43 protein-coding genes and 1 pseudogene are annotated in these 41,200 nt (G+C 54.3%); 25 read left to right on the top strand and 19 right to left on the bottom strand.

Annotation, left to right across the window (positions count from 1 at the left end):
- Positions 1–571, bottom strand: a pseudogene (locus ABF287_RS06995) (sensor histidine kinase); the annotation flags it as partial.
- 205 nt (positions 572–776) lie between these two features.
- Here ABF287_RS06995 and ABF287_RS06990 point away from each other — a divergent pair.
- Positions 777–1,394, top strand: coding sequence for an SCO family protein (locus ABF287_RS06990; RefSeq protein ID WP_347184296.1), 618 nt, complete (start codon positions 777–779; stop codon positions 1,392–1,394).
- Positions 1,395–1,472: 78 nt separating this feature from the next.
- A complete protein-coding gene (locus ABF287_RS06985) occupies positions 1,473–2,024 on the top strand; it encodes an ActR/PrrA/RegA family redox response regulator transcription factor (RefSeq protein ID WP_347184295.1) in 552 nt (183 codons plus the stop codon).
- Between the two features lie 104 nt (positions 2,025–2,128).
- On the opposite strand, the gene ABF287_RS06980 is transcribed toward ABF287_RS06985, so the two are convergent.
- Together ABF287_RS06980 and ABF287_RS06975 are read right to left on the bottom strand one after the other, a co-directional pair.
- Positions 2,129–2,617 carry a GNAT family N-acetyltransferase gene (locus ABF287_RS06980; protein ID WP_347184294.1) on the bottom strand — a complete coding sequence of 163 codons (489 nt, stop codon included), beginning with the start codon at positions 2,615–2,617 and terminating at the stop codon, positions 2,129–2,131.
- Entirely contained in the window at positions 2,614–3,204 is a 591-nt protein-coding gene (locus ABF287_RS06975) for an HD family hydrolase (RefSeq protein WP_347184293.1), read from the bottom strand. Before ABF287_RS06975 ends, ABF287_RS06980 begins: the two co-directional genes overlap by 4 nt.
- A gap of 135 nt (positions 3,205–3,339) precedes the next feature.
- Here ABF287_RS06975 and ahcY point away from each other — a divergent pair, with 135 nt between their 5' ends.
- Both ahcY and ABF287_RS06965 read left to right on the top strand, forming a co-directional pair.
- Entirely contained in the window at positions 3,340–4,728 is a 1,389-nt protein-coding gene (gene ahcY / locus ABF287_RS06970; RefSeq protein WP_347184292.1) for an adenosylhomocysteinase, read from the top strand.
- A 171-nt stretch (positions 4,729–4,899) separates the two neighbouring features.
- Positions 4,900–5,241 (top strand): DUF2853 family protein, encoded by a 342-nt coding sequence (locus ABF287_RS06965; RefSeq protein WP_347184291.1) that lies wholly within the window; start codon positions 4,900–4,902, stop codon positions 5,239–5,241.
- Between the two features lie 57 nt (positions 5,242–5,298).
- Here the strand turns inward: ABF287_RS06965 and ABF287_RS06960 are convergent, their stop codons facing one another.
- Genes ABF287_RS06960 through ABF287_RS06950 form a run of 3 tightly spaced genes read right to left on the bottom strand, consistent with a single transcriptional unit; the run spans position 5,299 to position 6,962 of the window.
- Positions 5,299–5,718, bottom strand: coding sequence for an EVE domain-containing protein (locus ABF287_RS06960; RefSeq protein ID WP_347184290.1), 420 nt, complete (start codon positions 5,716–5,718; stop codon positions 5,299–5,301).
- Complete coding sequence (locus ABF287_RS06955; RefSeq protein WP_347184289.1) at positions 5,718–5,990, bottom strand: YciI family protein; 273 nt, start codon at positions 5,988–5,990, stop codon at positions 5,718–5,720. The genes ABF287_RS06960 and ABF287_RS06955 overlap by 1 nt, the downstream gene beginning before the upstream one ends.
- A gap of 3 nt (positions 5,991–5,993) precedes the next feature.
- A complete protein-coding gene (locus ABF287_RS06950) occupies positions 5,994–6,962 on the bottom strand; it encodes an NAD(P)H-dependent glycerol-3-phosphate dehydrogenase (RefSeq protein WP_347184288.1) in 969 nt (322 codons plus the stop codon).
- Positions 6,963–7,055: 93 nt separating this feature from the next.
- On the opposite strand from ABF287_RS06950, the gene ABF287_RS06945 reads away from it, so the two are divergent.
- From ABF287_RS06945 to ABF287_RS06895, 11 genes are all read left to right on the top strand, one after another.
- Positions 7,056–7,757, top strand: coding sequence for a uroporphyrinogen-III synthase (locus tag ABF287_RS06945; RefSeq protein WP_347184287.1), 702 nt, complete (start codon positions 7,056–7,058; stop codon positions 7,755–7,757).
- An 80-nt stretch (positions 7,758–7,837) separates the two neighbouring features.
- Entirely contained in the window at positions 7,838–9,052 is a 1,215-nt protein-coding gene (locus ABF287_RS06940; protein ID WP_347184286.1) for a hypothetical protein, read from the top strand.
- Positions 9,053–9,064: 12 nt separating this feature from the next.
- A complete protein-coding gene (locus ABF287_RS06935; RefSeq protein WP_347184285.1) occupies positions 9,065–10,531 on the top strand; it encodes a heme biosynthesis HemY N-terminal domain-containing protein in 1,467 nt (488 codons plus the stop codon).
- A gap of 149 nt (positions 10,532–10,680) precedes the next feature.
- Positions 10,681–12,096: a pectinesterase family protein gene (locus tag ABF287_RS06930; protein ID WP_347184284.1), complete on the top strand. Its 1,416-nt coding sequence runs from the start codon at positions 10,681–10,683 to the stop codon at positions 12,094–12,096.
- A gap of 88 nt (positions 12,097–12,184) precedes the next feature.
- Positions 12,185–13,033 (top strand): flagellar motor protein MotB, encoded by an 849-nt coding sequence (locus ABF287_RS06925; RefSeq protein WP_347184283.1) that lies wholly within the window; start codon positions 12,185–12,187, stop codon positions 13,031–13,033.
- An 80-nt stretch (positions 13,034–13,113) separates the two neighbouring features.
- Positions 13,114–14,406: a flagellar hook-basal body complex protein gene (locus ABF287_RS06920; RefSeq protein ID WP_347184282.1), complete on the top strand. Its 1,293-nt coding sequence runs from the start codon at positions 13,114–13,116 to the stop codon at positions 14,404–14,406.
- Positions 14,407–14,443: 37 nt separating this feature from the next.
- Entirely contained in the window at positions 14,444–15,904 is a 1,461-nt protein-coding gene (gene flgK / locus ABF287_RS06915; protein WP_347184281.1) for a flagellar hook-associated protein FlgK, read from the top strand.
- The gene (locus ABF287_RS06910; RefSeq protein ID WP_347184280.1) at positions 15,904–16,911 is read left to right on the top strand and encodes a flagellin; all 1,008 of its coding nucleotides are present in this window, start codon (positions 15,904–15,906) and stop codon (positions 16,909–16,911) included. Before flgK ends, ABF287_RS06910 begins: the two co-directional genes overlap by 1 nt.
- Complete coding sequence (locus ABF287_RS06905) at positions 16,911–18,014, top strand: flagellar basal body P-ring protein FlgI (RefSeq protein ID WP_347184279.1); 1,104 nt, start codon at positions 16,911–16,913, stop codon at positions 18,012–18,014. Before ABF287_RS06910 ends, ABF287_RS06905 begins: the two co-directional genes overlap by 1 nt.
- Positions 18,015–18,195: 181 nt before the next feature.
- Positions 18,196–20,298 carry a YjbH domain-containing protein gene (locus tag ABF287_RS06900; protein ID WP_347184278.1) on the top strand — a complete coding sequence of 701 codons (2,103 nt, stop codon included), beginning with the start codon at positions 18,196–18,198 and terminating at the stop codon, positions 20,296–20,298.
- A 5-nt stretch (positions 20,299–20,303) separates the two neighbouring features.
- Complete coding sequence (locus tag ABF287_RS06895) at positions 20,304–20,945, top strand: YjbF family lipoprotein (RefSeq protein WP_347184277.1); 642 nt, start codon at positions 20,304–20,306, stop codon at positions 20,943–20,945.
- Between the two features lie 13 nt (positions 20,946–20,958).
- On the opposite strand, the gene ABF287_RS06890 is transcribed toward ABF287_RS06895, so the two are convergent.
- Both ABF287_RS06890 and ABF287_RS06885 read right to left on the bottom strand, forming a co-directional pair.
- A complete protein-coding gene (locus ABF287_RS06890) occupies positions 20,959–21,660 on the bottom strand; it encodes a hypothetical protein (protein ID WP_347184276.1) in 702 nt (233 codons plus the stop codon).
- The gene (locus ABF287_RS06885) at positions 21,632–21,934 is read right to left on the bottom strand and encodes a hypothetical protein (RefSeq protein WP_347184275.1); all 303 of its coding nucleotides are present in this window, start codon (positions 21,932–21,934) and stop codon (positions 21,632–21,634) included. Before ABF287_RS06885 ends, ABF287_RS06890 begins: the two co-directional genes overlap by 29 nt.
- Before the next feature lie 178 nt (positions 21,935–22,112).
- Here ABF287_RS06885 and ABF287_RS06880 point away from each other — a divergent pair, with 178 nt between their 5' ends.
- The 3 genes from ABF287_RS06880 to ABF287_RS06870 all read left to right on the top strand — a co-directional run bounded on the left by ABF287_RS06880 (position 22,113) and on the right by ABF287_RS06870 (position 24,675).
- Positions 22,113–22,658, top strand: coding sequence for a hypothetical protein (locus ABF287_RS06880; RefSeq protein WP_347184274.1), 546 nt, complete (start codon positions 22,113–22,115; stop codon positions 22,656–22,658).
- 169 nt (positions 22,659–22,827) lie between these two features.
- On the top strand, positions 22,828–23,439 hold the full coding sequence (locus ABF287_RS06875) for a ribonuclease HII (RefSeq protein WP_347184273.1): 612 nt from the start codon (positions 22,828–22,830) through the stop codon (positions 23,437–23,439).
- Between the two features lie 135 nt (positions 23,440–23,574).
- Positions 23,575–24,675 carry a site-specific DNA-methyltransferase gene (locus ABF287_RS06870; protein ID WP_347184272.1) on the top strand — a complete coding sequence of 367 codons (1,101 nt, stop codon included), beginning with the start codon at positions 23,575–23,577 and terminating at the stop codon, positions 24,673–24,675.
- 216 nt (positions 24,676–24,891) lie between these two features.
- On the opposite strand, the gene ABF287_RS06865 is transcribed toward ABF287_RS06870, so the two are convergent.
- Together ABF287_RS06865 and mutY are read right to left on the bottom strand one after the other, a co-directional pair.
- Positions 24,892–26,031: an alkane 1-monooxygenase gene (locus ABF287_RS06865; protein ID WP_347184271.1), complete on the bottom strand. Its 1,140-nt coding sequence runs from the start codon at positions 26,029–26,031 to the stop codon at positions 24,892–24,894.
- Between the two features lie 43 nt (positions 26,032–26,074).
- Entirely contained in the window at positions 26,075–27,124 is a 1,050-nt protein-coding gene (gene mutY, locus ABF287_RS06860) for an A/G-specific adenine glycosylase (RefSeq protein WP_347184270.1), read from the bottom strand.
- Between the two features lie 176 nt (positions 27,125–27,300).
- Here mutY and ABF287_RS06855 point away from each other — a divergent pair, with 176 nt between their 5' ends.
- Entirely contained in the window at positions 27,301–27,792 is a 492-nt protein-coding gene (locus tag ABF287_RS06855; RefSeq protein WP_347184269.1) for a DciA family protein, read from the top strand.
- A complete protein-coding gene (locus ABF287_RS06850; RefSeq protein ID WP_347184268.1) occupies positions 27,789–28,460 on the top strand; it encodes a DsbA family protein in 672 nt (223 codons plus the stop codon). Before ABF287_RS06855 ends, ABF287_RS06850 begins: the two co-directional genes overlap by 4 nt.
- Here the strand turns inward: ABF287_RS06850 and lpxK are convergent.
- The 3 genes from lpxK to ABF287_RS06835 are packed head-to-tail and all read right to left on the bottom strand — an operon-like array spanning position 28,457 to position 30,996.
- On the bottom strand, positions 28,457–29,455 hold the full coding sequence (lpxK, locus tag ABF287_RS06845; RefSeq protein ID WP_347184267.1) for a tetraacyldisaccharide 4'-kinase: 999 nt from the start codon (positions 29,453–29,455) through the stop codon (positions 28,457–28,459). The two genes, ABF287_RS06850 and lpxK, sit on opposite strands and share 4 nt — an antisense overlap.
- On the bottom strand, positions 29,452–30,738 hold the full coding sequence (locus ABF287_RS06840) for a glycosyltransferase N-terminal domain-containing protein (RefSeq protein WP_347184266.1): 1,287 nt from the start codon (positions 30,736–30,738) through the stop codon (positions 29,452–29,454). Before ABF287_RS06840 ends, lpxK begins: the two co-directional genes overlap by 4 nt.
- A 12-nt stretch (positions 30,739–30,750) precedes the next feature.
- On the bottom strand, positions 30,751–30,996 hold the full coding sequence (locus tag ABF287_RS06835; protein WP_347184265.1) for a DUF4170 domain-containing protein: 246 nt from the start codon (positions 30,994–30,996) through the stop codon (positions 30,751–30,753).
- Between the two features lie 158 nt (positions 30,997–31,154).
- Between ABF287_RS06835 and ABF287_RS06830 the strand changes: the two genes are divergently transcribed.
- Positions 31,155–31,961, top strand: a complete 807-nt coding sequence (locus ABF287_RS06830; protein ID WP_347184264.1) for an HAD-IIB family hydrolase — start codon at positions 31,155–31,157, stop codon at positions 31,959–31,961.
- Between the two features lie 3 nt (positions 31,962–31,964).
- Complete coding sequence (locus ABF287_RS06825; RefSeq protein WP_347184263.1) at positions 31,965–33,185, top strand: glycosyl transferase; 1,221 nt, start codon at positions 31,965–31,967, stop codon at positions 33,183–33,185.
- A gap of 6 nt (positions 33,186–33,191) precedes the next feature.
- Here the strand turns inward: ABF287_RS06825 and ABF287_RS06820 are convergent, their stop codons facing one another.
- From ABF287_RS06820 to ABF287_RS06810, 3 genes are read right to left on the bottom strand one after another with little or no spacing between them, the layout of a single operon-like run.
- Positions 33,192–33,977 carry a 3'(2'),5'-bisphosphate nucleotidase CysQ gene (locus ABF287_RS06820; RefSeq protein ID WP_347184262.1) on the bottom strand — a complete coding sequence of 262 codons (786 nt, stop codon included), beginning with the start codon at positions 33,975–33,977 and terminating at the stop codon, positions 33,192–33,194.
- On the bottom strand, positions 33,964–35,310 hold the full coding sequence (locus ABF287_RS06815; protein ID WP_347184261.1) for a TldD/PmbA family protein: 1,347 nt from the start codon (positions 35,308–35,310) through the stop codon (positions 33,964–33,966). The genes ABF287_RS06820 and ABF287_RS06815 overlap by 14 nt, the downstream gene beginning before the upstream one ends.
- Positions 35,311–35,368: 58 nt before the next feature.
- On the bottom strand, positions 35,369–36,883 hold the full coding sequence (locus ABF287_RS06810; protein WP_347184260.1) for a hypothetical protein: 1,515 nt from the start codon (positions 36,881–36,883) through the stop codon (positions 35,369–35,371).
- 109 nt (positions 36,884–36,992) lie between these two features.
- On the opposite strand from ABF287_RS06810, the gene ABF287_RS06805 reads away from it, so the two are divergent.
- From ABF287_RS06805 to ABF287_RS06795, 3 genes are read left to right on the top strand one after another with little or no spacing between them, the layout of a single operon-like run.
- Positions 36,993–37,748, top strand: coding sequence for an SDR family oxidoreductase (locus ABF287_RS06805; protein ID WP_347184259.1), 756 nt, complete (start codon positions 36,993–36,995; stop codon positions 37,746–37,748).
- Positions 37,745–38,359, top strand: a complete 615-nt coding sequence (locus tag ABF287_RS06800) for an enoyl-CoA hydratase/isomerase family protein (RefSeq protein WP_347184258.1) — start codon at positions 37,745–37,747, stop codon at positions 38,357–38,359. The genes ABF287_RS06805 and ABF287_RS06800 overlap by 4 nt, the downstream gene beginning before the upstream one ends.
- Positions 38,356–39,558 carry a TIGR03862 family flavoprotein gene (locus tag ABF287_RS06795; RefSeq protein ID WP_347184257.1) on the top strand — a complete coding sequence of 401 codons (1,203 nt, stop codon included), beginning with the start codon at positions 38,356–38,358 and terminating at the stop codon, positions 39,556–39,558. Before ABF287_RS06800 ends, ABF287_RS06795 begins: the two co-directional genes overlap by 4 nt.
- Here ABF287_RS06795 and holA read toward each other — a convergent pair.
- The 3 genes from holA to ABF287_RS06780 all read right to left on the bottom strand — a co-directional run.
- Complete coding sequence (holA, locus tag ABF287_RS06790) at positions 39,524–40,549, bottom strand: DNA polymerase III subunit delta (protein WP_347184256.1); 1,026 nt, start codon at positions 40,547–40,549, stop codon at positions 39,524–39,526. The two genes, ABF287_RS06795 and holA, sit on opposite strands and share 35 nt — an antisense overlap.
- Positions 40,546–41,031: an LPS assembly lipoprotein LptE gene (gene lptE / locus ABF287_RS06785; protein ID WP_347184255.1), complete on the bottom strand. Its 486-nt coding sequence runs from the start codon at positions 41,029–41,031 to the stop codon at positions 40,546–40,548. The genes holA and lptE overlap by 4 nt, the downstream gene beginning before the upstream one ends.
- A partial coding sequence (locus ABF287_RS06780; RefSeq protein WP_347184254.1) for a hypothetical protein occupies positions 41,018–41,200 on the bottom strand: 183 nt, incomplete at its 5' end. The genes lptE and ABF287_RS06780, both read right to left, overlap by 14 nt.

The following is a 41,200-nucleotide window of genomic DNA, read 5'->3' as shown; positions in this document are numbered from 1 at the left end:
TGTGGATTTCCGAGGTCACTTTCCACGCATAAACGCCCAAAAACACCACGCCCACAACGATGCCCGCCCATGAACCGATGACAAAAATATCGGGCAACTCCATGGCCACACCAGAGACATCGATCAAAGGCACATTATAGATCGCCACCAAACTCACCAAGGCAATGGCGACGCCCCCTGTCAAAATCGCCGATTTAGCCCGCAGTGCGGTGGCAGAAATGGTGACAGGCCCCAAAATCAGCAAGGCAAACGGGTTGTTCAGCCCGCCCGACAAATACAGCATCGCCGACAGTTGGGTGATGTCGAACAACAGCATCAACGTGGCGCCTCGTTCCGTCAGGCGCATGTTTTCGGGGTACACGACAGAGGCAAAAACGTTGACGATGATCGACGCACCAATCGCCACAGCAAAGCCGCCAAGCGACAATTGAAACTCCAAAAACAAGATCGCGCTGCCGATGGTGATGATCTGTCCAGCAATGGCGATCCACCTCAGCCAGACCAAAGTGCGCAGGCGCACCCAGTTTGAACGGCGTTCTTCGTTGATGATCTCTTCGGAAATATGGGCCATTGACAGATTATTGATCCTACTGCGTCATTTCATCCCTTGTTAGTCCGGCCCGTCCGTCCGATCAATGCGCAGGTTAACGCGCCGAGACCGTATGCGATAGAAACGAGTCGCTTTCAGGCGTGAAACCGTGAACATGAATTGCTGCATTTTGATTTTCCCACGTTTTGGGTCAAAGTTGAAATGCCTTTGAATCGGAGACACCACGATGCGCGCCGCAGCCATTACATCCGCACTTGCCATTGCCGCACTTTTGGGTGGCACCGCCTACTTTGCCTTTGGTCCCAAAGCGGCCAATGATTTCGCCAGCTGCACCCAAGCGGCTGTGGCGGGGGGCGCGATTGGTGGGCCGTTCGAATTGGTGGACGAAAATGGCGTGACCGTCACTGATAAGGACGTGATCACCAAGCCGACGATTTTGTATTTCGGCTACACCTTTTGCCCAGATGTGTGCCCCTTGGACAATATGCGCAACGCCGACGCACAGCGCATTTTGGACGAAAAAGGTTATGACACACAGACCGCGTTTATCTCGATCGACCCAGAGCGCGACACGCCTGAGGTCATGAAGGAATTCACCAGCCTGTTCCACGACAATATGATCGGTCTGACAGGGTCGCTCGCGCAGGTGAAATCAGCCTCTAGAGCCTATAAAACTTACTATCAAAAGCAGGTTGATGGCGATCCTGAATACTACCTGATGGATCACTCCACACAGACCTATTTTGTGATGCCAGAAGTGGGCTTTGTCGACTTTTTCAAACGCGATGATAGCTCTGAAAAGATGGCTGAAACCGTGGCCTGCTTCATTGATGCCGCTGGGTGAGATTTGACAAAGGCCTCAGGCAGCCTAGTGTTTTAGTGCACGGCGTTGCCTGCGCCACTTCTTGGAAAGGATGATGGGATGACGATAGAAAAGCTAGACATCGGTGACGACAAATCCTTGCTGCTCGTCGATGACGATGAACCCTTTTTGCGTCGCCTGACACGCGCCATGGAAAAACGCGGGTTCGAGGTCGAAATGGCTGGATCTGTTGCCGCTGGCAAGGCGATCTCAACCGCGCGCCCACCCGCTTATGCTGTCGTTGATTTGCGTCTGGAAGATGGCAACGGGTTGGACGTGGTCGAAGTGCTGCGCGCCAAACGCCCTGACAGCCGCATCGTGGTGCTGACAGGATACGGCGCGATTGCCACTGCTGTGGCGGCTGTGAAAATCGGTGCTACGGATTATCTGTCAAAACCTGCGGATGCCAACGACATCACCAACGCGCTTTTGGCCACCGGTGATGATCTGCCGCCACCGCCTGAAAATCCGATGTCTGCGGATCGGGTGCGTTGGGAACATATTCAGCGGGTCTATGAGCTGTGCGATCGCAACGTCTCTGAAACGGCGCGGCGTTTGAATATGCACCGTCGGACCTTGCAGCGCATTTTGGCGAAGCGGTCGCCGAAATAGGCGTTTTGACCGATTTTGGACCTTTAAAACATGTAAAGTGGCGCTGGGCGAAAGCCTTAAACTTTTGCAAACCCGCGCCACAATGTTGTTAAAAGATGTCAAATTCAACGACGTAGGTCGAAGCGCTTCCAGATCTTATCCACGTGGGTTCCGTCGTCCAATGCGGCGTCTTTGATCACCTTGATCGTCTCAAACCCGCGACTTTGGTAATAGGCCAATCCACCCTCATTGTCCGCACGGATGATCGCATCAATGGCGCGATACCCCATGTCGCGCGCCGTTTTGCGCGTGGCCTCGAACAAAGCCGATCCAACCCCCAATCCGGTCCCGCCAACCCGCACAAATGTGGCGATATCAGCGACACCATTGGGCAAATCAGGATGCGGTTCGATCCATTGGAATCCCAAGAGGCGACCCGTGTCGTCTTCGGCCAAAAGCCACGCCGCATTTGGCACCCGCATTTTGCGGGCAAGCTCATCGGCGGTTTTGTCATGCACATAGGCGGTTGTGCCGCCTATCTTTATGATTTCATTCAAAAGTTCCGCCAAAGCGCGCGCATCTAACATGCCAGCTTTACGAATGTGGAGGGTCATAGTTGCGCCATCAATTCGGCATGGCGCGCGGTAAATGCATTGCGCGCATGGACAGGCGGGCGCAGGTGGATTCGCAGGTTTTTCACCAAGGCCAAGTCCTGTTTGCCAAACAACTTGTTGCCTTCTGATTCCGAAAAACCAGCAATTTGGGTCGCTTCAAGCCATGCCGACACCTTATCGGCCTTTTTTATCTTGCGTTTAATCGCCACAGGAATCTTCGCAGGAAGGCCAAACCGAATGTGAATTGCGGCCGTTAGCCTGTCGTCCAGATCGCCGTAATCTGGCCCAATCGCGGCCTTCACAGGCGAAATCATATCGCCGATCACATACTCTGGTGCGTCATGCAAAAGTGCCGCCAATTGCCATTTGATTGGTTCATTGGGATACAGCTGACGGAAAATTTGTTCAACCAAAACAGAGTGTTCCGCGACAGAATAGGCCCAATCCCCACGGGTCTGCCCATTCCAACGCGCCACAAATGCCAGCCCATGCGCGATGTCTTCGATCTCGATATCCATCGGAGTCGGGTCCAAAAGATCGAGCCTGCGACCCGAAAGCATCCGTTGCCATGCGCGTGCCTGTGCCATATTTTTATTCCCGTCTGCCGTTTTCGCGCTACGTATAATTCAAGCGGGGCTTGATCTCAAATCACTCTCACATCGTTGTAAGCGTGGATGGGAGGTGTTAACCAGCCGCAAAAGACATTCTCAAGGAGCCGATCCATGACAGACTATATCGTCAAAGACATCTCGCTGGCTGATTTCGGCCGCAAAGAACTCGACATCGCTGAAACCGAAATGCCAGGCCTGATGGCTCTGCGCGACGAATACGGCGAAAGCAAACCACTTAAGGGCTCACGCATCGTTGGCTCTTTGCACATGACCATCCAAACCGCTGTTTTGATTGAAACTCTTGTGGCTTTGGGCGCAGATGTGCGCTGGGCGTCATGCAACATTTTCTCAACCCAAGACCACGCTGCCGCAGCGATTGCTGCCAGCGGTGTTCCTGTATTTGCGATCAAGGGTCAGTCCTTGGAAGAGCACTGGGACTACTTGGATAAATCCTTCCAATTCGCAGACGGTCCGAACCTGATCTTGGATGATGGCGGCGATGCGACATTGTACATCTTGCTGGGCGCGCGCGTTGAAAACGGCGAAGCTGAGCTGATCGAAGTGCCAACATCTGAAGAAGAAGTTGCAGTTTTCGCGCAGATCAAAAAGCGTATGGCCGAAACACCGGGTTGGTTCACCAAAATGCGTGAGCAAATTGTTGGCGTATCCGAGGAAACAACGACAGGCGTTCACCGTCTGTATGACCTTGTAAAACAAGGACAATTGCCGTTCCCAGCGATCAACGTTAACGACTCTGTGACCAAGTCCAAGTTCGACAACAAATACGGTTGTAAAGAAAGCCTCGTGGACGGTATCCGCCGCGCAACAGACACAATGATGGCGGGTAAAGTCGCTGTTGTGTGTGGCTACGGCGATGTGGGCAAAGGCTCTGCTGCGTCTCTCAGCGGCGCTGGTGCGCGTGTGAAAGTGACTGAAATCGATCCAATCTGTGCGCTGCAAGCGGCCATGGACGGCTTCGAAGTTGTGCGTCTTGAAGACGTTGTGTCCACGGCAGACGTGTTCATCACCACCACTGGCAACAAAGACATCATCCGCATCGAACACATGCGCGCGATGAAAGACATGGCGATTGTTGGCAACATCGGTCACTTCGACAACGAAATCCAAGTGGCTGCGTTGAAAAACCACAAATGGACCAACATCAAAGACCAAGTCGACATGATCGAAATGCCATCCGGCTCACGTATCATTTTGTTGTCCGAGGGTCGTTTGTTGAACCTTGGCAACGCAACGGGTCACCCATCTTTCGTGATGTCTGCGTCCTTCACCAACCAAGTTTTGGCGCAGATGGAGCTTTGGACAAACGGCGAAGCCTACAAGAATGACGTCTACATCTTGCCGAAACACCTGGATGAAAAGGTCGCACGCTTGCACCTCGCACGCATCGGCGTGCAATTGTCCGAGCTGTCCAAAGAGCAAGCGGACTACATTGGTGTGACTGTGGAGGGGCCATTTAAGCCCGAACACTACCGCTACTAAACCCCATTAGTTTGCGTCAAAGGGCCTTCCATGTGGGGGCCCTTTGCTTATGGGGACCAGAGCGCATATTTTCCCTTTGTGTTGGCACAATTAGGAACTAGTCTCCCTGCAAGCCCAAATCGTGGCTTTGTGAAAAAGGCTGAAAAGCCGCTAACTGCTGGGAGATTTCCGATGGGAAAACGTGACGAACTGATCGAAAAATACGCAGACGACCTCAAGAACAAATGTGGCGTGACGCCTGACATGGATCTTTTGACCAAGGTCACAATCGGCTGCGGCCCTGCGATCTACAACGACGACGCATCTACGGTTGCGGGATCACAAGAGTCAGAACTTGAAACTGTTAAAAACAACTTCCTGATCAAGAAACTCGGCCTCGCAGATGGTCCTGAATTGATGGATGCGATCAACGCAACGATCGAAACTTACGGCAAATCCGAGCGCAACAAATACCGCGCTGTGTTCTACTACTTGTTGGTAAAGCACTTCGGCAAAGAAGCTGTATACGGCTAATAAATATGGCCGCCTCAACACGGGTTGGGGCGGCCATTTTCTTTATAAAATAACGCGTTAAGCGTCAGTTGCGCCAAGCGCACAGACGATGGCCCACTCTTCGGCGCTGACGGGCTGAACAGACAAGCGCGAGTTGTTCACAAGCACCATTTCAGCAAGACGCGGGTCCGATTTACACATCGCCAATGTGACGGGCGTGGTAAATGGGCGAACGGCTTTGATATCAACACATTCCCAACGGGCCTCTTCGGTTGAGCTGTCCTGATGTGCTTCTGCGCAAACCTCGACAATGCCAACGATCTCTTTTTCCGCACGCGAATGATAGAAAAATCCGAGATCACCGAGTTTCATTTGCCGCATGAAGTTGCGCGCTTGGTAGTTGCGCACGCCATCCCATTCTTCGCCAGCCTCGCCTTTGGCGACTTGATTGTCCCAAGACCAAACATCAGCTTCCGATTTGAACAGCCAGTAGTTCATTAGCCGATAACCCGTTTCCACGCTTGCACAGTGACGCTTTCGAAAAGGTCTGCCTTGGCGTAGGGATCGCCATCAGCCCAAGCTTGTGCGGCGGCCAAGTCAGCGACTTCAAGAATAAGCAAAGAGCCGCACATTTCTCCAGCTTCGTTCAAAAAAGGTCCTGCCTGTTCGACGACGCCCGTTTGCTCAATGTAGGCCAAATGCTCGGCGCGTGTATCAAGACGGATTTGAAGTGCGCCAGCTTTATCGGTGCACATGACAGCAAATTTCATAAGTTATTCCCTTTTGAGTGGTCGCGAGAGCAAACGCTCTACAGCTTCAGTGATTGTGATCGAAGAATTCAGAATGTCACGTACAACATTGGTGATGGGCATGTCGACACCGCGCTCTGCGGCAAGTGCTGCCACGGCCTGTGCTGTGGCGACGCCTTCGACGGTGATCTCTGGGTCGATTGGATCACCGCGGCCCAGTTTCAGACCATGCGAAAAGTTCCGTGATTTTGCTGACGTACAGGTCAAAACCAAGTCCCCAAACCCAGACAACCCCAACAATGTTTGCGGTGAAGCACCCAGCGATGTGGCGATGCGCTGCATTTCAATGTTGCCGCGCGTCATCAAGGCCGCGCGGGCACTTTCGCCCAAACCCGCACCAATCGCGATGCCGCAAGCGATAGCCATCACGTTTTTCAGCGCGCCACCAAATTCAACGCCCACAGGGTCCAAACTTGAATAAAGGCGGATATTTTGCGTTGTGAGCGCGGTTTGAAGATCAGAGACCAAAGCCTCATCTTTGCCAGCAATCGTAAGCGCCGTTGGCAAGCCAGCGGCGATATCCACAGCAAATGACGGACCAGACACAATCGCCACGCGGGCGTCCGGCACGATCTGGCTCAGCAGTTCCACAGGACCACGTCCGGTTTTCACATCGATACCTTTGCAACATGAAACCAGCATTTTACCGGTCAAAAGCGCGACATTGTCTTGCGCAAATTGCGACAAGGTTTGCATGGGCATCGACAGCAAAATGATGTCGGCAGCGCAGGCGGTGTATAAATCCGAGGTCAGCTTTAAGGCGTCAGGCAAGCTACAATCGGGCAGGCGCTTGGCGTTGGTCCGTGTCGCTTCCATTTGCGCAATGTGTTCGGCTGAGCGCCCCCAAAGGGTCACATCATCGCGCACGCTGCTTAAAGAAATCGCCAGCGCGGTACCAAACGCACCTGCACCAAGGACGGCAATGCCAGTCATACCAATAAGCCTTTCCGAGTTTGACGGTCCTAAATGCTGCCAAACGTTGTTTCATCCTATATTGGGAGGTAACACTGAGACATCGTTCACACAATGCTGGGTACCATTTTGCCGACAACAGTGCTTATTTCGCGACCCTTTGAGGACGCCAATGCGGTGAAACGGGCTGTGTTGGCGCAGTTTCCGTCTGTTGACGTGATTGTGGCACCTGCTCTCAAGATCAAAAATGTGCCGTTTGAGGCCCCCGAAGGCGATTTCGATGCGCTTGTGTTGACGTCAAAACACGCGGTCGAGGCTGCTGCGCGTATCGCCCCCAATGCAACGGCACTGTGTGTTGGCGATGCCACGGCGCAGGCCGCACGCGCGCATGGGCTCAAGGCGATTTCCGCGCAAGGGGCGGCGCAAGACCTGTTTGAACTTGCACGCGACAGTGACGTTACCAAGTTGCTGTATTTGCATGGGGCACACGTCCATACCGATCTGGCAGGGGCGCTGACAAATGCGGGCCTTGAGGCAAAATCACGCGTTGTATATCGCCAAGATGCTTGCGCATTTTCTGCGGAGGTGCGTGACCGCGTTGCTAAGCTCAAATCGCTCGTTGTGCCGGTGTACTCTGCGCGCTCGGCCCAAATTGTGTCTGAAAATCTTGCCGGATTTGGTGGGAAAATTGTCCTTGTGGCCATCTCAGACGCGGCGCAACAAAGGTGGTCCGGTCCCGATCCAAAGACAACGATCATCGCACAAGCGCCCAATTCCAAGGCAATGCTTACGGCCATAGCGTCGCAACTGACGTGAATGGCTTGAGGGTCGTTTGCAGACCTACTAAGTTTGAACAGTAGACAGATTTTATTGGTTCGGATTCGAAAGGTTCTCTCGTGGCAGGTGCAAAGAAAACTCCAAATAAAGCAGCGATTGAAGAGGCGGATATCGACGCGGTAAACGTCGAAAAGGATGATGTCGTTCAAGCCGATGCCGAAGGTGAGGACACACTTGAGGCAACCGCGGATGATGCTGATGCTGCAAGTGCTGATACGGCAGACGTATCGGCGGACAGTGATGATGCGAAATCCGTAGAAGAGACTGATATTTCAGATGAAACTCCTGAAGTCTCCGACCTTATTCATGAAGAACCAGCCACTGCTGCGCCTGTTTCATCCGCAGAGCAGCGCGGCTTTATGCCTCTGCTTTTGGGCGGTGTTTTATGTGCAGGCATTGGCTTTGTGGCCGCGAACCTGATTAAGCCAGACGGCTGGCCTTTCCCGGGTTCCAATACCGAAGTTCTGAAAGAACAGATTGCGCAGCTTGAAACGTCTTTGGCAGACACGCGCGCGCAGATGGAAACAGTGGTGTCTGACGCGCGCAAAGAAGCAGCGAATGTGTCCACATCGGTGGATGAAAAACTGGCTGAATTTGATCTGGACGGCACGATTGAGACGCTATCAGCAGCCCTTGCCAGCATGGATCAGCGATTAACCGCCGTCGAGGCCGCGCCCGTGGCAGAGGCGATTGTCTCCCCTGAGGCGACGGCCGCTTACGAGCGCCAGTTGAGCGAAATGCAAAGCCTCTTGGACAGCGAAGTTGCGCGTCTGAAAGAAGCAAAAGAAGTGGCGGAAAGCGAAAAAGCCAGCGCTGCGATGGCGTCTGCGCTGACCCGCTTGCAAGAAGCTGTGACAAACGGACAGCCCTTTGCGGGCGTGTTGACCGAATTGCCAGGTGAGGTGCCGTCTGCACTGGCGGGATCTGCCGCTACGGGGGTCGCGACGTTGCAAGAGATTGCCGACAGTTTTTCAGATGCAGCTGAGGTTGCGATTGTGGAAACTGCAAAGTCGGACACAGAAAACCAAGGTTGGATGGACCGCTTTTTGCGCAGTCAGCTGGGCCTGAGATCTTTGACACCACAAGAGGGCACCACGCCCGACGCGATTTTGTCGCGTGCAGAGCAAGCCATACGCGACAATGATTTGCAGGTGGCGCTTACTGAAATTTCAACTCTTCCCGATGTGGGGCAAGCCGCGATGGCGGATTGGGCTGCGATGACGCGGACCCGTCTGGACGTCACAACTGCACTTTCCGCACTGCTTGCTCAATAGAAAGGCACTCACATGCTTTGGTCTCTCGTTAAAATAGTTTTCTTTGTCGTGCTTGTCGCGGCGATTTCGTTTGGTGGTATGTTCTTGATCGACTCTGAGGGCAGCATGGCGATTGCTTTCATGGGCAAGCAGGTGGTTCTGTCGCCGATTAAGGTTGTGATCGCTTTGGTCATTCTTTTGGCGGCGTTTTGGGTGCTGCTTAAGGTGCTGGGCCTGTTGCTTGCGGTTGTGAAATTCTTGTTTGGTGATGAAACGGCGCTGTCGCGCTACTTTGATCGCAATCGCGAACGCAAAGGGTATGACGCTGTGGCCGAGGGCTTGATGGCACTGGCCACTGGCGAAGGGCGCGTGGCCATGTCTAAGGCGGCAAAGGCTGAGAAGTATCTGCGCAAGCCCGAATTGACCAACCTTTTGACTGCCCAAGCTGCCGAAATGACTGGTGACAAACGCAAAGCGCAAGAAGTCTACCGTCGTTTGGTCTCTGACGACCGCACGCGGTTTGTTGGTGTGCGCGGAATGATGAAGCACAAGTTGGAAGAGGGCGATACCGAGACTGCCTTGAAGCTTGCCGAGAAAGCCTTTGCGATCAAGCCTGCGCATGTCGAAATGCAAGATACTTTGTTGCAGCTTCAAGCCAAGAATGAAGATTGGTCTGCGGCACGCAAGACATTGTCGGCAAAGCTTAAACACGGCGCAATTCCACGCGATGTGCACAAGCGCCGCGATGCCATCTTGGCACTTTCAGAAGCCAAGGGCGTGTTTGAAGAGGGTGCGACGATCGAGGCACAAGAGGCCGCGATTGACGCCAACAAAAAGTCACCTGATTTGATCCCTGCTGCCGTCATGGCCAGCGACGAATATGTGCGTCGTGGCAAAGCACGACAAGCGACACGCGTGTTGAAAAAGGCATGGAACGCGCAGCCGCACCCTGATTTGGCGGCCGCGTTTGCAAGGATTGCACCTGACGAGACGCCACAAGCACGCGTAAGCCGCTTTTCTGGGCTGGTGAACGCCAAGCCGGGTCACCCTGAAACCAAAATGCTGATGGCGGAGCTATATATCGCAGCCGAAGATTTCCCTGCCGCGCGGCGCGCCTTGGGTGACTTGGTGGAAGATAATCCAACGGCACGGTCTATGACATTGATGGCGGCTGTTGAGCGTGGCGAAGGGTCTGATGATGTTGTGGTGCGCGGCTGGTTGACGCGTGCTTTGATTGCACCGCGTGGACCGCAATGGATTTGTGACAAGTGCCAAACAGTGCATCCCGCTTGGGTGCCGGTGTGTGGCACCTGTTCTGCCTTCGATACATTAAGCTGGCGCGCTCCTGCGCAACCTGAAGTGTCGATGCCTGCGGGAACTGAGATGCTGCCAATGATTGTTGGCGCAGACAAAGAGACCACCGGTCAAGCGGATAGCGCGTTGATCACCGAAGATACCGATGTCGTCGAGGCGCAAACGTCTGACGCTACGCAAAAGTAATCACGGCACGGGCGGCGCGCATGTGCCGCCCGTAGTCCATCTTGTCCCTCGCCACTTGTGCATCTTGCGCCCCCTTTCGAAGTGGTATGTTAGTTTATCCGCGGCGACCCAGCGTGGATTTATTGCGCAACAGGACATAGGTTCAACACATGCAAACGACGTCGCCCAAGCGGCCGCAGCTCACCCGTGAGCAGGCGGAGCAATTCCACTATCTTGAAGTTTTGAAACGCACAGGGCCTGCTGGTGCGGAATATTTGGATCCTTGGGATCCGCTGCAAGATTCATTCATGATTGATGGGGGCGCGGTCGTTCCCGATTACCGCGTGGCTGGCGATGGCGAGATCGGCGTGCTTCAGCGCGTGGTGGATGTTGCCGTGCGCGACGCACTGGCATCAGGGCGCACAGATCGCATTTACATTGAACTGGGCGCTGGGCTCTATCGCGGCTTGGTCTATGTGCCTGCTTTGGTCGTGAACGGCGTCAATGTCCCGATCACCTTGTTTGCGGCAAGCGATGATCCTGCCAGCACCGTCATCACTGAAACCATCGACGCAGAAATGCCCGCGGCGGATTATGCGCAAATCTTTGGTGATCTGTTTGCGCAGTGTCACGACACGATCAAAGAGATCCACGACAAGATCTGCACGCGCAGCGGTATCATCACAACGGCGAATGCCTCGGTTGTGCGGGTGGAAAATCACGGGTTTCAGATGAAGGGCTTGTCCGTTCGCAACGGGTACAATGCTGATCGTGTCCAACCTGGGCGTGACGATGGTCCGCGCAATGCGGCAGGTCAATTCACCACGGGTCAACACCAAGCTGTGGCTGTTTTGATTGCAGGTGCCGACAAGGTACATCTCGATCATGTGCATCTGTCGAGTTACCAAGATACGCTTTACTTTCAAGGCCCTGCACCTGCTGTCACCGCACGCTCTTTCTATTCCCATTGCTATATCGAGGGGGATGTCGATTTTATCTTTGGGCAGACAACGGCGTATTTTTGGGAATGCGAAATCAAATCCTTGGGCTCCCGCGCGCAGCACACTTGGGTGTGTGCACCAAGTACAAATATACGAACACCTTACGGCGTCGTTTTCCAATCGTGTACCTTTACGCATGACAACAGTGACACAGCCTTGGCGGGGCATTTCAACCTTGGCCGGCAATGGTTCGAAGGGGTCAGATGCACGCCCTATGGCACGTCGCCGATTGATGGATATGCCTGCGAACTGGGCGATATTTCGCAGTTTGAGGGCACGCAGGGCACCATTAGCGTCGCAACCTTGGAATCTGTAGGGAAGTGCGCTGTCTTGAATTGCAAAATTGGCGCGCACATCAACACGGTCGCGCCTTGGGCAAATTGGAACGGGGGCACATTTGATCCAAACGGGACATACACGCCAGCCCCTTGGTCGGCGCGATTCAGGCCAACTTTGTATTCGGCGCAGGACTTTATCGACGGTCTTTCGCACTGGGCGCCGATGGCCTCTTTGGACTTCAGCGAGATTGATCAAAATGAGACATTTTTAGCTGAATTTGAATCGAAAGAGATATCTCTTAAGTGACGAAAATATAGAGACTATTTTAACAATTAAGCCAGCATCAACATCTCTTTGATACACCTCGTTTTGGGTGAATAAATGAGGTGGTGGAATGAGTGCTAAGAGCAATGCGCCAATTATAATCAAGAAGAAGAAAGTCATCGCCGGTGATGGGCATCATGGTGGGGCTTGGAAAGTCGCTTATGCCGACTTTGTGACCGCCATGATGGCCTTCTTTCTCTTGATGTGGCTGCTCAACGCGACGACGGAAAAACAGCGCAAAGGTATTGCGGACTATTTCAATCCGACGATCCCTGTGAACCGTATTTCCGGCGGTGGCGAAGGTGCTTTTGGCGGGGATTCTGTTTTCACAGAAGAAACCTTGGCGCAAAACGGCACAGGCGCGTCAACGTCGGATTCTGTAAAATCCAAATCCTCTCCAAGCTTAGAATCGCTGGAAGAAGACTCGGCCAAAGCAGCTGATTCCAAGAGTTTTGCAGAGGTCCAAGAGCTGTTAACAGCCTTTGGTGGGGAAAGCATGGCCGCCGATAAGGCGATGCGCCATATCGTAACACGCGTCACCGATGAAGGGCTGATCATCGAGGTATTTGACACCGAAGATGAGCCCCTTTTCGCCCCCCGCACCACTGAGCCGGAAGACGTCGCGATTTTGCTCACAGAGATGATGGGGCGCGTGCTTTCTGTGGTGAAAAACCAGATCGCTGTAACGGGGCATGTTCGGACAGAACCCCTTGTAGTTATTGATAATCCTGTTTGGGACTTGTCCAATCAGCGCGCAGACAAAATGCGTGAAATGCTGGAAAGCAGCGGGACAAGCCCAAGCCGCATTCAGCGGGTCACGGGCTATGCCGACCGAAAGTCCGCGGCGCGCAACCCAATGGATGTCCGAAATAACCGCATCGAAATCATTCTACTTCGAAGCGATTTTAAGAAGAATTGAACGCATTAGTCCCCTGTTAAGGCGCGCCGTGCATTCTGGCACCTGTATTTCGGGTCCCAGCAGCAGAAAGGCGCTACCCTATGACTATTTCATCCTCGCTGAATGCGGGTGTGGCTGGCCTCAACGCCAACGCCACCCGCCTCGCAACAATCTCTGACAACATCGCGAACTCTAACACCTATGGTTACAAAAGGGCCTCGGCTGACTTTGAGTCCTTCGTGATCGCCAACAATTCTGGCGCTGGCGCCTACTCCGCTGGCGGTGTTCGCGCCGAGACAACGCGGTTGATTGATGAGCGAGGCGCACTGATTTCAACCGCGAATGCCACCGACCTCGCCGTCGGCGGGCGTGGAATGTTGCCTGTGACGACGGCGGTTTCATTGGACTCTGCTTCTGGCGATCAGCCAATGATGATGACGACGACAGGTTCATTCTATACGGATTCCGATGGTGTCCTTAAAACCGATTCTGGCTTGGTTTTGCTGGCATGGCCAGCGGATGCGGATGGTACAATCCCGACATTTCCACGCGATACGATGGCTGGTCTCGAACCTGTGGTGATCAACGCCAATCAAACAGCAGGTGACCCAACCACGATGATGAACCTTGGCGTCAATCTTCCAGCTGAGGACGCCACAGAAACGCTGCCACTTTCCGTTGAATACTTCGGAAACCTCGGTACTTCCGAAACGCTCGATATGACATTCGTGCCAGCCGCCGCCGATAATACGTGGACCTTTACGATCAATGATTCCGCACAATCTGGCGCGCTCATCGGCGAATACACGTTGGTCTTTGATGCGACACGCGGAAATGGCGGCACGCTTGCTTCGGTTACACCGACGGCAAACAATCCAGCTTCGGCAACATATTCCTCAGCTGACGGTACTTTGGCGCTTACGGTTGATGGCGGACCATTGGAAATGACCATTGGCAAAATTGGTGACACCAACGGCTTAACCCAACTTTCCGACAACTTTGCGCCGACCCAAATCACCAAGGACGGGTCGCCTGTTGGTAATTTGACCTCGGTCGAGGTGGACGACAATGGCTACATCACCGCGACGTACGACACTGGATTCACACGTAAAATTTATCAGATCCCACTGGTTGATGTGCCAAACCCGAACGGTTTGATTTCGATGAACAACCAAACCTATCAGGTGTCGCCTGACTCAGGATCGTTCTTCCTTTGGGACGCTGGTGATGGCTCAACAGGCGCGATCGTCGGCTATGCACGTGAGGGCTCAACAACTGATGTTGCGGGGGAACTCACTGACTTGATCCAAACGCAACGCGCATATTCATCGAATGCCAAGGTGATCCAAACAGTCGATGAGATGCTGCAGGAAACCACCAATATCAAACGCTAATGGTCACAATGACCCGAAAGGGAAGGAGCTGTAGACAATGAGTATCGGGAATGCGCTCTCAAACGCCCTTTCGGGCCTGAACGTTGTGTCGCGCGCGGCTGATGTGGTCTCGGCGAATGTCTCCAACGCCATGACCGAGGGCTATAGCCGTCGAGACATCGAACTAACGTCGCAAACACTGGGCCAGTTTGGCTCAGGTGTTTCTGTCGTTGGCGTCACACGCCAAACCGACCCCGTTGTGACGGGCGAGCGACGCTTTGCAGACGGTGAAGTCGCTCTTGCGGAAACTCAGATCGCCTTTTTGGACGGTTTTGCCCGCACAATCGGACAACCTGATGAGCCAAGCTCACTCTCTGGGCACATCGTGTCGCTTGAAACAAGTTTGATCGAAGCGGCAAGTCGCCCCGAATCTGAAACGCGCCTGCAATCCGTTTTATATGCCGCACAAAGTTTGGCTGAGAAAATTAACACCTCTGCAGACTCTCTAATGGATGCCCGTATGGCAGCCGACAAAGACATTGGAAGTTCTGCTGAATTCCTTCAGGCGTCTTTGCAGCAGGTTGTGGATCTGAACGTGGCCATTCGACAAAGTGTCTCGTCTGGATATGACGTCAATTCACTATTGGATCAGCGGCAAAAGGTTGTGGACCAAATATCTCAAATTGTGCCGGTCAAAGAAATTCCACGCGAAAACAACATGATTGCTCTCTATACAGAGGGCGGGGCCATTCTTGTGGACTCCAAGGCCGCATCAATCGAATTCACACCAGTTGCCACGATCACGCCCGATATGACTCTCGCTAACGGGGCGCTATCTGGCCTCACAATCAATGGGCAACCTGTTTCTACGGGCAGCGATCGGGGGCCAATTTCTGGTGGGAGTCTGGCGGGTCTGTTTAATGTACGGGATGTTCTGGCGCCTGAAGCCCAAGTTAAGCTCGATGCGGTTGCGCGTGATCTTGTCGAGCGGTTTCAAACTGTTTCTGTTGATCCAACTTTGCCCACTGGCGCAGCTGGCTTGTTCACTGACAATGGCGCGGCGTTCGATGCTCAAAACGAAGAATCTCTCTCGCGCAGATTGTCGGTCAACGCACTGATTGATCCGGCGCAGTCGGGTGATCTTTGGAAGATTCGCGATGGTCTTGGGACCACCGCAGAGGGCGATCAAGGCAATGCCTCGATTCTTATTGCCATGGCGGAAGCGCTTCAGAATTCAAAGGCCGTTGGATCGGGCGGTTTTTCCTCTGCTTTGCGCAGCGCCACGCATTTGTCGTCCGATTTCTATTCCATGATTGAGGGCGACCTTCTCAATTTGGAGGCGGGCTTGAGTTTTTCCGCCGCGCGGCAAGAAAACTTGAAATCAATCGAGTTGGAAGCGGGTGTGGACACGGATTACGAGATGCAAAAGCTCTTGTTGATCGAACAGTCCTACGCGGCAAATGCCAAGGTCATCGAGTCGATCAACGCATTGCTCGACGACCTAATTAGGAGGCTTTGATGAGTAGTATTTCATACGGAGATCTCGCATCGTCGCTCACGAATATGCGCCGGACGACACAAGTGAAACAGGACTTGGAGCGGTACAATTACGAGGTGTCGAGTGGCCAGAAAAGCGATTTGCGCACGGCGGTGTCGGGGGATTTTACACCTCTCGCGTCGCTTGAGCGGTCCCTTCGGTCTTTGGGCGCGTATGAGACTTCGATTGGCGAGGCTGAGCTTTTTGCGTCTTCATTACAGTCTGTCTTGGGCACTGTTTCAGACCACATTTCAAGTCTTTCCACCGATCTTTTTACCGTGTCTGAAGGCGCGCAGCCTGTCACCATTTCGATCGCAGCCAATGATGCGCGTGGAAAACTTGATAGCGTCATTTCGGTTCTAAACACTCGTGTTAGCGGGCGGTCGCTGCTGTCAGGGGCGGCCACTGGAACCACGGCGCTGGCCAGTGCAGATGACATGATGGCGCAAATCGGTGCGCTTGTGGCAACTCAGGTGAGTGCCGGCGGAATCATTGCCGTCGTGGATGACTGGTTTGACGCCCCTGTTGGCGGGTTCGAAACAAGCGGGTTTCTTGGGTCTCAGGACAATGTGTCCCCGTTTATGTTGAACGAAAATGAACGCGCCAGCCTCGACATCAAGGCGGATGATCAATCCATCCGAGATACGTTAAAAGGCCTCGTTTTGGCCTCTTTGGTTGATGAACAAGTGATGGCTGGAAATCCTGACGAACAAGTAGCGCTGCTTCAGGAGGCCGGCTCAAAATTGCTCGCCTCAGATGCAGCAATCACGGTCTCGCGCGCGCATGTTGGTCGCGTTGAACAGCAGATTGATGAGGCCAGAATGGCAAATTCTGCCGAGGGCTACGCCTTGGAATTGGCGAAATCCAAAATTGTATCTGCCGATGTGTATGAATCTGCCGCCATGCTGACGCAGGCTCAGTCACAGCTGGAAATGATTTACACGCTCACCGCGAGACTGTCGCAATTGAAACTATCGGATTATCTCTAATGATCAAATTTTTCCTGTCAGCGCTGATTTTCGCGTTCAACATTACTGCCACTGTCGCTTCGCCAATCAGGATTAAGGATTTGGTCGAATTTGACGGCGTTCGTGGAAACGACTTGGTCGGTTACGGATTGGTCGTTGGACTCAATGGGACCGGTGACGGCATCCGAAACGCACCCTTCACCGAAGAAATTATGTCAAATATTCTTGAGCGGCTGGGCGTCAACGTCTCAGGCGAACAGTTTCGACCAAAGAATGTGGCGGCTGTTTTTGTGACCGCAACCTTGCCGCCTTTCGCGCGAACAGGGTCGCAAATTGATGTAACGATTTCTGCCATTGGTGATGCCAAAAGCCTGCTCGGCGGCACGCTTATTATGACGCCAATGAACGCACCAGATGGGCAAATATACGCTGTGGCGCAGGGCACGATTATCGCAGGTGGTGCCTCCGCAGAGGGCGACGGCGCGTCGGTCATTCAAGGGGTGCCGACTGCCGGTGTTATCCCGTCTGGCGCGCGCATTGAGCGAGAAATTGAATTTGATTTTACCCAACTTAAATCCATTCGCTTGGCGTTGAGAAATCCCGACTTCACCACGGCAGAACGGATCGAAGTCGCGATCAATAAGAATTTTGGCCGTGTTGTATCGCGCATGTTGGATGCAGGCACGGTCGTTTTGGACATCAAGGCAACGCGGGAACTATCACCGGCGCATGCGCTTGGACGAGTGGAAAACATTTCAGTCGAACCTGAACGCAAAGCGCGCGTCATTGTCGATCAGCGATCTGGCACCATTGTGATGGGGGAAGATGTGCGGATCTCAAGAGTTGCCGTCAGTCAGGGCAATCTGACACTGCGTATTGAGGAAGAGCCACTTGTTGTACAGCCGAATCCATTTTCGGAAGGCGAGACTGTTGTGGTGCCTCGAACGCGCGCTGCACTTGAAGAAGAGCCTGGTATTGGATTGGCCGAAATTCGCGGCGGCGCATCTTTGTCACAGGTGATTGCAGGGCTGAATGCTCTGGGCGTTTCGCCGCGCGACATGATTGATATTCTAAAAAGCATCAAGGCCGCAGGTGCGCTCCATGCAGAGTTCGTGGTGCGATGAAGCTCCAGCGCGCAAAACTTACAGATGTCAGCCAGCGCCCGTCGCGAGATGCGCGCCTTTTTTGCGGTGGCGACGCCGATTTTCATGATCGTCAGCGTCAGATTTGCGACGCTACTGCAATCTTGAGTTCATGTTTTATCCAAAAATTACACGGTCCGAATATTTCGTAAGGAATTGTTAAATGTCCAGTCATCTGCCTCAGGTGCTACTCATAGGGTCGATGTTGGCGGCAACCTGTGCAGAAGCGGCGGAGCTAAGGTTTCCAGTGTCTACATACGGGACACCTGGCCTTGTCGATATGCCGTCTGGTGAGGTGTTTCCTGATGGTCAGTTAAACATTGCGACGTCATTTAATGCCAAAACGCAAAAGTATAACCTCGCGTTTCAGATTTCACCAAAGCTCTATGGCGGTTTCCGGTACTCCGTTCTCGACAATTTAGATGGTCCTGGTCAAAACCGATACGACCGCAGTTTTGACTTGGCATATATGCTGCTAGCAGAAACCGCGATACGCCCTTCTGTCGTTGTTGGCCTCAGAGATTTTGGTGGCACTGGATTGTTCGGCTCTGAATACGTTGCCGCAACGAAGCATCTTTTGGATGACAGTCTTGCACTGACCGCAGGGATTGGTTGGGGCCGATTTGGGTCTCACGGTGGGTTTGAAAATCCTTTGTCCGTGTTTGGCGATGCCTTCAAAACGCGCGGCGCTGGACCTGTAAGCATCGAAGAAGTTGGCCGCCTCGAAACGGATCAGTGGTTCCGTGGGGATGCGGCGCTCTTTGGCGGATTGGCTTACCAAATAAACGACAGAATTCAGATCAGGGCGGAGTATTCTTCGGACGCATACGCGCGCGAAATTGCCCACATGGGGTTTGAATACAAGTCGCCTGTAAACGTTGCGTTGACCTATGGCTTCAAAAGCGGAACGGATGTGTCTGCGTATGTGTTGCACGGATCAAAGTTTGGCGTGATGGCCAATTTTGTGCTGTCGCCGGAAAACCCCAAGGTGCCGGGGGGGGTTGGTGAAGCGCCGCCTGCGTTGATGTCGCGCCAATCTGCGGCGGCCTTGTCGTGGGATGCTGGCAGTGTTGCGCAAAAAGATAGCCCGCTGGCATTGGCTTTGGCCGAACAGGGGCTGATTTTGGATGGGGTCTCTACCACGAATGACAGCGCGACGGTGCGTCTGATCAATACACGTTTTGATGCGCAGGCGCAGGCGATTGGCCGTGCGGCGCGCGTGATGGCGAACACTTTGCCAAGCAATATTTCGACGTTCAAAATCGAGTCGACCGCCAAAGGCATGACGACATCGCGCACCACGTTGCACCGCAATGATTTGGAAGCGTTGGAGTATGATCTTGATGGGTCTCGGGCCAGCTTTGCGCGGGCTGACATTGCGGATGCTGCGCGCAGCGAGGCCGCGACGCTTCAAGGTGCCTATCCCAATTACTCTTGGGTCATTCAGCCTTATTTTGAGCCGTCGTTGTTCGATCCGGACAATCCTATACGCGCAAATTTCGGCCTTCAGGTAGGCGCGGCTGTTGAGGCCGCGCGGGGGTTGGTTTTCTCGGGTTTGGTGCGGCAGCCTTTGCTCGGGAACCTTGATGAAAGCACCCGTGAATCCAATTCTATTCTTCCCCACGTCCGGACTGATTCTGCGACCTATGCAAAACGGAGCGGGGTTCAGATCAAATCCTTGATGGTAGAAAAATTCTTTCGCCCAGGCACGAACTTGTATGCGCGTGGGACTGTTGGGTATTTGGAAACAATGTATGGCGGCGCCTCCGGCGAGCTTTTGTGGCGACCCGTAAGCAGTCCTTTGGCTTTGGGCCTTGAGTTGAACTATGCCGTAAAGCGCGATTTTGATCAGCTTTTTGGCTTTCAGGACTATGACATCGTCACAGGCCATGCATCGGGTTACTATGATTTTGGGAACGGATACTTGGGGCAACTTGATGTTGGTCGGTATCTCGCGGGCGATTATGGCGTGACCGTTTCTTTCGATCGAGAGTTCAATAACGGGATCCGTGTCGGGGCGTATTTCACCCTGACGGATGTGCCCTTTACCGACTTTGGCGAAGGGTCGTTTGACAAAGGTATTCGGTTTTCGATCCCCGTCAGCTGGATCAGTGGCATGCCAAATCAAAATGACTATGGCTTGGCGATTTCACCCGTTACGCGTGACGGTGGCGCAAGGCTTTATGTTCCGAACCGACTGTTTGAACTCACACGAGACAGCCAAACCAACGAGCTAGAAGATCAATGGGGAAGGTTCTGGAGATGACACGGATGCGCTTAGTATTACTTATAGGTTTGCTTGCGACAGCACTTTCCGCCTGTTCGTCCGACACAACCCAATCGGGCAGTGGGAAGCGACTGTTTGGCAAATCGGAGCTCGCTGCGGTGTCACCCAGAACGGCAGCTTTGGTCCAACAGGGAGCACCTGCTTACGTGGCTGTTTTGGAGGCACGCGAAGGTGCGCAAACCGTTTTCCTGCGCCAAACGGTCAATGCAAAGGCAGAAGAAACTTGGATTTCCAATGAAGAACTATCCTTGGGGATGAAGCGCGGAATGGTTCTGGCGACGCGCGGCTTTGGGGGTGATGTTTTGGCGATTGATGCCTCGCAAACTGCCGCGGCGCTTCGAGCAGGCCGGCTGTCAAATGTGAACCGGTTTATGACCTTTCTCGATGGGGACAGCCAAGCACGGACCTTAGCTTTCAAGTGCCAAATCGAGCGTGGCGAAACTTACCCAATTGATTTCGGAACCTTCAAAATCCAAACGGTCTATTTCAGTGAAGCCTGTCGCAATGCGGATATGAGTTTCATCAACAAGTATTGGGTCGACGTCAAAGACCGGCGCATCATCGAATCCAGTCAATGGATGGGCAACACAATTGGCGCACTTGGCCTGCGGATTATTCCGCGTTGAAGCGCGCGTCCGTTTAGACCATTTTGATCACATCTTGCGGAACGGACAGCATATAGCCCTTTCGCGCGATGTTTTTGACCAACAGCTCGCTTATCATTTGATTCCCTAGGGTGTCGCGCAGACGTTTTATCCGCGTGGCGCCCGCCGCCTCGTCACAGTCCGCAGCATCGCGACCTGACACGACGCCTTCGATCTCGGCGCCGCTGAGCACGTCATCATCCATGCGCGCCTCAGCCAGAACACACAGGGTTTCAATCGCCGCCCCAGTGAGCTTGAATTCCATATTGTTCAAGTAGACCGTGTTTTCCGCACGCGAAATCATCAGGGACGAGATTTGAATGCCTTGTTTGTCAATTTCGGACATGCGCCGATTGAGGCCCAAAATGGTGAGCAAAAACACCAAAGACGCGACAAGCAGTGCCGTGGCAAACAACATCAAGACGAAAATCACGACGCGGTAGCTGGTCAGCGTGTCCGAAAACGCGGTGCCCGATTGCGCTAGAATTTCTAAAAGTTTGATCTCGGCGTTGGATGTCAGATTGTCATTTTCGACAAAGATCGTCTCGACCCGCGCATTAAAGGCGTTTGCATCAGGCAGGTTGGCAAACAGCAATCCCGCCGCAATCAGCAAAATGAGGACAATCGCAATGATGCCAATGGACAAAACGCGCCCTGATTTGGTCCCATCAGTAGCGGAGGAAATAGGCTCCAGCACTTTCTTTTTTCCCTTGTAACGCGTCCGCATCGACGAAGCCGACAATGGACAACAACACCCAATCATCCGCGGCAAGACGCGGTTCAAGTACGGCCGTCGCGGTCGCCTTGTCGCACTGACCATCAAGCAGCTCGGCAATACCGTAATGCAGTTTCAGCGGGTTGTCCCGCTTTGCTTTGTATTCAGCATAGCACGCGGCCTGACTTGCCATGGGCAAAAGTGCAAATGCGAGGCTGGCCGCCAAAAACTTGGGAAATTTATATGTGTGTGTCATAGGGCGACCATGCGCAGATCGCGATTGTTATTCAATATCAAAGCCGATTTCGACAGCTGATAGCCAATAACATTGCGCTGATATTGTGTGGCAAAGCCGGTCTGCCCCATTCCTGTTCCATCGACATACTGCCCGTCACACATCGACTGCACGGGTTCCGAAACAGGAAGGACCAACCATGAAGACGCATTCCAAATCGTCCAAACGACGTACAACGAAATTTGCTGCAGGCTTGGTGGCGCTCTCGATCGCAATTTCAGGCGCATCCGCTTTGCCGGCCCGTGCTGGTGACGAAGATGTCGCTAAGATCATTGGCGGTTTGGCCACGCTGTTTATCGTGGGCAAAGCAATTGAGAACTCAAAGTCCAAATCGAAAGCCAAAGCGGAACGCGATGCACAGGTTTCGCGCAGTGGTCACATGTTCCCATCGCGCGGCGTTGGGCGGTTTGGGCGCACCAATGCATTTGAAGTCCCGAACTCCTGTGTGATGTCCGTGCAAGGCAAACACCACCGCATTCAAACCGTCGCTGTCGAATCCTGTGTGATGCGCGAACGCCGCTCTGCCGTGCCGCTTCCACGGGCTTGTGAAACCAAGGTGCGCACAAAGCATGCCCGTTTCGATGCCTACGATGTGGGATGCTTGAACAACTTTGGCTACCGCGTCACGCGGGCTCATGATCGCAATGATCGTGACGACAACAATGGCCGACGCATCTACCGATAATTCCAATTCAAATACGCGCGTTTAAGTCCCCATGGCACGCGTTACCTTGGCGGGTGGTTCATGCGTTCCACCCGTCCTTTTTGTTTATAGCTTTGACGTCGCCCTCGCCGCGCCGCCTGGAAGTCGCGTTTCGCTTGCCCTTTGCGCCGTCATACGCTTTCAAAGAGCCATGACATATATTCCAGATTTTTCGTTCGAAGCTGCCGCCGCAAGACGCGGATATATCCGTGTCGCGGGCGTTGATGAGGTGGGGCGTGGCCCTTTGGCTGGTCCAGTGGTTGCCGCCGCAGTTTGGCTTGATCTTGACAATATCCCCGAGGGGATGAACGATTCCAAAAAGCTGACCGCGAAACGTCGCGAGGCTTTGTATGATCAAATCCTTGCCGTGGCCGATGTCTCTATCGCGTCTTGTTCTGTGGAAGAGATCGACGAGATCAATATCTTGCAGGCCTCATTGCTTGCCATGGAGCGCGCGGTGGCGGGTTTGAAAATGAAAGCCGACTATGTGTTGGTCGATGGCAATAAGATCCCCGCCGCTTTCGGTTTGGATGCTGAAGCCATCGTCAAAGGCGATGCCCGATCTTTGTCGATTTCCGCCGCGTCAATTGTTGCAAAAACGTGGCGCGATCGGCTGATGGTGGATTTAGCGCAACAGTACCCTGGCTATGGCTGGGAAAAAAACGCAGGCTACGGCACCAAATTGCATATGGAAGGCTTGGCGAAATTTGGGGTGACCCCACACCATAGACGTTCGTTCAAACCCATACACAATATGTTGTAGCAAGCGATTTTATAACGCATTGATTCAATAAAGAAATTGACCTCGAATCCTCAATGACTCATCTTAGGCGGTACATAACGACACCAAAAATGGTGCGATTGTATCGCTCGTAAGGGCGTATCTGTGAGGCAGAGCATGACTAAAAATACACGCAAGGAGGCGCCTGCGCTTCCGATCAATACAATTATGTCCGGTGATTGCATCGAGGCAATGAACAGTCTCCCCGAAGAATCAGTTGATCTGATTTTCGCGGATCCCCCCTACAATTTGCAATTGCGCGGCGACTTGCATCGTCCTGACAATTCCAAAGTTGACGCGGTGGACGACGACTGGGATCAATTCGACAGCTTTAAACGCTACGATGATTTCACCCGCGAATGGCTGAAAGCCGCGCGTCGCATTCTCAAACCGAATGGCGCGATCTGGGTGATCGGGTCTTACCACAACGTGTTCCGCCTTGGCGCGGAATTGCAGAACCAAGGCTATTGGTTGCTCAACGATGTGGTGTGGCGCAAGTCAAACCCAATGCCAAATTTCCGTGGCAAACGGTTCACCAACGCGCATGAAACGCTCATCTGGGCGTCCAAAGCCGAAGGCGCGAAATACACGTTCAACTACGACGCGCTCAAAGCGCTCAATGAAGGCGTGCAAATGCGCTCTGATTGGGTTTTGCCGATCTGTAATGGTGGCGAACGCTTGAAAGACGAAGACGGCGAAAAGGCGCACCCAACACAAAAGCCGCAAAGCTTGTTGCACCGCCTTTTGATCGCGACCACCAACCCTGGTGACGTAGTGCTAGACCCGTTCTTTGGCACGGGCACCACAGGTGCTGTCGCCAAAATGCTGGGCCGTGATTACATCGGTATCGAGCGCGAAGAAAAGTACCGCAAGGTTGCTGAAAAGCGTCTGAAATCCATCCGCAAATTTGACACTGACGCCTTGACAGTCACTGCGTCGAAACGTGCTGAACCACGTGTGCCTTTTGGTCAATTGGTCGAGCGCGGTATGCTGCGTCCGGGTGAACAGCTGGTGTCCATGAATGGTCGTCACAAAGCCAAAGTGCGCGCTGATGGCACGCTTGTTGGCAATGACATCAAAGGGTCGATCCACCAAGTGGGGGCGCATCTTGAGGGCGCACCAAGCTGTAATGGTTGGACCTATTGGGCTTTCCAACGCGAGGGCAAAACCGTGCCCATCGACTTGTTGCGTCAGCAAATCCGCGCGGAAATGAACTGATCTCACACCAAGATCAAACTCTCATCAAATGATCCTTTGCCTGTCTCACCATGGGCAAAGGACGCGATACCCGTCGCTCAAATCGTTGGGCGACGTACAGAACAGTTGTGTGAAAACAAATACGAATACCGCCTGATGCCAGAGGTCTGACTTCCTCGGCATCCCCTTGCCCCGCCTTATGGCGGGGCTTTTTTTGTTCGGCTTTAAGGTGCCGCGCTAGAGGCGTGGCAAAGGATTGGTGCCGTGTTTATAGGGCTCCCATTCCGCAAATGTCGCCATGTCAGGGTAGTATTGTTTGCGCCACGCTTTGACGCGCGGGTTCATAATGCGTCGCCAAAGGGGCGGCACCATGGCAGCGAAAGTCATCACCGGATAGCCAAAGGGCAATTGCGGCGCGTCGTCTTCGGAATAGTTTTGCAGCAATGGAAAACGGCGGTCGGGTTTATAGTGGTGATCCGAATGGCGTTGCAGATTGATCAACAACCAATTGGTCGCCATCTGAGCCGCGTTCCAACTGTGATGCGGTTTGACGTGTTCGTATTTCCCATCTCCCAGATGCCTGCGGGTGAGGCCGTAGTGCTCGACGTAATTTGTTAGCTCGAGCTGCCAAATCGCAATAAATGCCTGCCAAATAAACAAGAAAAACCCAGCAGTGCCCCCAATCAAAACAGCCAAGATCAGCGCGCTCAGTTGCAGCGCCCAATAGCGAAAATGCGGGTTACGCGGATGAAAGGCAGACAAGCCGCGCCTTGCGAGCAGGGCCTTTTCGGCCTCCCAAGCGGACACTGGCCCTTCGCGCAGCACGCGACCAAAGAACCGGAAAAACCCTTCGTTATAAAGGGCTGTCACCGCATCGCGCCGCGTGCCGACATGTTTGTGGTGCACAAGCAAATGTTCGGTGCGAAAATGCGAATAGAGGACAGACGCCAACAGTAAATCCCCCAACCAGCGTTCCAGCCGATTGCGTTGATGCAGCAGTTCATGGGAATAAACGATGCCAATGGTGCCCGATGAGACCCCGAGACTAAAGAACAGAACGATCACTTCTGTGGTCGTCAAATGATTGGTGTGTGTGACGAAATAGATCAGCCCGTAAATCATGACAAACTGGATCGGAAACCAGATCATCGTGATCAATCGATATAAAACCAACTGGTCATCGCCTGTGTTGGGATCGGGATTCTCTTTGTTCATCCCCAAAAGGCGATCCAAAATCGAAAACAAATACCACGCGTAAAGTGGCACCAAAAAGGTCAGAAACCCGCCGAATTTAGCGCCGATCAACAACAGTGGCACAACACCTAAAGACAGCCAAAACGGCATCGCGTTTCGTGCGCTGATGGTCGACATATTCATTAGGCTTGGCCCTTCATATTCACCGTCTCTTAATGTTTACAGATCAATCGTCAAAATGAACTTGCGCCACATCAAACACCTTTCGCATGACTGTTGGCAAATCCGAAGGCTGAAATTCATTTGCGCCCAAGGTAACCGCATGTTCGGGCGCATTCGCAACCGCATTTGCGACCATAACGCGCAAGAACAGATGGAAATGCGTGAAGGTGTGTTTGATCTCGCCAACCTCTGCCCAGTCGGCAGCAAAAGGCGGGGCTTCTTGCGCTGTTTCTTCCCAAGGCGATCCGGGCCAACCGAGCATGCCCCCCAGCAATCCTTTGTCGGGGCGGCGCTCCATCACCCAAGCCCCTGACGGCGTTTGCGCCACATAGGCAAAACCTTTGCGTGTGGGCTTGATGGCTTTCGGCACCTTTTTGGGCAGATCAGCCGCCGTGCCATTTTTGCGCGCAAGGCAAGGCGCACTCCAAGGGCAGATATCGCAGTGCGGCGATTTCGGGGTGCAGACAGTTGCGCCCAGATCCATAATCGCCTGCGCGTAATCACCTGCGCGGTTTTTTGGCGTGGTGCGTTCGGCCAATTCGGTCAGTTGCGGTTTTGACAGCGGCAGCGGTTCGTGGACATCATGCAATCGCGACATCACCCGTTCGACATTTCCATCCACAACCGTTTCAGGCAAATCAAAGGCGATAGATGCGACAGCCGAAGCCGTGTAAGGCCCGATGCCTGGCAGTGCCAAAAGCGATTTGCGGTCTGTTGGAAAAACGCCGCCATGATCCGCCACAACGGCACGGGCACATTTGAGCAAATTACGTGCGCGGGCGTAGTATCCAAGACCAGCCCATTCCCCCATAACATGCGTATCGTCCGCTGCGGCAAGGTCCTGAACGGTCGGCCACAAATGTGTAAAGCGTTCAAAATATGTCTTAACAGCTGCCACAGTTGTTTGCTGAAGCATCACTTCAGACATCCAAATTCGGTAGGGATCTGCCGTGATGCCTGCTTTGCGGGATGCGGGACCAACACGCCAAGGCATTTCACGCGCGTTTTCGTCGTACCAAGCCAGCAAACCTGCGGCCAAAGCGCCATGATCCATCTTGTGTTTCACTCCGTCACGTAAACTTTAGGGCGTGTCATTAGGTTTTGTCTGGTAACGCCGCGCCCTCAAGATAGAATAGAGTTTGAGAATGGATAAACCAGATGCGCAAAGCGAAAGTCACAAAGAAAACAACACCGGCCGCGGGAATTAAGCGACGCAAGAAGGGATTCGAAATGACTTCGGGCCTTTTGCAATCGCGGATTCGCCAAGCGACCGAAACACGTGGGTTTTCCGAAATGCGGCTTTTGACCCATTGGGTCGAAATCGTGGGCGAACAAACCGCGTCAATGGCGCGGCCGATCAAAGTGACCTACGCCAAGGGCGGTTTCGGGGCCACTTTGGTGCTGTTAACCACAGGATCATACGCACCGATGTTGCAAGCTGAGTTGCCCAAAATCCAAGATCGGGTGAATTCCGTTTATGGCTATAGTGCGATTAGCCGCATTCACATCACCCAAACTGCGCCAACAGGTTTTGCCGAAGGGCGCGTCCAGTTTGAACATGTGAAAGAAGAACCGCGCCCCCAGCCAAGCCCTGAGGTTCTGGCCGAGGCGCATGAATTGTCCGCGGGGACGCAAGACGAAAACTTGCGAAACGCGCTTGAAAAATTGGCCAGCAGCTTTTTGCACCGCGCCGAAAATACACTGAAAAAGGTAGACCAATGAACAGACGTAACTTTTTGATGACCACTGCTCTGGCCGCATTGGGCGCGGGTGGTGCATATTTGTACACTGCACAACCGCAGATGACTGAATTTGTCATCACCCCTGCAAATGCAACAGACGCAGCTGACATCGACACATCTATGATCAAAGATATGGTCATGGGTGATCCAGATGCGCCTGTCGAATTGATCGAATACGCATCCTACACCTGTCCGCATTGCGCGAGCTTCCATGCCAATGTGTTCAAGCAGTTGAAAGAAAACTACATCGACACTGGCAAAGTAAAATTCGTTTACCGCGAAGTGTACTTTGACAAATACGGCCTTTGGGCTGCGATGGTTGCACGCTGTGGTGGTGAGATGCGCTACTTTGGCATCAACGCCATGTTGTACGAGCAACAAAAAGAATGGATCGCTGGCGGCAAAGACGCGATGGAAATCGTTAAAAACCTGCGCACGATTGGTAAAAAAGCGGGTCTGTCAGACGCCGATTTGGACACCTGCATGAACGACGGCGCGATGGCACAGGCTATGGTTGCCAACTTTGAAGTGCAAATGAAAGAATACGACGTGTCCGGCACGCCAACATTGATCATCAATGGCGAAAAGAACTCGAACATGTCTTACGAAGCTTTGGCGGCCAAACTTGATGCGGCACTTGCTGGCTAAGTTGAATGGATCCCGATTTTTGCCAATGCGGCAGTGATCGGGTCTTCATTTTCGATCGATAGGCGCACCGGCAAGGTGAGCACCTTCATTTGAAAGGCGCGGGGCAATCGCACCGCGTCTTTTTCCGTTGTGACCAGCTGCGCCCCCAAAGTGGCCGCCTCAATTTCAAGGCGTTTCATGAGTGCAAGCGGCAGGGGTTGGTGATCCCGCAATGCTTCTTTGCGGATGAGAACGGCGCCCATGTTTTCCAAAGTTGCAAAGAATTTTTCAGGGTGGCCGATGCCTGCAAAGGCCAGCGCTGGCAGACCTGCCCAGTCCATTCCCGTTTCCAAAGGCGCAAGATGGGCTTTGACATTGGGCAACGAAATATGCGCCCCCCACGTGGTCTGAAAACTGTTTTGTGCCGCCTCGTTTCCAATCGAAATGATCAAATCACCGCGCGCCAATCCGACATTCACCGGTTCGCGCAAGGGGCCGGAGGGCATGACACGGCCGTTGCCAAACCCTCGATGGGCATCAACGATGACAAAGGTGGCATCTTTGACAACCGACGCGTTTTGCATGCCGTCATCAAGTAAAATCACATCTGCACCGTCGGCCTCGGCCGCTTTGACGCCGAGCGCGCGGTCTTTTGAAACCCACGCAGGGGCAAAGGCAGAAATCAACAATGGCTCGTCGCCCACATCGTCTGCGGTGTGCGTTCGCTCGACAACGCGCACGGGGCCGGCCAATTTGCCGCCATAGCCGCGCGACACAACATGAACGGTTTTGCCCATAGATTGCAGTTTTTGCACCAGTGCGATGACGGTCGGGGTTTTGCCCGTGCCGCCCGCATTGATGTTGCCGATGCAGATCACCGGCACCGACGCTTTGTAGCCCTGTTGCGCAACGCGTCTTGCCGTTCCATGTGCATAAAGGCGCGCCAATGGCGTCAGCGCGCGCGCTTGCCAACTTGGGGCATCTGGGGCCGTGGACCAAAACCGTGGAGGCGTCATGCGAGCATCTCTTCCCGTAAATCCAAAATGTCATGCGCAAGACTAGCAACACGATCCGTCATTTCCGCCCCTTCAGAGCAGATTTCCCACGCCGCACTGGCCATGTTGGCGGCGTAATCAGGCGCGGACACTTCGCTGACCGCCTGACCAAGCGTGTCTCCGCAGGTGACCAAACGCGCGGCGTTTGCGGCATCGAACCTTGCGTAACGACTTGAAAAATAACTTACATTTGGCCCATGGATGATGGCTGACCCAAATATCGCCGCAGGATACGGGTCACAGCCGCCACCGTCTGTTATGGATTGCCCCAAAAAGGTCACCGGCGCGAGGCGATACCACAAACCATCCTCTGCGCCAGCGTTTACAATCAACACCTGAACCGCGTCGGACGCGGCCTTATTGTCTGCGCGCAGGGCAGACGTCAGGCCTTGGTTGGTGCAATGTGCCTGAAGCTGTCGCACCGTTTCCGCGCCTTGCGCCGAGACGATCAGCAACAGTCGGTGCGCGCGACGCAATGCGACTTTATGCGCGCGTACGACGTCGCGAATTTCAGCGGGCCCAATGTTGGCGGCAAACCAAACGGGGCGGGTGCCAATGTCTTCGGAAAGCGCTTCAAGCTCGGATTCATCGAACTGAGGCACGGTGGCGCCTTCGCCCAAATACCCCATAACTTCGATGTTTTCCGAATTCAAACCAGCCCGCTGCCACGCGATAGATTGCGTGATATTTGCCGCGAAAACATGCTCGAAAAGGCACATCGTTGCGGTCTTGAGCCCAGGAATTATTTTGTTGAGCGCCAACGAATGAGTGCTTTCAGGCGCATCAATGGACACCGTTGGAATGCCGCGAGACTGAGCTTTCTCGATCAATGCGGGGCGGAATCCGCCGCCAACCCAAATCAAGCAATCAGGATCCCAGTGGGTCAAAAAACGCCGGACAATTGTCAATCTGTCTTCGGGGGCTTGCATGAACAGCAGCCCCTTTGGCACGTCATGTGGCACAAGCGATTGATAGGTGGTTGTGATGATGCCCCGCAGGTCGGGGCGGTCTTCGCGCAAACGGCGAAACAGTTCAAAACAAGGCGCAATCGCGTGTTCGGACCCAGCATTGAACCAAATTAGATTGCCCAATGGGCGCGGTGGCGCATTTTGGGCAAGCCGCTGGTTTAGGGCCTCATCCGTGATGGTGCCCGCCCGCTGCAGCTTGGTTAACATCTGTCTGACAGGAGCTTCCGGTCGCGATGAAAATGCTGCGTATGCGATGAGTGAGAGTGCTCTGGCCATGCGGCCTACACCTTAATGTCCAAGTTCTTCCGTAGAAGATGTGCCTGCTTCCTCATCGCGCAGGCGGTGCAGGTGCGCGATGAAATAACGCATGTGGGCGTTGTCTACGGTGCGTTGTGCTTCGGCTTTCCAAGCGGAATGCGCCGAGGCGTAATCTGGGAAAATGCCAACCACGTGAATGTCGTCGACGTTTCGGAAAGTTGTTGTCGATGGGTCGACCAATTCGCCGCCAAAGACCAAATGCAAGCGTTGTGTCATTGTTCTCTCCGTATGAGGTTCAATCGCAACTTAGCCATATGCGGTGCGCGGTCAAGCGACGCTGGGCGGGTGCTTAATAATTAGGCGATCCATGTATATTGCGGAAAAAACAGGCGCTCACTGTTGTTCTTTCGGATCCGCTAGGCGCAACATTGAGCATGTCTAAGGCAAACCCTTCCACGGCGAAACTCATCGTCTTTACCGATCTTGATGGTACGCTGCTCGATCATGACAGCTACAGTTGGGATGCCGCGCGTCCTGCGCTTGAGCGCATGTTGTCCCTGTCTGTGCCGCTTGTGTTGGCGAGTTCCAAGACGGCATTTGAGCTTGCTGATCTGCGTCGAGCGCTTGGGTTTGAGCATTGCCCCGCCATTGTTGAAAATGGTGCGGGGCTTTTGCCAGCGTTTGAAGAGCCGGATCAAGATGCCAAGCAACACGCGCAGATTTTGCAAGCTCTGGCAGAGCTACCCGCTGAATTGCGCGCGCAGTATAGGGGCTTTTCGGACTGGTCCGTCGCGCAATGCGCCGCGCAAACGGGCTTGCCCCTTGAGCAGGCAGAACAGGCACGCAATCGCCAATTTTCCGAACCTGGCCTGTGGGCGGGAACCGCCGATCAGCGTCAGTTGTTTGAGGATCTGTTGGGGAAAAAGGGCATCACCGCACGTCAGGGCGGGCGCTATTTGACCCTGTCCTTTGGTGCGACCAAAGCCGATTGGATGGCACATATTGTCGGCGCATTCGACCCGAAACCAGCGACAATGGCGCTTGGCGATGCACCGAATGACGTTGAAATGATCTGCACTGCGGATCACGGCGTCATCATACGAAATACACATGGGGCTGGCATACCAACGCTTGAAGCCGAAGCGGCGGGCGCAATTGTCAGAACCGAACTGGCTGGTCCAGCTGGTTGGAACATTGAGGTGCAAGAGTGCCTCACAAAATACTACGCAGAAGAGGAATAAAATATGGCCGATTTTCACCAAGGTGGGCATGTCGCCACAATGCACAATCTTCGGGTCAGTGCACCAAATGACTTGGTCCGCGAATTGGAAGCCTTTTCGTCGACGCGAAAGATCACGCTTATTCTGCCGTCGCTGTTCTCTGAACTGGAAGGCGAAGCGCTGCCAGCGATCATTGATGAATTGAACAAGGTGAACTTTATCCACCGCATCGTCATTGGTCTCGATCGCGCCACAGAGGAACAATACCGTCACGCGCTCAAGTTCTTTTCGAAGCTCAAAGCCGATCATGTTGTGCTGTGGAACGACGGCCCGCGATTGAGGGCGGTCGATTCCAAGCTGCAAGAATTGAACCTGTCACCCAGCGAACCCGGCAAAGGCCGCAATGTTTGGTTCTGTATGGGCTACACAATCGCGCAGGCCGACAGTGCTGTGGTTGCTGTGCATGATTGCGATGTGCTGACGTATAGCGCCGATATGTTGGCGCGGTTGGTTTACCCTGTGACCAATCCGCGGTTTCCGTACCAAATGTCCAAAGGCTTTTACCCCCGCGTTGCCGACGGCAAATTGAACGGTCGCGTGTCGCGGCTTTTGGTGGCTCCGATTTTGAGCGCCATGGCCAAAGTGCTTGGTCCGCGCGAGTATTTGGACTTTATTTCGGATTTCCGCTATCCGCTTGCGGGCGAATTCGCCATGCGCACGTCGATCTTGCCGGACATGCGCATTCCATCGGATTGGGGCTTGGAAATTGGTCTGTTGTCAGAGGCTTGGCGCAATCTATCGCCGCGTTCTGTGTGTCAGGTCGAAGTGTCGGATCGCTACGATCACAAACACCAAGATCTGTCTGAAGAAGACGCCAGCGCTGGCCTATCGCGCATGTCTGTCGACATTTGCAAGGCGCTGTATCGTAAGCTTGCTGCCGACGGCACGGTGTTCTCCGAAGAGATTTTCCGCTCGATCAAAGCGACATATTTCCGCGATGCGTTGGATTTGATCGAGACTTATTTCAACGATGCGCAGATGAATGGCCTGCATGTTGATCGCCATGTTGAAGAAAAAACCGTTGAGCTGTTTGCCTCAAATATCATGCGCGCAGGACAGGTGTTTTTGGACAATCCGATGGAGACGCCGTTTATCCCCAACTGGTCGCGCATTCATGCGGCCGACCCAGATATCACGACCTCAATGCTGCAAGCGGTTGAATTGGACATGCAGGAATATTCCTAAAATGTCCTAGCTGCGCGTGGCAAGGCGGGCTGCGATACTGTTTGCCAAAACCGGATTGGCGGCCATAAAGCCGTCAAAAGCGGGAACGTCTTGATTGAAAACGGGGGCGTTTCCGTTGCGATCTGTAACTTTTGCGCCGGCTTCGCGGGCGATCAATGTGCCTGCCGCCACGTCCCATTCCCACGTGTTGCGCAGCGATAGCATGGCGTCGTGGCGCCCTTGGGCCACCAAAGACATGCGGTAGGCCAAGGACGGACGGAACCGGCATGCAAACGCCGGACAGCCGTCGTTCCAAAGTTCAGGCTTTAGATTGTGTCGATGGGTCAACAGGCGCGCGCCATCAATGTTTTCGGTCTCGCTTGCACGCAGCGGCACGCCGTTCAGCGTGGCGCCTTTGCCCTTTTCGGCCACGAACAGACGTTTGCGCATCGGCAAATAGACAACAGCCGCAACCACTTCGCCCTGTTCGGCCACCGCCAAAGAATGCGCCCAATTGTGATCGCCCTCAATAAAGCTGCGGGTGCCATCAATGGGGTCGACGATGAACACGCGATCCTTTGACAGGCGCGCATCGGTGTCGGCGGTTTCTTCGGACAGCCAGCCATATGCGGGACGTGCGGCCAAAAGTTTGGTGTGCAACATCTTGTCGACTGCAAGGTCGGCTTCAGTCACGGGGCCAGCGCCATCGCCTTTGTCCCATGTTTCAGGGTGTTTGCGCCAAAACGGTCGCGCGATATTACCTGCCGCATGTGCCGCTTCAACCAAAAGGGCAAGATCATCATGCGCCGGCAATGGTCATGCTTTCTACCAAAATGGACGGGACAACGCGGCTCAAATGCGTGCGTGCGTCATTGGCAGGGACGATGCTTTTCAGCATGTCGTGCAGGTTGCCAGCGATTGTACATTCGTTGACAGGATAAGTGATTTCGCCGTTTTCCACCCAAAAGCCAGAGGCCCCACGCGAGTAATCGCCCGTGGTTCCATTGATCGACGACCCGATGAGCGAGGTCACCAAAAGGCCCGTGCCCATGTCCTTGATCAAGGCGTCACGCGTTTGCTCGCCCTGTGTCAGGGACACGTTCGTGGGGGCAGGTGAGGGCGGAGCACTGACGCCACGCGATGCATTGGCAGTGCTGGTCTGTCCCAATTGGCGCGCGGTGGCCAAGTCCAAAGTCCAGCCCATCAATATGCCGTTTTGCACGATTGCGCGCTCACGCGTTGGCAGCCCTTCCGCATCAAACAGGCGCGACCCAGAGGTGCGTTTGCGATGGGGCAGTTCCGTGACGCTTAGATTGCTGGGCAAAACCTGTTCGCCCAGACCATCGCGCAACCAGCTTGATCCCCGTGCAATCGCGCCGCCGTTGACGGCCGCCAAAAGATGGCCAAGCAGCGTGGAGGAAATGCGCTCATCAAACAGAACCGGAAACGTCCCTGTTTTGGGTTTGCGCGCACCGACGCGGGCAATCGTGTTTTGCGCCGCGCGCAGGCCGATGTCTTCGGGCGTCATCATGTCGGCCTGAAAAATGCGGCTGTCGCCGAAATAATCACGCTCCATCTCAGAGCCAGTGCCTGCAATCGCAACACAGCTGAGCCCACGATCTGACCGCTCATATCCGCCTTCAAATCCGTTTGAGGCCGCAAGATGCACCTGCCGACGTCCGTATCCAGCCGAGGCAGATTGCACTTGCGAAATCCCGTCAAGCGCAAGGGCTGCTGCCTCTGCGCGACGGGCGTCTTCTTCCAATTCTTCAGCGGCAGGTTCGTCTTGCGGATCGAACATTTCCAAACTCGATGCATCGCGATCTGTCGCAAGATCGGCCGCATCGGCAAGACCCACATAAGGATCGTCCGGCGAAAACTGCGCCATGGCAACCGCACGTTCTGCAATGGTCTGAATGGTCTCATCGCGCACATCAGAAGCGGACACACAGGCCTGCTTTTTGCCCACAATAACCCGCAACCCAATATCGACGCCCTCAGAACGCTCTGCGTGCTCAAGGGCGCCTGCGCGCACATCAATCGACACCGATGTGCCCGTAACAGCTATGGCGTCGGCAGCATCTGCGCCGTTCTTTTTTGCGGCCGCCAATAGGGCAGCGGTCAGCTTTGACAGATCTTTTTGCATGACGTCCTCGGTTTGACTTTATTTCAATTAGTCTGATGGCGCGCCATCCGCAAGTTCATCAAAATGGCAAAGGCTGCCCATTCACACTTAATGCACCGTCCTTGTTCAGTTCGATGTCTGCTGAGTATGAATCCGGCGTGTCACCGGGCTTGGCCCACATGCCAAGCATCATCTTGGCGGTCATGGACATTTGCGGTGGAATAAGCCCAGTTTGCGCCAAGGTATCCATCAAGGTTGTGCCGCCATTCAGGGCAAGTGATGCGTTGGCACTTTCAAACGGGAAGCCCTCGAACATGTCCTTCCCTTTGGCAATAACGGCGGAACCGGTGCCAGTAAATGTTGCGCCAGCAAGCGAAATGTAGAGTTCGTTCAGCGCCATATCGAGCGGCATGAACGGCATTTTATCGGCGTCCACCATGTCGATAAAGGCTTGCGGGTTCAACAAATCAGCCTGCGCCATAAGACTGCCACTGAGATCAAGACGAATGGTGGCAGGATCGCGCGGCATCTGACCTTGCGGGTCAAGCATCATCCAAGCCATATCGGGCAAGCGCAGTTCTTCGAGTGCCATTTTAAACGCAAAGGGTTTTGGGGTGTCGCTTTTCAAAAGTGGAAGGGTCACACCTAAGCGCGCTTCGCCAATGCCAAAGTCGACTTGGGGCATTGGAAGACCTGCTCCGCTCACGGTCACTTCCGTTTCATGCGCAGTCGCGAGATAGCTCACGACGCCGCGCGACATTTTTGCGCCGACCGCTGATTTGCGTGTCGAGCCAGCGAATGTCATCGCGCGCCCCGCGTCCGACGTGTTCATCTCAAACGCGGTCCGACCAAGGCTATACCCCGCCGTGCCGTCCATTGATTTGAGGTATCCAAGCGGCTCATCCATTGCTGCGGCGCTGGTGGTAAATTTTCCCACAAAGTTGAGCGGCGCAATCGTATAGGTCATATCGATGGCAATGTCGTCGGTGCTGCTGTCACTGTCGACCGCCACGGCATCTGCGGCAATATCTGCGGTTGTTATAAGCGTATCACCGTCGGTTTCTTGCGACATGGTCCCCTGAACACCCAACACCGTCACGATTTGTTCGGGCACCAAAACGACACCGTCGCGGATCTGCTTTTGCGTCACATAGGTCATGGTGCCGGGCAAAATTTCATACGTGATGTTGCCAACAGTTCCTGAGGCAATCGTCGTGTTGTCAAAGGTCGCCGCGCTGCGGACTTGCACCGGTGGCACGCCAGAAGACGGGTCGCCCTTGATCGATGTCGTATAGGTGGTCGGATCCGGCAGTGTCACTTCGACGGTGCCATCGCTTTGCCCCTCAAAAACAATTCTCGGGGTGGTGCCGCTAAAGGTCATAAAATCGCCACCAAGATAGGGCATCGAAATAGTCACATCATGGGCGGTCAGTGTATCGCCTGTTTGCTCGACGCGCCCACTCAGCGTTTGCCCCATGCTTTGGCTCAAGGTCTGCCAGCTGTTCCACACCTCTTGTGGAGAAACATCAGCAAAGCTGGCGGATGCGGGCAACATAACCGCAGAGACAATTAAAAAGGGCGCGCGAAAATTCATGGTCACTCCAGTCAAAATTTATACACAAGGATTCACGCAAACACTGTAGGGGTCAAGGCTGGATGCCGAGTCGAATGCGTATTAGAGTTGGCAAAACTATGGGGCGTATATGACCAATTTGACAGGAAAAACGGCATTTATCACAGGGGCAAGTCGTGGCATTGGCGCTGAGACGGCCCGTGCATTTGCCCGCGCGGGTGCCAAAGTTGCGCTAGTGGCACGCAGCGGTGGTGACATTGAGGCTCTTGCGGCCGACATCGGCCCAAATGCCTGCGCGATTGCTTGCGATGTCTCTGATCACAGTGCCTTGAAAGGCGCCGTTGAAACCGCGCAGGCCACGTTGGGGCCGATCGATATTTTGGTGAACAACGCGGGCGTTATCGACCCGATTGGCAGTATGACTGGCGCAGATGTCGACACATGGGCCCGCGCCATTGATATCAATCTCAAGGCCGTGTTTTACGCGATGCAACTGGTGGTTCCCGAAATGATTGCGCGTGGTGGCGGCACAGTTTTGACGGTCTCGTCAGGCGCAGCCCACAGACCTGTTGAGGGATGGAGCGCCTATTGCGCGTCAAAAGCAGGCGCTGCCATGCTGACCCGCTCTCTTGATCTCGAAGAACGATCCCGCGGCATCCGCGCCATCGGCCTGTCACCTGGAACCGTAGCCACGCAAATGCAGCGCGACATCAAAGCCTCGGGGATCAATGCGGTCAGCCAACTTGAGTGGAGCGACCATATTCCCGCTGATTGGCCTGCTCAGGCGTTGCTCTGGATGTGTGGCCCGCAAGCTGACATGTACCTTGGCGAAGAGTTGCAGCTGCGCGATGAAGCCCTGCGCCGCAAAATTGGATTGATTGAATGATAGATGTGACTCGCGACGGCGATCTGTGGTGCATCACCTTGAATCGCCCCGACAAAGCCAACGCGCTGACCGCACAGATGCTCGAGGCGTTGATCAACACCGTCGGTGAGGCGCACGGCGTCGCCAAAGCGCTGATCATCACAGGCGCAGGCCCGATTTTTTCCGCTGGTGCCGATTTGGATGAAGCGCGGGCTGGCTTGGCGGTGTCCCCGCTTTGGGAAACGCTTTCAAACGCCATCGCAGCGCTGCCCTGTCTGACGGTATGCGCGCTCAACGGCACATTGGCGGGCGGTGCTTTTGGCATGGCGCTGGCCTGTGACATCCGTTTGAGCGTGCCGAGTGCCAAGTTCTTCTATCCGGTGATGCGCTTGGGGTTTTTACCCCAGCCGCCTGATCCGACGCGTCTTGCGCAATTGATTGGGCCAGCGCGTGCCAAGATGATTTTGATGGCAGGTGAAAAAGTGCTCGCGCCAGAGGCGCTGTCTTGGGGTCTTGTGGATCGAATCCTTGACCCTGCCGATCTGATTCCTGCCGCGCGCGCTTTGAGTGCGCAGGCTTTGGAGGCAGAGGCCTCTCACATCGCGGGTATTAAAAGCATGATCACATCATGAGCGTCTCTGCGCGAATCGAAACCGTCGAAGCACTTGTCATTGGCGCTGGGCCTGCAGGGCTTATGGCCGCGCAAGAGCTTGGGCGTGCAGGTGTTCAAGTGGTCATCGTTGATGCTATGCCATCGCCCGCGCGCAAGTTTCTTATGGCGGGTAAATCTGGCCTGAACGTGACCAAAAACGAAGGTATGGACGCCTTCCAAAGCCACTTTTCGCCGCTGCCCGACGCCCTAAAATCGGCGCTGTCTGATTTTGGCCCCAAGGATGTCATCGCCTGGGCGGAAGACTTGGGCCAAGAGGTGTTTACTGGCTCAACGGGGCGCGTCTTTCCCACAGTCATGAAAGCATCGCCCCTGTTGCGCGCATGGTTGGCGCGGCTGGATAACTACGGTGCAGACTTGCGGCGCAAGTGGCGTCTTACGGGCATGGATGACACGGGCGCAGCCGTTTTTCAGACCCCCGAAGGCCTCCGAAAAATACACGCCAAAGCAACGATTTTGGCGCTGGGCGGGGCGAGTTGGGCCAGATTAGGGTCGAATGGCGCCTGGGCAGACCTGATGCCAGATGCCACCATTGCCCCCTTCGCACCGGCAAATTCCGCTCTTTCCGTGACTTGGAGCACCCATATGACGCGCCACTTTGGCGGGGCCGTCAAAGGCGTGGAATTGCGATGCGGGGCGTATAAATCGCGCGGTGAATTCATCATTTCAAACCGCGGGCTGGAAGGTGGCGGCATCTATTCGGTCTCTCGCGGTGTGCGCGAAGGGCATGAGGTGGTGGTTGATCTCTTGCCAGATATGCCAGCGGCAAAAGTGAAAGCGGCGCTTGAACGGCGCAAACCCAAAGAGAGTTTGGTGAACTTCCTGCGCAAATCATTGCGCCTGTCACCCGAAAAAATCGCAATGGTGATGGAATTTGCGCGGCCTCTTCCAGATGATTTGACGCCTGTTTTGAAAGGGTTGACCGTGTCAGGCGCGCAGTTGCGTCCGATGGATGAAGCCATTTCAACGGCGGGTGGTTTGCGGTTTGAAGGCCTGACAGACAACCTTGAAATCAAGACCCTGCCAAATGTCTTTGCCTGCGGTGAAATGCTGGATTGGGAAGCGCCAACAGGTGGCTATTTGATCAACGCCTGTCTGGCGACGGGGCGGCGTGCAGGACTTGTGGCTATCGACGCTGTGACAGCATCGAAAGACGAATAAGGGCACGTTCCATAACGGCCATTTTCGGCGCGCGCGACGACGATCGAAGCGTCAGATCAGTATCGGTTAAAACCTCAAGCGCCACTTCCAATTTGTGCATGCCCCACTTTTGCGCCTGTTTGGTCATGCGATCACGACGCGGCCCGAAAATAGGCGGACGCGCCCGCGCGATGCCAGATGCCGCTCCACCAGGGTCAGACGCCGCCGCATGCAGCGCGCGAAAATGGCGCATGGTAAAAATGGACAGCGCGACAGGGTCGATGCCTTGCCCCGCGATCTTTTGCATGATCGGGCCAAGCTCGACAGTGCGCCCTTCGGCCACGATATTCAGCACATCGTCCACTTCGGCCTCAGAGGTGGCTGGGGCGCAATTGATGATGTCTTCAGAGGTCACGGCTGTGGCGTCGCCAATTTTATACAGCGCGAGCTTTTCCAAGGTCTGGCGAAAATCACCGGGATCTAAACTGCGCGACAAGGCTTCGATATCGGTCATGGCGTCGGGGGCAATGGTGCCAAGCCCAGACTTTTTCAGCGTTGCCTCAATTTCACCGCGTGACGGCGGGTCGGCGTAGATTGCCGCCGCCAATCCGTTGGGGTGCATCTCGAAAAACTTACGCAGTTTCGATGTGGCTTTCAGGCTGCCGGCCGTCACCACGACTTGCGCGTCACCGATCTGCCAATCCGACATGGCGTCGATGATCACCGCGCCAAGCTGTTCTGTCGCATCCTCAACAAAGGCGACACGCGGTCCGGGGAAAAACCCTTGGGCCTTGATCGCGTCGGACAACATGGCTTTGTCTTTGCGCAGCTCAGACGCAGGGATGCGCGTGAGGCGCATTTCTTCTTCGCCTTGCGGGCCAACCAGCGATGCGATCAATTCTTGGCGTTTCAGCGCGATGCGCATGGAATCGGGGCCAAACAGCAAAACCCCCGCCTTTTTGGGGTCGGGCTTCGCGAAATATCCAACGGCTTCGCGGGGGGACAGCTTCATCTTGGCACAGCGACTTTGGCGTGGATTTGAGCTGCCATTTGATCGGCCAAAATTTCCATCAAACGATCATAGGCATCGCGGGTCGCCGTGACAGAGGACACAGTGGATCCAGTGGCGGAATAGGCGGTGAAACTGTTCACCTCGCCTGAGGCAACCGTTTGACCGTCCGCGATATTAACCAATGAATACTTAGCCTTACCTGTCACATGGTAGCGTGTGATTTCTTGCTCTGGCGTGATGCCGACCGCGGCTTCATCGGTGTCGACGTTGAACGTCAGGGCATAAGTCGGGGTCGCTGGGCGCGCGAAAATGTCTTCAAGCTTGTTGGCCAAAACATAGGCTTCGCGGTTGCCCGACGTGTCTACGCGGATTGCGCCGCGCAGGGCCGATCCACTGCCGTTTGGGCCGTAAGTCGGTTGAAAACCGCAGCCCGCGAGGGCCACGGCGGAGAGTAAAAAGGTTCTGCGATCAAACAACAACATTGACGATACGACCTGGCACCACGATGAGCTTTTTCGGCTGCCCGCCATCGAGCGCCTTCACCACAACGTCAGCCTTTAGAACAAGTTTTTCAACCTCTTCTTTCGGCATGTCTTTTGGCACGGTGATTTCATCGCGGCGTTTGCCGTTGATTTGGATCGGCATGGTCAC

The organism is Pacificibacter sp., assembly GCF_039769035.1.
In the GTDB taxonomy this organism is placed as follows: Bacteria; Pseudomonadota; Alphaproteobacteria; order Rhodobacterales; family Rhodobacteraceae; genus Celeribacter.
Note: the sequence above shows the minus strand (reverse complement) of the source record. Positions and strands in the feature narration are given on the sequence as shown.

Bases quoted from the DNA above. Each gene is read 5' to 3' on its own strand.
- ABF287_RS06830 (WP_347184264.1), top strand. From the start codon at position 31,155: ATGTCTAAGGCAAACCCTTCCACGGCGAAACTCATCGTCTTTACCGAT.
- ABF287_RS06925 (WP_347184283.1), top strand. From the start codon at position 12,185: ATGAGTGCTAAGAGCAATGCGCCAATTATAATCAAGAAGAAGAAAGTC.
- ABF287_RS06955 (WP_347184289.1), bottom strand. From the start codon at position 5,990: ATGAAATTTGCTGTCATGTGCACCGATAAAGCTGGCGCACTTCAAATC.
- ABF287_RS06985 (WP_347184295.1), top strand. From the start codon at position 1,473: ATGACGATAGAAAAGCTAGACATCGGTGACGACAAATCCTTGCTGCTC.
- ABF287_RS06805 (WP_347184259.1), top strand. From the start codon at position 36,993: ATGACCAATTTGACAGGAAAAACGGCATTTATCACAGGGGCAAGTCGT.
- ABF287_RS06875 (WP_347184273.1), top strand. From the start codon at position 22,828: ATGACATATATTCCAGATTTTTCGTTCGAAGCTGCCGCCGCAAGACGC.
- ABF287_RS06835 (WP_347184265.1), bottom strand. From the start codon at position 30,996: ATGACACAACGCTTGCATTTGGTCTTTGGCGGCGAATTGGTCGACCCA.
- ABF287_RS06815 (WP_347184261.1), bottom strand. From the start codon at position 35,310: ATGCAAAAAGATCTGTCAAAGCTGACCGCTGCCCTATTGGCGGCCGCA.
- lpxK (WP_347184267.1), bottom strand. From the start codon at position 29,455: ATGACGCCTCCACGGTTTTGGTCCACGGCCCCAGATGCCCCAAGTTGG.
- ABF287_RS06965 (WP_347184291.1), top strand. From the start codon at position 4,900: ATGGGAAAACGTGACGAACTGATCGAAAAATACGCAGACGACCTCAAG.
- flgK (WP_347184281.1), top strand. From the start codon at position 14,444: ATGAGTATCGGGAATGCGCTCTCAAACGCCCTTTCGGGCCTGAACGTT.
- ABF287_RS06895 (WP_347184277.1), top strand. From the start codon at position 20,304: ATGCGCTTAGTATTACTTATAGGTTTGCTTGCGACAGCACTTTCCGCC.
- mutY (WP_347184270.1), bottom strand. From the start codon at position 27,124: ATGGATCATGGCGCTTTGGCCGCAGGTTTGCTGGCTTGGTACGACGAA.
- ABF287_RS06950 (WP_347184288.1), bottom strand. From the start codon at position 6,962: ATGACTGGCATTGCCGTCCTTGGTGCAGGTGCGTTTGGTACCGCGCTG.
- lptE (WP_347184255.1), bottom strand. From the start codon at position 41,031: ATGTTGTTGTTTGATCGCAGAACCTTTTTACTCTCCGCCGTGGCCCTC.
- ABF287_RS06910 (WP_347184280.1), top strand. From the start codon at position 15,904: ATGAGTAGTATTTCATACGGAGATCTCGCATCGTCGCTCACGAATATG.
- ahcY (WP_347184292.1), top strand. From the start codon at position 3,340: ATGACAGACTATATCGTCAAAGACATCTCGCTGGCTGATTTCGGCCGC.
- ABF287_RS06865 (WP_347184271.1), bottom strand. From the start codon at position 26,031: ATGAATATGTCGACCATCAGCGCACGAAACGCGATGCCGTTTTGGCTG.
- ABF287_RS06800 (WP_347184258.1), top strand. From the start codon at position 37,745: ATGATAGATGTGACTCGCGACGGCGATCTGTGGTGCATCACCTTGAAT.
- ABF287_RS06945 (WP_347184287.1), top strand. From the start codon at position 7,056: ATGCTGGGTACCATTTTGCCGACAACAGTGCTTATTTCGCGACCCTTT.
- ABF287_RS06975 (WP_347184293.1), bottom strand. From the start codon at position 3,204: ATGGCACAGGCACGCGCATGGCAACGGATGCTTTCGGGTCGCAGGCTC.
- ABF287_RS06900 (WP_347184278.1), top strand. From the start codon at position 18,196: ATGTCCAGTCATCTGCCTCAGGTGCTACTCATAGGGTCGATGTTGGCG.
- ABF287_RS06980 (WP_347184294.1), bottom strand. From the start codon at position 2,617: ATGACCCTCCACATTCGTAAAGCTGGCATGTTAGATGCGCGCGCTTTG.
- ABF287_RS06960 (WP_347184290.1), bottom strand. From the start codon at position 5,718: ATGAACTACTGGCTGTTCAAATCGGAAGCTGATGTTTGGTCTTGGGAC.
- ABF287_RS06870 (WP_347184272.1), top strand. From the start codon at position 23,575: ATGACTAAAAATACACGCAAGGAGGCGCCTGCGCTTCCGATCAATACA.
- ABF287_RS06935 (WP_347184285.1), top strand. From the start codon at position 9,065: ATGCTTTGGTCTCTCGTTAAAATAGTTTTCTTTGTCGTGCTTGTCGCG.
- ABF287_RS06930 (WP_347184284.1), top strand. From the start codon at position 10,681: ATGCAAACGACGTCGCCCAAGCGGCCGCAGCTCACCCGTGAGCAGGCG.
- ABF287_RS06885 (WP_347184275.1), bottom strand. From the start codon at position 21,934: ATGACACACACATATAAATTTCCCAAGTTTTTGGCGGCCAGCCTCGCA.
- ABF287_RS06905 (WP_347184279.1), top strand. From the start codon at position 16,911: ATGATCAAATTTTTCCTGTCAGCGCTGATTTTCGCGTTCAACATTACT.
- ABF287_RS06880 (WP_347184274.1), top strand. From the start codon at position 22,113: ATGAAGACGCATTCCAAATCGTCCAAACGACGTACAACGAAATTTGCT.
- ABF287_RS06795 (WP_347184257.1), top strand. From the start codon at position 38,356: ATGAGCGTCTCTGCGCGAATCGAAACCGTCGAAGCACTTGTCATTGGC.
- ABF287_RS06920 (WP_347184282.1), top strand. From the start codon at position 13,114: ATGACTATTTCATCCTCGCTGAATGCGGGTGTGGCTGGCCTCAACGCC.
- ABF287_RS06825 (WP_347184263.1), top strand. From the start codon at position 31,965: ATGGCCGATTTTCACCAAGGTGGGCATGTCGCCACAATGCACAATCTT.
- ABF287_RS06850 (WP_347184268.1), top strand. From the start codon at position 27,789: ATGAACAGACGTAACTTTTTGATGACCACTGCTCTGGCCGCATTGGGC.
- ABF287_RS06990 (WP_347184296.1), top strand. From the start codon at position 777: ATGCGCGCCGCAGCCATTACATCCGCACTTGCCATTGCCGCACTTTTG.
- holA (WP_347184256.1), bottom strand. From the start codon at position 40,549: ATGAAGCTGTCCCCCCGCGAAGCCGTTGGATATTTCGCGAAGCCCGAC.
- ABF287_RS06810 (WP_347184260.1), bottom strand. From the start codon at position 36,883: ATGAATTTTCGCGCGCCCTTTTTAATTGTCTCTGCGGTTATGTTGCCC.
- ABF287_RS06855 (WP_347184269.1), top strand. From the start codon at position 27,301: ATGACTTCGGGCCTTTTGCAATCGCGGATTCGCCAAGCGACCGAAACA.
- ABF287_RS06840 (WP_347184266.1), bottom strand. From the start codon at position 30,738: ATGGCCAGAGCACTCTCACTCATCGCATACGCAGCATTTTCATCGCGA.